General features: G+C 43.2%; 42 protein-coding genes. 19 read left to right on the top strand and 23 right to left on the bottom strand.

Going from position 1 to position 49,571, the window contains the following annotated elements:
* The first annotated feature begins 24 nt into the window (after positions 1-24).
* Together cdhD and acsC are read left to right on the top strand one after the other, a co-directional pair.
* Positions 25-1,338 (top strand): CO dehydrogenase/acetyl-CoA synthase subunit delta, encoded by a 1,314-nt coding sequence (cdhD, locus tag EO92_RS07225; RefSeq protein ID WP_048170417.1) that lies wholly within the window; start codon positions 25-27, stop codon positions 1,336-1,338.
* Between the two features lie 3 nt (positions 1,339-1,341).
* A complete protein-coding gene (acsC, locus tag EO92_RS07220; protein WP_048170415.1) occupies positions 1,342-2,751 on the top strand; it encodes an acetyl-CoA decarbonylase/synthase complex subunit gamma in 1,410 nt (469 codons plus the stop codon).
* Between the two features lie 60 nt (positions 2,752-2,811).
* On the opposite strand, the gene EO92_RS07215 is transcribed toward acsC, so the two are convergent.
* On the bottom strand, positions 2,812-3,591 hold the full coding sequence (locus EO92_RS07215) for an alpha/beta fold hydrolase (RefSeq protein ID WP_048170413.1): 780 nt from the start codon (positions 3,589-3,591) through the stop codon (positions 2,812-2,814).
* A gap of 208 nt (positions 3,592-3,799) precedes the next feature.
* Positions 3,800-4,684 (bottom strand): hypothetical protein, encoded by an 885-nt coding sequence (locus EO92_RS07210; RefSeq protein ID WP_048161746.1) that lies wholly within the window; start codon positions 4,682-4,684, stop codon positions 3,800-3,802.
* A gap of 448 nt (positions 4,685-5,132) precedes the next feature.
* Between EO92_RS07210 and EO92_RS07205 the strand changes: the two genes are divergently transcribed.
* Positions 5,133-6,110, top strand: coding sequence for a hypothetical protein (locus tag EO92_RS07205; RefSeq protein ID WP_048170412.1), 978 nt, complete (start codon positions 5,133-5,135; stop codon positions 6,108-6,110).
* Positions 6,111-6,699: 589 nt separating this feature from the next.
* Here the strand turns inward: EO92_RS07205 and EO92_RS07200 are convergent.
* Both EO92_RS07200 and EO92_RS07195 read right to left on the bottom strand, forming a co-directional pair.
* Complete coding sequence (locus EO92_RS07200; protein WP_048170409.1) at positions 6,700-6,924, bottom strand: hypothetical protein; 225 nt, start codon at positions 6,922-6,924, stop codon at positions 6,700-6,702.
* Between the two features lie 3 nt (positions 6,925-6,927).
* On the bottom strand, positions 6,928-7,743 hold the full coding sequence (locus tag EO92_RS07195; RefSeq protein WP_048170407.1) for an IS5 family transposase: 816 nt from the start codon (positions 7,741-7,743) through the stop codon (positions 6,928-6,930).
* A 232-nt stretch (positions 7,744-7,975) separates the two neighbouring features.
* On the opposite strand from EO92_RS07195, the gene EO92_RS07190 reads away from it, so the two are divergent.
* Complete coding sequence (locus tag EO92_RS07190; protein WP_048170406.1) at positions 7,976-8,959, top strand: DHHA1 domain-containing protein; 984 nt, start codon at positions 7,976-7,978, stop codon at positions 8,957-8,959.
* A gap of 1 nt (position 8,960) precedes the next feature.
* A complete protein-coding gene (gene engB, locus EO92_RS07185) occupies positions 8,961-9,590 on the top strand; it encodes a GTP-binding protein EngB (protein WP_048161152.1) in 630 nt (209 codons plus the stop codon).
* A 130-nt stretch (positions 9,591-9,720) separates the two neighbouring features.
* Here engB and EO92_RS07180 read toward each other — a convergent pair whose 3' ends face one another.
* The 4 genes from EO92_RS07180 to EO92_RS07165 all read right to left on the bottom strand — a co-directional run bounded on the left by EO92_RS07180 (position 9,721) and on the right by EO92_RS07165 (position 14,795).
* The gene (locus EO92_RS07180) at positions 9,721-11,427 is read right to left on the bottom strand and encodes an ATP-dependent DNA ligase (protein ID WP_048170403.1); all 1,707 of its coding nucleotides are present in this window, start codon (positions 11,425-11,427) and stop codon (positions 9,721-9,723) included.
* Between the two features lie 68 nt (positions 11,428-11,495).
* The gene (locus tag EO92_RS07175; protein WP_255350334.1) at positions 11,496-12,521 is read right to left on the bottom strand and encodes a homoserine dehydrogenase; all 1,026 of its coding nucleotides are present in this window, start codon (positions 12,519-12,521) and stop codon (positions 11,496-11,498) included.
* A complete protein-coding gene (locus tag EO92_RS07170) occupies positions 12,518-13,021 on the bottom strand; it encodes an amino acid-binding protein (RefSeq protein ID WP_048133654.1) in 504 nt (167 codons plus the stop codon). Before EO92_RS07170 ends, EO92_RS07175 begins: the two co-directional genes overlap by 4 nt.
* A 694-nt stretch (positions 13,022-13,715) precedes the next feature.
* Positions 13,716-14,795: a winged helix-turn-helix transcriptional regulator gene (locus EO92_RS07165; RefSeq protein ID WP_235283235.1), complete on the bottom strand. Its 1,080-nt coding sequence runs from the start codon at positions 14,793-14,795 to the stop codon at positions 13,716-13,718.
* Between the two features lie 263 nt (positions 14,796-15,058).
* On the opposite strand from EO92_RS07165, the gene EO92_RS07160 reads away from it, so the two are divergent.
* The 5 genes from EO92_RS07160 to EO92_RS07145 all read left to right on the top strand — a co-directional run bounded on the left by EO92_RS07160 (position 15,059) and on the right by EO92_RS07145 (position 18,685).
* Complete coding sequence (locus EO92_RS07160) at positions 15,059-16,201, top strand: chromosome segregation ATPase (protein ID WP_235283234.1); 1,143 nt, start codon at positions 15,059-15,061, stop codon at positions 16,199-16,201.
* Positions 16,202-16,360: 159 nt separating this feature from the next.
* Positions 16,361-16,618 (top strand): hypothetical protein, encoded by a 258-nt coding sequence (locus EO92_RS07155; RefSeq protein ID WP_048133441.1) that lies wholly within the window; start codon positions 16,361-16,363, stop codon positions 16,616-16,618.
* A gap of 17 nt (positions 16,619-16,635) precedes the next feature.
* Positions 16,636-16,794, top strand: a complete 159-nt coding sequence (locus EO92_RS17615; protein WP_156165753.1) for a hypothetical protein — start codon at positions 16,636-16,638, stop codon at positions 16,792-16,794.
* A gap of 554 nt (positions 16,795-17,348) precedes the next feature.
* Positions 17,349-18,416: a hypothetical protein gene (locus EO92_RS07150; protein ID WP_235283233.1), complete on the top strand. Its 1,068-nt coding sequence runs from the start codon at positions 17,349-17,351 to the stop codon at positions 18,414-18,416.
* 11 nt (positions 18,417-18,427) lie between these two features.
* The gene (locus EO92_RS07145; RefSeq protein ID WP_048133439.1) at positions 18,428-18,685 is read left to right on the top strand and encodes a hypothetical protein; all 258 of its coding nucleotides are present in this window, start codon (positions 18,428-18,430) and stop codon (positions 18,683-18,685) included.
* Between the two features lie 131 nt (positions 18,686-18,816).
* Here the strand turns inward: EO92_RS07145 and EO92_RS07140 are convergent, their stop codons facing one another.
* Positions 18,817-19,143: a phasin family protein gene (locus EO92_RS07140; RefSeq protein ID WP_048161156.1), complete on the bottom strand. Its 327-nt coding sequence runs from the start codon at positions 19,141-19,143 to the stop codon at positions 18,817-18,819.
* A 792-nt stretch (positions 19,144-19,935) separates the two neighbouring features.
* Here EO92_RS07140 and EO92_RS07135 point away from each other — a divergent pair.
* Positions 19,936-20,613, top strand: a complete 678-nt coding sequence (locus EO92_RS07135) for a hypothetical protein (protein ID WP_048161157.1) — start codon at positions 19,936-19,938, stop codon at positions 20,611-20,613.
* Between the two features lie 4 nt (positions 20,614-20,617).
* On the opposite strand, the gene EO92_RS07130 is transcribed toward EO92_RS07135, so the two are convergent.
* The gene (locus EO92_RS07130) at positions 20,618-21,787 is read right to left on the bottom strand and encodes a hypothetical protein (protein WP_048170449.1); all 1,170 of its coding nucleotides are present in this window, start codon (positions 21,785-21,787) and stop codon (positions 20,618-20,620) included.
* A 379-nt stretch (positions 21,788-22,166) separates the two neighbouring features.
* Here EO92_RS07130 and EO92_RS07125 point away from each other — a divergent pair, with 379 nt between their 5' ends.
* The 7 genes from EO92_RS07125 to EO92_RS07085 all read left to right on the top strand — a co-directional run bounded on the left by EO92_RS07125 (position 22,167) and on the right by EO92_RS07085 (position 31,176).
* Positions 22,167-23,432: a serpin family protein gene (locus EO92_RS07125; protein WP_048170397.1), complete on the top strand. Its 1,266-nt coding sequence runs from the start codon at positions 22,167-22,169 to the stop codon at positions 23,430-23,432.
* A gap of 651 nt (positions 23,433-24,083) precedes the next feature.
* Positions 24,084-27,002 (top strand): HEAT repeat domain-containing protein, encoded by a 2,919-nt coding sequence (locus EO92_RS07110; RefSeq protein WP_048170394.1) that lies wholly within the window; start codon positions 24,084-24,086, stop codon positions 27,000-27,002.
* A 68-nt stretch (positions 27,003-27,070) separates the two neighbouring features.
* Entirely contained in the window at positions 27,071-27,388 is a 318-nt protein-coding gene (locus tag EO92_RS07105; RefSeq protein ID WP_235283232.1) for a hypothetical protein, read from the top strand.
* 137 nt (positions 27,389-27,525) lie between these two features.
* Positions 27,526-27,711 (top strand): hypothetical protein, encoded by a 186-nt coding sequence (locus tag EO92_RS07100; protein WP_048170391.1) that lies wholly within the window; start codon positions 27,526-27,528, stop codon positions 27,709-27,711.
* Positions 27,712-27,989: 278 nt separating this feature from the next.
* Positions 27,990-29,246 carry an AI-2E family transporter gene (locus tag EO92_RS07095; RefSeq protein WP_048170389.1) on the top strand — a complete coding sequence of 419 codons (1,257 nt, stop codon included), beginning with the start codon at positions 27,990-27,992 and terminating at the stop codon, positions 29,244-29,246.
* A 205-nt stretch (positions 29,247-29,451) separates the two neighbouring features.
* Positions 29,452-29,649: a CxxC-x17-CxxC domain-containing protein gene (locus EO92_RS07090; RefSeq protein ID WP_048170387.1), complete on the top strand. Its 198-nt coding sequence runs from the start codon at positions 29,452-29,454 to the stop codon at positions 29,647-29,649.
* Between the two features lie 1,110 nt (positions 29,650-30,759).
* Positions 30,760-31,176: a hypothetical protein gene (locus EO92_RS07085; RefSeq protein WP_048170385.1), complete on the top strand. Its 417-nt coding sequence runs from the start codon at positions 30,760-30,762 to the stop codon at positions 31,174-31,176.
* A gap of 808 nt (positions 31,177-31,984) precedes the next feature.
* On the opposite strand, the gene EO92_RS07080 is transcribed toward EO92_RS07085, so the two are convergent.
* The 10 genes from EO92_RS07080 to EO92_RS07035 form a co-directional block, all read right to left on the bottom strand.
* Positions 31,985-34,567, bottom strand: a complete 2,583-nt coding sequence (locus tag EO92_RS07080; RefSeq protein WP_048170383.1) for a vWA domain-containing protein — start codon at positions 34,565-34,567, stop codon at positions 31,985-31,987.
* On the bottom strand, positions 34,564-36,450 hold the full coding sequence (locus EO92_RS07075) for a VWA domain-containing protein (protein WP_048170380.1): 1,887 nt from the start codon (positions 36,448-36,450) through the stop codon (positions 34,564-34,566). The genes EO92_RS07080 and EO92_RS07075 overlap by 4 nt, the downstream gene beginning before the upstream one ends.
* An 8-nt stretch (positions 36,451-36,458) precedes the next feature.
* The gene (locus EO92_RS07070) at positions 36,459-37,340 is read right to left on the bottom strand and encodes a DUF58 domain-containing protein (protein WP_048170379.1); all 882 of its coding nucleotides are present in this window, start codon (positions 37,338-37,340) and stop codon (positions 36,459-36,461) included.
* Between the two features lie 39 nt (positions 37,341-37,379).
* Positions 37,380-38,381 (bottom strand): MoxR family ATPase, encoded by a 1,002-nt coding sequence (locus EO92_RS07065; protein ID WP_048133789.1) that lies wholly within the window; start codon positions 38,379-38,381, stop codon positions 37,380-37,382.
* A gap of 141 nt (positions 38,382-38,522) precedes the next feature.
* On the bottom strand, positions 38,523-39,278 hold the full coding sequence (locus EO92_RS07060; RefSeq protein ID WP_235283231.1) for a hypothetical protein: 756 nt from the start codon (positions 39,276-39,278) through the stop codon (positions 38,523-38,525).
* A gap of 1,082 nt (positions 39,279-40,360) precedes the next feature.
* Positions 40,361-40,789, bottom strand: coding sequence for an ester cyclase (locus tag EO92_RS07055; protein WP_048170375.1), 429 nt, complete (start codon positions 40,787-40,789; stop codon positions 40,361-40,363).
* 95 nt (positions 40,790-40,884) lie between these two features.
* Positions 40,885-41,514 (bottom strand): ABC transporter ATP-binding protein, encoded by a 630-nt coding sequence (locus EO92_RS07050; protein ID WP_235283238.1) that lies wholly within the window; start codon positions 41,512-41,514, stop codon positions 40,885-40,887.
* Positions 41,515-41,649: 135 nt separating this feature from the next.
* Positions 41,650-42,855 (bottom strand): ABC transporter permease, encoded by a 1,206-nt coding sequence (locus EO92_RS07045; protein WP_048170370.1) that lies wholly within the window; start codon positions 42,853-42,855, stop codon positions 41,650-41,652.
* A 58-nt stretch (positions 42,856-42,913) separates the two neighbouring features.
* A complete protein-coding gene (locus EO92_RS07040) occupies positions 42,914-44,212 on the bottom strand; it encodes a COG1361 S-layer family protein (RefSeq protein ID WP_235283230.1) in 1,299 nt (432 codons plus the stop codon).
* A gap of 171 nt (positions 44,213-44,383) precedes the next feature.
* Positions 44,384-45,751, bottom strand: a complete 1,368-nt coding sequence (locus EO92_RS07035) for a sodium:alanine symporter family protein (protein ID WP_052734295.1) — start codon at positions 45,749-45,751, stop codon at positions 44,384-44,386.
* Positions 45,752-45,980: 229 nt separating this feature from the next.
* On the opposite strand from EO92_RS07035, the gene EO92_RS07030 reads away from it, so the two are divergent.
* The gene (locus EO92_RS07030) at positions 45,981-46,382 is read left to right on the top strand and encodes an ACT domain-containing protein (RefSeq protein WP_048170368.1); all 402 of its coding nucleotides are present in this window, start codon (positions 45,981-45,983) and stop codon (positions 46,380-46,382) included.
* A gap of 75 nt (positions 46,383-46,457) precedes the next feature.
* Here EO92_RS07030 and EO92_RS07025 read toward each other — a convergent pair whose 3' ends face one another.
* The 3 genes from EO92_RS07025 to EO92_RS07015 form a co-directional block, all read right to left on the bottom strand.
* Positions 46,458-47,660, bottom strand: coding sequence for a calcium/sodium antiporter (locus tag EO92_RS07025; protein ID WP_048170367.1), 1,203 nt, complete (start codon positions 47,658-47,660; stop codon positions 46,458-46,460).
* Positions 47,661-47,855: 195 nt separating this feature from the next.
* A complete protein-coding gene (locus EO92_RS07020) occupies positions 47,856-48,425 on the bottom strand; it encodes a GNAT family N-acetyltransferase (RefSeq protein ID WP_048170365.1) in 570 nt (189 codons plus the stop codon).
* Between the two features lie 164 nt (positions 48,426-48,589).
* Positions 48,590-49,159, bottom strand: coding sequence for a GNAT family N-acetyltransferase (locus EO92_RS07015; RefSeq protein WP_082107964.1), 570 nt, complete (start codon positions 49,157-49,159; stop codon positions 48,590-48,592).
* Between the last annotated feature and the right edge of the window lie 412 nt (positions 49,160-49,571).

Raw genomic sequence — 49,571 nt, 5'->3', positions numbered from 1 at the left:
AATTACGGAAACGGTGAGGTTTACATGGCAAAGAAAATGAAGTTATCAGATATAACAAACATGTTCGCGGGAATGGATGTAGAAGCCCTCGAAGGTGTGACTATTGAAGGGGACATTGAGATTGATCTCGGTGGACTCGGAGGCGGCTTTGACCCGATGCTTGCAGCAGCTCTCGGGCAGGAGAGTGCAGTACTTGCCCAGCACTTCGCAAGAATAGCAGGGATGTTTGGATATCCAGTAGGCTTTGGTGCACAGGCAGCAGCTCCCGCAGTTTCCCCAGCTCTGGCAGCCCCGAAACTCAAGGATATCATCTCTGCCAAGTTTGATGTTGCTAATATCGCAGAATGGACAACTCAGATTCAGGAAGTACCCATAGGCAACACATCTGCAGACGGCGGAAGCCGTGGAAAGCAGGTAATGCTGGGTGGCGAAAAAGCCCTTCCATTCTACTTTGATGCTCCAATGCCGAACAGGAACCAGGTCACAATCGACGTGTTCGACATGAGAATAGGGCTTGCAAAAGCTGTCAAGGAGAACTACGACGAGGTCATGGACAGCCCTGGAGAATGGGCAAAGAAGAACGTTGAAAAGTTCAACGCAGACATGATCACCATCCACCTGATTTCAACCGACCCGCTCATTAAGGACACTTCCCCCAAGGATGCAGCCAAGACCGTTGAAGAAGTCCTGCAGGCCGTTGATGTGCCAATAGCCATTGGTGGATCAGGGAACCCACAGAAAGACCCCGAAGTTCTTGCAAAAGCAGCAGAAGTTGCAGAAGGCGAGCGCTGTCTCCTTGCATCTGCCAGCCTGAACCTGGACTACGCCAAGATCGCAGAAGCCGCATTAAAATACGACCACGACGTGCTTTCCTGGACCCAGCTGGACATGAACGCCCAGAAGGAACTTAACAGGAAACTCATGAAGCAGTGCAATGTGCCCAGAGACAGGATCATCATGGACCCAACCACTGCAGCCCTGGGGTATGGTCTCGACTATGCTTACACCAACATGGAGCGTATCAGACTTGCAGCCCTGATGGGTGATGACGAACTGACCTTCCCGATGTCTTCAGGTACCACCAACGCATGGGGTGCCCGTGAGTCCTGGATGGTTAGCTCTCCATTGGGACAGGATTCTGACTGGGGCCCAAGAGAGTACAGAGGACCTATATGGGAAATTGTCACAGGGCTGTCCCTTGCACTTGCAGGAAACGACCTATTCATGATGATGCACCCAACATCGGTAGCTGTCCTGAAGCAGATAACCCAGACTCTCTTTGGCTCAATTGAGGCAGAGCCTGTGGACATTGCCAACTGGATCGGAGCGGAGGTGTAAAAAATGAAAATAAACAGCCCATTAGAAGCCTACAAGTACCTGCCCCAGACCAACTGTGGAGAATGTGGTGAGCCTACATGTATGGCATTTGCTTCCAAGCTGATTGACAGGTCCGGAAAGACGGAAAATTGTCCACCTCTGGTAAAGGAAAAGAAGTACGCAAAGAAGCTGGCAGAACTCGACAGGCTCCTTGCCCCCGAGATCCGTCAGGTTACCATAGGAGTAGGCGAAAAGGCAGCAAACGTCGGTGGAGACGATGTACTGTACCGTCACAAGCTTACCTTCTTCAATAAGACAAAGATGTTCTTCGATGTTTCAGACAACATGGAAGAAGCTGCCCTTATTGAGAGGGTAAATAAGATCGCAGACTTCAAGAAGTTTTATGTAGGTCGCAACCTGCTTCTCGACGGTGTGGCAATCAGAGCCGCTTCAAACGACCCGGCAAAGTTCGCTGCTGCTGTCAAGAAGGTAGCAGAAATAGGCCTGCCTATGATCTTCTGTTCCTTTAACCCTGCAGTCCTGAAGGCAGGACTTGAGGTTGCAAAGGACAAGAACCCACTGCTCTACGCTGCAAACAAGGACAACTGGAAAGAAGTCGGAGAACTCGCCCTTGAGTACAAGGTGCCTGTTGTAGTTTCAGCATTTAATGACCTTGACGCTCTCAAGAGCCTTGCAAAGACTTTCGCAGAAGCAGGCATCAAGGACATTGTGCTTGATCCGGGGACCTACCCAAGCGGCAAAGGCCTCAAGGAAACCTTTACAAACTTCCTGAAAATCAGGAGAGCAGGCATTATGGGCGACACCGAGATCGCATATCCGATCATGGCTCTCCCCCTCACAGCCTGGATGGCAGGAATTGCAGACCCTGTAAGTGCCTCCTACTGGGAAACCGTTATGGCTTCAGTATTCACTATCAGGTACGGAGACATAATGATCCTCCACAGCATGGAGCCTTATTCCACTCTGCCTGAAGTGCACCTGGCCGAAACCATCTACACTGACCCGAGGACTCCGGTCTCCGTGGACGGAGGTATGTACAAGGTTGGAGCCCCGGACAAAGATTCTCCAGTATTCTTCACCACAAACTTCGCCCTTACCTACTACACGGTAGAAAGCGATATCTCAGCAAATGGCATAGTATGCTGGCTGCTTGCAGTTGACACCGATGGGATTGGTGTGGAAGCTGCAGTTGCCGGTGGTCAGCTGACTTCCGCAAAGGTAAAGGACGCATTCGAAAAGGCAGGATTCGACCTCAAGACGGACACAAACCACAACACCCTTATCATTCCAGGTCTCTCAGCTCGTCTGCAGGGTGACCTCGAAGATACACTCGGTGCAAATGTTAAGGTTGGTCCAATGGACTCCGGCCGTATCCCTGGCTGGATCGAGAAGAACTGGCCCCCAAAACAATAAGTCCGAATGTAAATTGAATAGTAACTATTCAGGTAGCCCTATGAAGGTTACCTGAATAGTTCAAATTTCTTTCTTTAATAAGTTGTAGAATCTTTCCTTTGCTTCTCTCTCAATCCAGGGCATATGCCCGCATTTTTCCAGCAAAATGAACCTGAAGTCCTTCAAAATCCCGGAAAGGGGTTCTCTTACTCCTTCGAACGGGTGCGGGTCATAGTCTCCGTGAATTGCAATTACCGGGCACATGATTTTAGTTCCCAGTTCAAGGAGCTTGCCACTGTTCCTCAACTCGCTGGCTTCTTCCCATACGCCTTTGAAGGCCTCGTAGCTGCATTCGAGCAGTTCATCTTCATGAGGAAGCGGGTCATAGGAATCCGTTTTTGACATCAACGTTCCAAAGCTGCACAGGGCTTCGTCCCTGTTTTTAGCTGAGGGATCATTAAGGGTTTCTGTAAGGAAGAGGAAGTTTTTCCAATCATCTTTTCCGAGCCGGCTTATCCGTGTATTCATTATGTTTGCGGCATACTTTTCTTCGTAGGGGCCGCTTCCGATTAGAATTAGTTTCTTTATGAATTGCGGGTAGCGAGCTGTGAAGATGAAGCTGAACATTGCACCCCAGGAAAACCCGATTAATGTGATCGGTAGGTCTCCATGACCTTCCAGAACGGCTTTCAGTTCCCGGACCTGACCTTCAAGGGTTGCTTTCGTCTGGAGGGGTTCAAGGATTCCCCGAATGGCAGAGAGTTCCCTGGCAACGGGAGCCATTTCTCCAGGGGCTCCGGGGCCACCATGAATAACTGCTACACTGAAAGGAGCTTTACCGTATTTTCTCAGGTTTTTCATGTATGTATCAGGTTTAAGCTTTTTTGATTTAAAAGCAAATGGGTTTTCAAATTTGAAGAGGATACGAATTTTTTAATAGAGATGATTCCTCTCATAAATTCATTTCGACACAAACCACCAGATAACAGGTAGCATTGTGAGTGCATTTTCGTTTATACAATCTTGACAAGGCAAGTAAATGTTTTGATATTCAGTGCGTCCCAGTAGTTCAGCTCTTAGTATTACCTGGTTGAAGTTGAAACAAACTGGTTATCATAATCAGACTCATTCCAACAGTTGAGATATACCAACCCATTCCTAATAATCCGACAATATTCTGAAACCCCCCAGAGGGAAATTCTGTTTGTGCTAGAATTCCGGGCAGCCAAAAGAGGGAGAGAGTCAAACCTGTGAACACAAGGATGCCACCGATTCCTTTAAAAATACGGGATTTGGCCAGGCTCGATATCAAAGCGATGACGGCGCCTAATATCAAAAAGATATATACAACCATCACAAGACTAACCTCGATATCCTCGATCGTCGTTACCCCGCCTGATAAATTTGTAAAGCGGACAATATCCATTGGCAAAATCTCGAAACGGAAACGATCTGCCTTTATAAGAATTTCGGATTGGAATAATGCAAAATTACTATTTAAAAATGCCAGGGCTACGGAGACAAGGATAATTAGGCTACCAATTCCTCCAAGTATCTGGTTTACCCAAAATTTCCTACAAATTATTTTTGGAGAGCTAAGCTTCGATTGACCAAACCAAAATTCATAAGCAAGAAGTAAACATGTCATAATGAGGAGTGACCCTGGCAGATACCAGAGCCGCCCTACGGTGGTAAAGCAAATTGCCGCTGGTAATAGTACACCAAAAAAAATCGCCAACTTACGATCATTCGTTAGTTTAACATGGTTACGAGCTGAAAGGACAGACAGGAGGGCAATACCGCTCAAGAAAAATGTGATTAATCCCAATACAACTGGGCTTTCTTTATTTCCAATCCATGGCAGGATTTGTGCTCCAATAGACATTTCGATGAGTCCAGCTAAGATTCCGAGGCCACTTCCCAATATACCAGGTTTAATTGCAAGCTTTTCCATCCGTACCACCTCATATAAAATTTAATATGATATAACACATGCCGCTCAGGTTGCTACTCAACGTTACCGTATCCTTGCATGTACAAAAGTATCTTTATTCTAGCGTTGGCCCTAAAAAACGACGGAAGATACCATTCCGGTTGCTTCGGGAAAGTTCGATCAAGCAGAAGGAAATAGCCACCTGTAAAGCTCAGCCCATTACCACTCTAAAGGAATAAGGGTAGGGACTTTTGGAAGGTTCCGGATCTATGACAAATTTATTGATTTTCGATTTTTTGATCTAAAAGTTTACAAAATAAGCCAAACTTATTTATTATTTTAGCATCTCTAATTTAATGTTATGAAAAGCTCTGAGTTATCAACTCCGACAGTATTAAGATTCGGCATATAATTCGGAATACTAACAACCTCTCCAGTTTACGGATTTTTTCCCGGAGTTGAAAGTTTCATGAATAAGCAAAAAGCCATACTGATATTATTATTGCTCATTCCCCTCCTTCTTGTGCTGTGTATCTTCGGCCCTTTCTTATTAATGGGTTTTGTTGACAGTTCCTGGTACTATTCCGAGGACGTTGATATCGGGCCTCTTGATTACAATTTCGCACTCACGAAAGCGGAGAACGCCGGCTATGAAGTGGAAGGTTCCTGGCCCTGGCCCGGAAACTTTTCGGGCTTTGAGTCGGGAGATGTACCGGAGTTAAGGGAACGCTTCGGAGGTGCTGCTCTTGTGGAGAACATCAGGCTTAATTATAACGAGAACTCCGAGCTCATGATCTTCATCTGTGAAGAGGAGGCGGAAGAAGGACAAAAATCCGAAACTGAAGCCAGGACCGGAACCTGTGTAGCCCTCTCGAACTTCAGCCACTCCGACCCCGAGTCCCCCTTACAGCTATCGGAATTTCCGGATGACTTCTGGATGCTTGAAAAAATAAGGCTCCTCTTCGGAATAGATGAAAAAGCCTCGGAAAAGTATCTTGAAGCCCTGAAAAAAGCCTCACAAAACCAGACCTGGGACGCTGAAATATCGGTGAACGAATCTCCGGATTTCCCGGCTGTATATGCCTATCTCAAGGAAAACAGTGATGATTCCACTTACGGGTCCACTGTGAGTGTTTATACGTATCCCATGGCAGGCCTGGGTCCGGATGAAGTCTTTTTAAAGGACGGCAGGCGGCTGGGTTCAGTAAGTTATTTTGTCCCGGAGGCAAAGGTAGTGACTTATGATAAGGGGAACAGGTACATAGTTGAACTCGATGCCTCCGGAAAGGTAAGGCTCGAAATCGTAATGCCTCCAGGAAGCAGTGGGGAAACGATACCTGAAGATGAATACCGGGAGGTTTTCAGGGGAATGTTTGAAGAAATGGGGCTTTCTCCTGCAGCGGTGAACAGCTTTGAATTTTTCCACAGCTCTTCACGGTTGTGGTGAAACAGGCCAAAGCTTAAGCAATTTCTTTGCTCCCCGAATTGCGCCTCGGGATCACATGAAATCGGAGATTTTCTGGGAGTTGCTGTAATCGCAACATTACGCGGTCCTTTTCGCTTACTTCTCTCGCTCAAGAGGACTAGTTTTTGGGTTGGGGTAGTGAGCAGAGCTCAAGAGAACTACACAAAACAATCCTAAACCCGTAAAACCTTATTCGCTTTATTGGGTCGTTCTTTTCCCGCTCTACGCAGGAGAGCGGCTTGTCTCAAAAAGAAGAATTAAGATAAAAGAAGAACCAAAAAATAAGCACAAGAAATGATAACAGTATATAAAGACAATTGAAACAAACCAGAGCCTTGGAAAACAATAATTAAAAACGGCAAAAGTCTGAAAAGACTCAAAAGAAGCGGGATTAACGAGACCTGAAAAATACATTTTTCACATCCGTTTTATTGTTTTATTAATTATTTTAAACTTCTTCTTCTCATTCTGCTTTTTTTGAAGGGCCGCCAGACAAGCTGGCGGAGATTTTCGATATTATAGGAATTATAAATCGGTTTCAGGGAGTAAAGTGACTCAATTTTTATTGCTTTTACTTCTTTACTTCCATAGCTTTTTGCCGCTTTACGAACCCTGCCCCCATCTCAAAGGCTTTCTCACAGTCTTTTGGAAACACTTCTTTCCGTCTTTTTGCCTTTTCCTCGGGATCAAAACTGTCTGCCACATACTTTGAATGATCATCGAACTGGTATGTATCGGTGCTGTACAGTGATTCGGAATCTCCGAAGATTCTCTTAGAGGCTGTCTGAATATTCATTTTTCATTCGGGTAAAGTTACTATATTAGCCAGTCTTCTGCTCATTATATGGATCATAGCAGCATAAATGAAGGCTTGACTGGACTCTGTTAATCCTTCATAATCTTTGCTCAAACGCCGATAACGACCTAGCCATCCAAATGTACGCTCTACTATCCATCTACGAGGAAGTACTTGAAAACCTTTGACATCGTCGCTGCGCTTAACTATTTCCAGTACCCATCCACACATTACATTGACCCAATCAATCAGTTGACCAGCATAAGCAGCATCAGCCCAAATAAGCTGTAATCGAGAGAATGTTCCTTTAATTTGTTCCAGAACAAGTTTAGCTCCATCTCGATCCTGAATATTCGCTGCATGAACTACAACCATTAATAGTAGCCCTGTTGTATCCACCAGAATGTGGCGTTTTCGTCCTTTGACTTTCTTGCCAGCATCATAGCCGCGTACTCCAGGTGTTTCTGTGGTTTTGACTGATTGACTATCCAAAATCGCTGCACTCGGTTCTGGTTCTCTGCCATTTGAAATTCTCAGTTCAGTTCTTAGCGCAGCATTGATGCGCTCCCAAATTCCGTAAAGACGCCAAAGACGGAAATAGTGGTAGACAGTTTGCCATGGTGGAAATTCGTGTGGTAACATTCGCCAGGCACAACCAGAACGTAGCAAATAGAATATGCCATTCAATATTTCCCGATAGGGATGAACACGTTTTTTGCCTCGATTGGTTGGGGGATTTGGGATATGAGGCTTGATTAGATTCCATTCTCTATCAGATAAATCACTAGGATAAGGAAGTCTTTCAGTCTGTTCTGACATTGACGAACAATCTTGGTACAGGTATTATTTAATTTTAAGACAGCCTCTCAGGGATTCCGGAATAGGTCCACCAGTCGATCAGAACTGTCAGCTCATTAGAATAAAAAGATAAAATTAACAATTAGAACGTAGAACTTTCATAAAACCGTTGAATGAAATTCAAAAATCAGACGCCTTAAAAAGAGATCAAAACAAAAATATACCTTCTAAAAGAAGAAAACGGAATCAAAACATGAAAGAACTCCAGAACCAGCCTAAAGCAAAAACCCTGATCCTGACCCATGGAGACTCTGACGGGATATGTTCAGGGGCAATTGCAAAAAGTGCCTATCCGGACGCATATATCTACTTTACAAGTCCGGTCAGCCTTCTCGATACGTTAGATCTCATTGAGGACGTTGAGAATATTATAATCTGCGATATTGCAATCGAGGAAAGGCACTGCTCGGAACTCCTCTCAACACTTGAGGAACTTGCGGAAGAATGCAACCTCCACTACATAGATCACCATCCCCTTCCGGAAAGATGCAGAAAAGAAGACTGGTTTTATCACGATACGGGAGTATGTGCCTCAGAGCTCACCTACAGGGTCTTTGAAGAGCTCCTGAGCCCGGAAATGCGGAGGGTAGCAATCTACGGGGCTATAGGGGACTTCTGTGACAACACGCCCTGTGTAAAGAGCTGGGTAAGAGACTGGGACAAAAGAAGCCTCTATTTCCAGGCTGGAGCCCTGATCCAGGCAATACTCCAGAAAGGAAAAGAATACGAGTTTAAAAGAACCCTGATTGAACCCCTATCAAAGGACGTAATTCCTTCAAATATACCCGACCTGCTCGAGCTTGCCAGGGAAGCTGCAATTAATGAAGAGAAAACCCGGCTTTTTGTTAAAGAAAACGTGAAAGTCCTGAAAAACAGTGCGTATATTGTAAATACGAATAACTCTATTTCAAAGGCAGCGATCTATGCAGCCTCCTACGGCCAGAGAGAAGTGGGAATTGCAGCCGAGTACCGTGAGAGAAAAGGCGTGTATGATCTTAGCATACGTTCCCGCGGAAATGTGGATGTAAATCGTATCCTTCGCTCGGTTGCACCTAAGTTTGGAGGAAGCGGCGGCGGGCACCCTGTTGCAGCAGGAGCGCGCATCCCCGAAGATTCGCTGGAGGTTTTCCTCCGGGCTTTCGATGCCAGACTCGGGGAAGCAAGTGAGGTAAAATAAAATGGAAACCAGCAAGACTGCAGCTGAACACGGCGTAAATATTGAGATTATTTTTGTAGGGCGCTCAAATGTGGGCAAGTCCTCCCTTCTCAGGGAGATCTTCGGAGCAAAAGTAAGGGTTGGAAGACGCCCAGGCGTTACCCTGCGTCCCATACACGCCCAGGCGTCAGACCTTCTTATCACGGATATGCCGGGCTTCGGCTTCATGAGCGGAGTGAAAGACCGGAAACAGGATATTGTAAAAGACCAGACAGTACGCTATATCGAAAAGAATGCCGAAAGGATCAAACTCGGGGTCCTTGTAATAGACGGCCCGGCTTTCCCGGAAGTAGTCGACCGCTGGGATTCAAGGAACCAGATTCCTATCGACGTTGAAATGTTTGATTTCATGAGGGAACTCGGGATTGACACAATCGTTGCTACAAACAAGATGGACAAAGTAAAAGCAGACGAATATGACTATCTCCTTGACGAGGTTTCAGTTCGTCTCGGACTTGAGCCTCCATGGCAGAACTGGAAGCATATCATCGCTCCTATAAGTGCTAAAAAAGGAGATTTGAAAGCCTTAAAGGGACTTCTCCGGGATAGGCTGCACGAAATGAAAAGGGACGACCTGTTCAAGTATGTTTGATCCATCCTTAAACAGGCCACATTAATTTTTAACAGTATATTTTTAACAGTTCTGTTTTACCCGTTCTGTTTTAACTCAATTATTTTGCTTACTCTAACTAATCTTTCAAAATATAGTGGATATAAGCCTTTCAGAGCCTTTTCAGTTGCTGGCTATAGACGCGCCCGATCCGCTGGATTGTATCTGCTTCTTCGGGGTCTTTATCGTCCCGGATACGGATGAAGCGGGGAAAACGAAGTGCAAAGCCCGAGTCGTAGTTGGGGCTTTTCTGGATTTCCTCAAAGGCGATTTCCAGAACAACCTTTGGCCTTATGGCAAATACCCCTCCGGCTTCTCCGCTTTCCATTAGCCCTGAGAGCATCTCTGTAAGTTCTTTGAGCTGCTCATCGGAAAGACCCGTACCCACCTTGCCGACCTGCAGGAAGCGTAAAGTCTCGGGATCGTAGCAGGCAACTGAATACGAGCCTATCAGGTTTGCCCTACGCCCAAAGCCCCATTCTGCCCCCACGATTACAAGGTCAAGGGTTTCCATAAGGGATTTTTTCTTCAGCCAGTTTTTACCGCGCTTGCCGGGGGAATATAATGAGTTCGGATTTTTGACCATGACGCCTTCGTGCCCGGCTCTTAAGGCTTCCCTGTAGATTTTTTCCACAACCTCGAGGTCTCCGGTTATCACCTGCTCGTCCACGCAGATGGATTTTGAGTCCTCAACGGAGCTCTCCACGCAGGATTCAAGCGCTTTTCGCCGCTCAACAAGAGGGAGATCAATCAGGGTTCTGCCGTTCAGGTACATGATGTCAAAGAGGTTGAGCTGGATAGGAATTCCGAGCATTTTTTCTTCAACATCGTACTTGCGCCGGAAACGCTTAAGGATCTCCTGAAAGGCTTTAGGCCTCCCATTTTCATCTACTGCAACGGCTTCCCCATCAAGGATTGCGGACTCAGCCTTTACATGTTTCCGGACTATTTCGACAAGGTCAGGGAGGGAATTTGTGACGTTTTCAAGCTTTCGTGAAAAAAGAGTAACCGAATTACCACTCTTGTGGATCTGGACTCTTGCCCCGTCGAATTTCCACTCAATTGCAGCTTCCTTCATATCCCTGATATCGGCATCTATATCAGGGCTGATCTGCGAAAGCATCATCTTTATGGGACGGTTAATTTCGATCCCGAGACTTTCGAGGGCTTCTACCCCACCTTTCTTGGCAGTTGCAGCCACTATTCCGAGGTCGTTTGTGACCATAAAGGCATGTTCTGCTACATCTGCAGGGACGGAAAAGGCTTTTGCAATGGCATCCCTTACAACTCCTTCCCCTACTCCTATGCGGAGTTCCTCAAGTGCAAGCCTGGAGATGTATTTTGCTTCCCTCGGGGTTGATGAAGTAAATAGAAACTGAAGGTTTCTGACCTTAACGTCCTGTGAACCTTTGCCGGAAGCTTCGGATGCGGTCTTGAAACGCTGGTAAACCTCAGTTATTGAAAGCTCTGGCTGCTCTTCGAGGAAAGAAGAAAATGTCACCTGATTTTTTCTTTTTTCTTTAAGGATAAGAAGTGCGGTATCCCCGATGTCTCCAGTGGTCCGGATAAGAGATTCTATACTTTGTACAGACATACCTGAGGCTTTGGAAAGGGAAACATAAAGCAGGCTTGTGCCAATCCCGAGCTGCTCCCCACTCCAGGCAGGAAAAACCTCACTCATAATAAAGTGAGTTGCAAGAGGCAGCTCTTCGACGTCAACCTTTTTGAGAAGGTCAGCAACCTTATTTGTAGTTTCTATAGTGCTCGATATTTTTTCAATCGTCTGGCAGATTTCTGCAAATTCCCTGAAGCTTGTCATGGTCCACGCAGCTTTTTCGTTTTATGTTTTTTCAGATTCTGGTCTCTGAAGGCCGATATTTCCAGTACTTATCGATTTCCGTAAATTGCAACCAGGTCACTGAGAACTGCGCTTGCTGTTTCGATCGGACCTGCGCCTTTGCCTGTAACCGTAATTTCTCCTGCAAGCTCAGTGTCTATAGAAGCCACATTAAGGGTGCCTTTTACAGCGAGTGGATGGTTGATAGGCACAAGCCTGGGAGCAACATGTATTCTTTCCCTGCTGACCTCTCCTATAAGCTTTATCACATGCCCTCTTTCATAAGCCATTTCCAGGGCCTCAGGCGTGATCTTCGTGATTCCTGTAACCTCAACGTCCCTGTATGTCGCATCAAGCCCGAAAATTGAATTGGCAAGAATTACCAGTTTGCAGGCCGTATCAATTCCTTCAACGTCATATGTCGGATCGGTTTCGGCAATTCCGAGTTCCATGGACTCGGCAAGAATATCTTTATAACTTGCCCTTTCCTCGAGCATTCTGGTGAGGATATAGTTACAGGTCCCGTTAAGAATTCCTTTGATGCTTCGGAGTTTATTTCCAGCAAGGACTTCATTTGCCAGGTTAATAATGGGCATGGAGCCGCCGACTGTAGCTTCGAACCTGAAGTTTGATCCGGCTGCTTTCGCAGCTTCCATCAGTTCTCTGTACTTCAGGGTAAGAGGTCCTTTATTGGAGGTAATAACATCTTTGCCGGTCTCGAAAGCTGCAATCATGTTCTGAAGACCTGCTCCTCCAGTGACAATATTTGTAGGAGTGGTTTCGATTACCAGCTCATGGTCTACGGACCTTATAACCTCAACACCTGTGAGCTTATCTATGGCAACCGTGCCCCCTGTCCTCTTGCGGGAAAGGCAGTCTGCCAGATCCACTCCGTCGGGGTTAACAGTAGCCCCTTTAGAATCCACAACCGCAACCACCAGAACTTCCAGCCCGATACTTTCCAGATACTCTTTTTTCATAAGGAGTACCTCGGCTACACCCTGTCCAATTGCACCAAATCCTAGAATAGAGCAGCGCACTGTTTTCATGTTTTCAAATCTCCTATGTTTTTTCAGGCATGGATGTCTATTGGAAGAACCATAAGCAGGTCTTTTCTTACCGAGACTTTTTTAAGGATGTCAAGCGCCTTTTGCAGATCCTCTTTACCCACAGCATCGATTCTGATCAGAGCTGAAGAAAGCAGATTAATACCCGGCATGGATAGCGAGATGTCAACTACCTCCGCAAACCCGGTCTTGTCAATTTCATCAATCGTGTCCTGGATCCCTGTATGGACCACGTGCCCTATAAGGACTACATTTATGCTCTCTCTGAAACGGTGTTCTCCAACCCTTACAACTTTTATCCCGTTTTCCTCAAGCTTTGCTTTTATTGCTCCGATGTTCTCAGGCTTTATCTCAAGTACAAGCTGTACAGGAACTGTTTTTCTGGGGGTCCGCTTCTGATGGTGGTGTAAAACAGTTATCAGGTTAGCCTTAAATTCCGAAAGAGGCTGGAGGGCTAAAAGCATCTGCCCGGGCACATCTTTTAATTCAATGTCCATGGAAACTCGCATACTGTCCCTCATGCAATTTATAATAATTAGATATGAAGTTTAAGTAATAATATATTAATTTAATAAATGTATCAATTTAATAAATATCAAATTAATAAATGTATTAAATTTAATATCCAGTAATCTTATTCAGTCAGCTCACTGTCAAGGTTATAATAATATATCAGCATATGGACACCGGCTCAAATTATACTGTTTAAAGCTGATTTCATAACTTATTGATAACCTATCTGCTGGCGAATTAGATATTATAAATTTAATTTATGTGTTATGATTTTATAATTCGTTACTTCTATTCTGTAATTCATTATTCTGACCCTTAAGATCTTTATTCTGACCCTTAAGATCTTTATTCTGACCCTTAAGATCTTTATTCTGACCCTTAAGATCTTTATTCTGATCCTTAAGATCTTTATCCTGACACTAAATTTCCGTCAGCCTTAATCTTTGAGAGATATTTGCCCTGATTTTTACCATGATAATACAGTTTACATTTAATGGCATTCCATTGAATGTAGAAGGTAATCATGTATAAATAAGCAAAAAGGGTATCAAGGAATATCATGTGCCAGATCTTTCAAACTTTTATTAATATTTCCTGCTGCTTAGTAGATGAATTCAGTTATATAGTTTGCTATTTACGGGGTTTGCTATTGACGGTTTTTCAAAAGATGTGAAGAAAAGAGTCATTTTCTTATAAAGTACCGTTTCCTCCTGACTCCTTCTTGCTCTGGGACCCCTGCTTGATAACCTCTCCATCAGGAATTCGGATAATGTTTCCTCTGCCCCTTTTGAACTTTTCAACCAATCCGCGTTCTTCAAGATCCGAAAGCATAAGGCTTACTTTAGATTCCGAATACGGAGATTTTTTACGAAGTTCTCTCTGAGTAATTCGGTTTCCATTAGCTCGAATCAGACTCATAATCTCTTTCAGGTCATCAGGGAGAGTTGCTTCAGGGATTTCCAGATCACCGGGACTAAACGAATCAAATTCCTCTTCCGAGGGATTAATAGATACCTTTGAATCTTCTGCCAGCTTTACATTTTGCTGCACGGGCATCTCTGTCTCAGATGTGTTCCCAGTCCATTCTTCAACGTTAAGAGATGAAGGAAGCTCTTGATCGGGTTCTGAAACTTCAATAGAACCTGCTTTATTGGATTTGGCATGTTCCGAGGTCTCTACCTCTATTGTTAAATTTACAGGTTCTGATGCATTGAGTTCTGATGCATTGAGTTCTGATGCATTGAGTTCTGATGCATTTAGACTTCCCTTTTTCCCCGGGGAACCTGCTGTCTTTTCAGGAGGGTTTCTTTTTTCCTTTTTCACGAAATAACCAGCCAGTAGCAGGATACAGATTGCAAGTAAAGCAAAAGTTAAAACCGTATTTTGTGAGCTAACCTTATTTTGCGAACTTGCCTGAGATTGGGGCTCTGCCTCCTCAAAATCCAGGTCAACATTTTCGAAGTCCCCCTGGTCAAGAAGATCTTCCTGATAAGTAGGGAAAAGTAGAAGGTCATGAACGAATTCCCCTTCGTCGGAAACTATAACTTCTTCTTCAGCCGTATAAACTATAGTATCCTCTTCAAAATAATTGGCTGTTATCAAGTAGGTTCCTGGAGTAAGGTTAAAAGAGTATTCAGCATCCGTTGCAACAAAGGACTGCTCCGGAGTAGAGTTGATCTCAACTATTGAGTTTTCGAGGGGTTTGAAGCTGTACCACTCATACACGGTCCCGTGAATAGTCGCCGCAAGTGCGTTCCCCTGAAAACACATTAGGAAAATGAATACGCAGGCGATTTTGCAGAGCTTTCTAAAATTCACGAAGCTTTAAATGGGTTTTTAGCATAAATCTTTTACTTTTCCTTGTAAGAAGTTAAAACGTACTGAAGGCAAATTAAAGTTTTATCAAGAAAATAAAGATCCTATCAAGCTTGGAAGCCCATTTATTGTTATTAATCAGTCTTATTCCGAAAAGTATGCTTATATCTCCCTATCTAAATATGACAGTATCTTAACTTGCCAAAGGAGGCAGTCAGATGAAAAAATCAAGAATTGTTCGATATCTGGCTTATATTACATTTATATTAATATTATTCTGTGTACTGCCTGAAGGATCACTTGCTACTAAGGACTCGTCAGAGCATGGAAGTGGGATCCAGTATGCAGGCGAGAGTGCTACAGGTTCAGAAACAGGTCCAGAAAATAACGAAAAAGATAGTATAGAGGATGCTAAAGGCAATACAGGTCCAGAAAATAACGAAAAAGATAGTATAGAGGATGCCAATGGCAATACAGGTTCAGAAAATAACGAAAAAGATAGTATAGAGGATGCTAACGGCGCTGAGAATTCCGATCCTGAAAATATGCAGGATCAAGACAGAGTCAGAACACAGGATCAAGATAAGATTTCTGCGTATAAACTTGAAAGAAAACAGCTACATGAAGAGCTCCAGCTACAGAAGAACGAATACCGGGAAGCAAAAGGGGACTTCCTTAAGGTAAGAAATCAAATTCGAGCAGGAAAACTTGATCCCAATTCTGAAGAAGCTGTAAATGCCACAGGACTCTACCTTAACTCAAGTATTAGTTATATGATAGTCCACCTGGAAAACGTAAAAACCAACATGCAGCACTCAAATGGCAATGGAATAGAAGAAAGAATCGTTGCCATAGATGAAACTATAAAACTGCTTGAGGCTGAAAAGGCCGAAGTTGCAACTGCTTCCAGCCAGCAAGAATTTGTAGTTACGGTCAGGTCCGTGCGTGGAATATGGAATAATGCGCAGAAGACCAGCCTGGCAGGCGCAGGACAGACTGTTAGCCATAAAATAGGGGAATTCCTTGACAAATCCGGAAATCTCTCTAAAAAACTTGAGATTGAAATTGAGAGCCTGAACGAGACTGGTGTTAAAACAGCGGACCTTGAGACAAGGCTTACCAGTTATAATTTATATCTAAAAGCTGCTCAGGATAAAAAAGAAGCTGCAGATTCTATTTATGAAGATGAGAACGCTACCCGGGAAAACCTGGAAGTGGCAAACAATTATCTGCGTGAATCTCTTAATAATGTTAATAAGGCAAACCAGATACTCAGAGTAATTTTCGACGAACTGAAAGAATATAACTTTGAAGAAGTTAACAATATTAGAGTAGATAACAATATTGGAAACCAAACTTAATAATACCACAAGTATAAACAATACTAATAAGAATTTATCTGTATAAGCGGCACTCCTGTAAACGGGACAAAGCCTCTCCGAAAGGAGAATAAACATTGGCTCAGGGAACAGAACCGAAAACTTCTCAGAGGATAGATTGGAGAATTAAGGAGGCAGAAAATGGTCAAATTCGCTCACCTGCTTGTACTGTCAGCTTTAATTGTCTGGCTTGCAGGATCCGGTTGCGTCGGAAACGATGCAACTGTAGTGGAGGAAACAGCCCCGAATGTTGCCGAGGCAGGGAATGGGATATCAGAAGATTCGGAAATGGGACTTTCCCAGGCTGAGATACAGGAACTTGACTCTGATATGGCCGAACTCGAGAACCTGCTAGAAAATGCAAGCCTTGAGGAAGAAATAGTAATTGAAGAACTTTAAGTCTAAAGTGAAGAAACGTGAAAGTAGCTGAAAACGGTGAGATGGAAGAAAACAGAATAATAAATGAAAATAGAATAAGAAGTAAAATAAGAGTAAGTTCGATTGAAAGATGGCCCTCACCTGAAAAATATCTTTTCTTACTCTCGTTTTCTCAAAATCGTCTTTTCAAGGATTAATATCATTGATCCCGTTTTTTCATTCAGTTTTTTTCATTCAGTTTTTTCATTCAGTTTTTTCATTCAGTTTCTTTCATTCAGTTTTTCTTTGTAAGTTTCATCCGGTTTCACTCATCTTTTGCTCGATCCTTTTGCTTAGCTCACGATCATCTTACTTTAATTTTTCAGGCTTATCTGACATAACCGGCCTGACAACTTTATAATTTATATGATAAATGTGAGGGACGAACTTATACTGCATGAATATTCGATTTAGTGCATGATGCCGTAAATTTATTTTCCAAACGAAAGAAAAAAAGACAAAACAGACAATCTTAATTAAATTTTTTACTTATAACCAATGAGAAAAGTTGAATTAAATATAAAAACTTTACGTCGATTTTGTATAAATTAGAAGATATAAAGGGTTTTAAAGCATTATTAAGCAAATATAGAACTTATAAAGCTTTAGATTTTATAATTGCCAATTAATGATCTCTTTTACGAAAAGTATACTTATATATTCCCCCCTCCAAATAAGGTAACAATTGAATAATTTAAATGGAGGAAGTCATATGGGCAAATTTGGGAAAGTAATACGCTATGCATCTTGTCTAACTGTCATACTTATTGTATTTAGTATCCTATCGACAGCGGCTCTTGCCGGGAATGGAGCTGGGGCAAGTAATGATGCTAAGAATGAAAAGACACTTGAAACTCTCCAGAAACAGGAATTGATCAAGGAAAAAATTCCGGCCAGAAATCAAACCGAGAATAGGACTCTGGAACGATACCAACTGCGAGAAGAAGCTCAGGAAAGGACACAGTTAAAAGAACAGCTCAAGGTCCATAAAAATAACTATCAAAGCTCAAAGAAAAATTTCCTTGCGATCCGAAAACAGCTCAGGTCAGGAAACTACAATAAAGAAGAACTGGAAATCACAAGGGAATATCTGAACTCGAGCATTGATTATATGATAGCTCATCTTGAAAAAGTGCAGTATAACCTTAAGCAGTCAAACGGTGACGACACAGAAGCCAGAATTGATGCTATTGAAGACAGGATAAGCCAGCTGGAAGACGAAAAGAAGGATATTGGAAAAGCCGAAGACCTTGAAGACTTTGCAAATGCAACCGAATCGGTACGCGGCGTCTGGAACAATGTTAGAAATCGGACCGCAGTGGAAACCGGGCAGACTGCCTGCGAGAGTCTGGATAAATTTGTAAACAAATCCGAAGCAGTTTCTCTAAAACTTGAAAATGAAATCGAAAGCCTGAACAAAACCGGTGTTAATACAACTGAACTTGAGGCAAAGCTTGCCAATTACAATGCCCTGATGGACTCAGCCAGGGAAAATAATGAGGCAGCAAAAAAGATCTACAATAAAGAAAACGCCACTCAGGAAGAACTGCAAAAAGCAGACAATTATCAGCAAAGTGCTCTCAAGGAGATAAAAGAGGCAAACCAGATCCTGAAAGAAATCTTCAGTGAGCTGGAGCCGCATAGAAGTGAAGTGAGAAACAGAATCAGAACCCGAAATTCCGTGGGAACTGAATTTACTGATACAGAGACCTCTGGAGAAACCAATAGTAGCTCAGGGAACGAATCCGAAAATTCCTCTGAGGACGGACTGGAGAATTAAGGGGGCAAAAAATGGTAAAATTCATACATGTGCTTATGCTTTCAATTTTAATTTTCTGGCTTGCAGGGTCCGGTTGCATCGGAAACGATACATCTAAAGCTGAAGAAGCAGGTATAGCCCCAAATATTCCCGGAGCAGAAGAAAATACTTCAGCTGAACAGGAACTTACCGAAGCAGAAATTCAGGAATTTGAAGAAAACATTACAGAACTTGAGAATCTGCTCGAAAATTCAAGCCTTGAGGACGAAATAGATATTGAAGATCTGTAAGAATAAAAGAGCTGTAAGAATAAAAGAGCTGTAAGAATAAAAGAGCTGTAAGAATAATTCCTCCTGCAAAACAGAACCAGCAAGATAAAGCAGGAAAAAATACAGCCAATATTAACCAGAAAAAGATGATCTCATTTGAAGAACATCTTTTCTTTATTTTTCATTTTCTGGACTTCGTCCTCCAGAATCTCTAACCTTGATTCTAGCTCACGCATATCTTTTTTGGTAAAGAAATCTGCCTTTGAGGTAGCATCCTGAATCTTTTCAGATATTTTCTTTTCGAGGTCAACCCTCTGTTTCCTGCTTTCTTCAACCAGGTCCTGAACAACTTTTTTGCCTTCTTCCTTGCTGATATCTCCTGTGTCAACCAGGTCTTTTACAAGCTCATTTACTTTTTCTTCGGTCATTGCCCACAGGCCAGCCCCTATGAGGCCAAGTTTTCTAACAGATTCTTTCATGTATAACACTCACCCTGGATTATTAATCTGAAAATAATTAATTTGAAATGATGTATGATGTATTAAAAACTGATAATATATTAAAGGTGATGATGTGTTAAAGATACTATTGTAAAAAGAGTGCCCTTATGTAAAAAGGGAAAAGCTGTCGGTTTTGATTTGAGGCCGGTGAGAGCCCGGTACCCGAAAAACTAAAACAATCCAAGGTTGTTTAGTTCTCAGAAGCAGCCTTAAACATCATTCTGGTAACAAATCAACATCATTCAATAAATTTGGCAGATCCATAGCCCCATCAAGATGAGGAACAATAAATGAAATTGCCTGTGGCCTCATGTCTTTGTCTTTAAGGCTGGAAGCTAACGACTGCCGAATTGTATCTTTTTGTAGAGGTTTAGTTCCCACCAAAACTATTCAAAAATTTAATTTGTGCTCAAAAGAAGACACGACATTCAAAGCAAAAACAACATTCACAGAAGGTAAACAAGTATTCAATATATATATTATAATATCCTTTTTATTAAAAAAGTTATATAAATGTTGATGTCTGGACCACATGTTCAGACCTCTAAACGAATGGGGAATAATATCATGGGAAATTGTGTCCTTCACACTCGGTGAAGTTGAAGAGGTTCCAGCGCAGTGACACAGCCTACTACTGGCGTGTCAAGATTAATTTGAGGGATAAATGTAGGGACGAACCCTTGTAGTTGCCCAATTTGGGTAGGCACAAGACCTGCCTCTACCTATCAAATCACCGTTGATGAGACACTACCAGCTTTTGGGAGACAGATCATGAACGAAGAAGTACGTCCCTTGAATGACCTGCGGCTCAAGACGCCACGTGCTGCGGCCGTTGCCGGTATCCTCTTTGCCGTGCTGAACATCACCGCCAATGTGCTCATCCGGCTCTCTATCCCACCCGATCCGGCCAACGGCGACTTCTGGCTGGAGGAGCGGGCAAAGACCGTAGCCCTGGGCCTGAGTCTGGTGCCCATCTCCGGGATCGCCTTCCTGTGGTTCATCGGTGTGGTGCGCGACCGCATGGGACAGTTGGAAGACCGTTTCTTTTCGAGCGTGTTCTTTGGCAGCGGTCTGCTTTACCTGGCCATGACCTTTGTCTCGGCGGCGTTGGCCGGCGGGCTCCTGACCAGCTATACCCTCGAACCAGACTTGCTGATTACCAGCGGCATATACACCTTTAGTCGGGAGGTGATATTTAACATCACCAATGTCTATGCCATTCGCATGGCAGGCGTATTCATGATCTCGTTGGGCACCATCTCGGTGCGCACCCGCATCATGCCGCGCTGGCTGTCCTTTTTAACCTATTCGCTGGCACTCGTCTTGCTGGTGAGCATCGGCCTCAATTTATGGGTGACGCTGATCTTTCCGGCCTGGGTACTGGTCGTCAGCCTCTACATCCTGGCTTTGAATCTGCACATCAAAGACGCGGGCGCAGAGGACACATAACGTCTTATTTTTCTGACCCACCAATATACGGAACAAGCGAAAAAAGCGCCTGAGCCCTCCGAGACTCGGATTTAATCCTGGTTGCCATCTCAAGGGCTTTTTCAAAAAGTTCTTTTTTCCTTGTTTCATCCAGATGCAGAATAATAAATGAAAGCGCCTGGGGCCTCATGTCTTTATCTTTGAGATTGGAAGCCAACTCAAGGGCTTCTTCTATGATTTCCTCTTTTCTTTGCCCTTTCAGGTGTGGGATCAGCAAAGAAAGAGCCTGTACTCTCAGAAATTCGGATTGAATCCCGGCTGCCATTTCAAGGGCTTTTTCCATAAGTTCCTCATTTCCGGAGCCTTCAAGGTGCGGAACAAGCGAGGAAAGGATCTGGAATTTTGCATCCCCATATTGAATGTGGGGAGAGAAGTCAAGGATATCTTCAATAATTTCTTCTTTTCCCTGCCTCTTCAGGTGAGGGACAAGTGAAGAAAGGACCCTGGCTCTTTCGTCTTCATCCTGAATATTGGAAGTAGAGTAAAGGGTTTTTTCAATGAGTTTTACCTTGTCTGGCCCCTTCAGATACGGAACAATCAAGGAAAGGGCCTGGGACCTTAAATCTCCATATTGAATCTTAGAGGCAAAGTCAAGGGCTTTTTCCATAGTTTCTTCTTTTCCCTGCCCGGCTTCTAACTGCTCTAAATCATGAGCAGTACTGACAGTATTGTTTTTTGCGGTGAATTCTTCAAGCAGCTTATTAAATTCTTCAAGCACTCTGGTTTTCTCACTTGAATTTTGTATTATAAGCTGGACCGAACCATCTTCAGCCCTCGTCCTCTGTTCGAGAAGCATTCTCTGTATAATCTCATCTTCCATAAAAGAGGAAATTTCTTTAGCTAAATCCGGGTCCTTTTCAAACGAGTTCATAATTGCCCGAATTAAAACCTGCTTTACCTCCGGGTCGGAGGGTGCAATAACCAGATCTCCTGCGGCTTCCTTCAAATCCGGCCTGTCTCTCGAAAACAGTTTTTCCCACAACTTTTTCTTAACCGCCCAGACCTCAGGCCCTGCTTTTTTGCGAGCTTCTTCAGCCGCTTTTTTAGACCCGATGACCAGATAAGGGATTACAGGTTCGATAAGATCTGTTACTGTTTCTGCCAGTTGCCCGAGAATTACATCCTGTTGCCGCATTATTTCATCCTTCATTTCCAAAATGTTATGTTCTTCTCTGTTTGCTTAGTTCCAGAATAAAGTGATATCAGTAAATTTAATGTGTGTACTGGAATAAATATAATAACAGATAAATACTTCGTTGGAAGCTTTAGAAAGCTCAGTATGATCTGTCTATAGTCTATAAAATTACAATAGTATATAATTACAGACCGTTGGTACACTTTCCAGTGTATTCAGAGGCGATTGAGTATTCCTCTATTCAAAAAACAATCTGTATTATTCAAAAAAGCCAACTTCTGCTTTTAGGATCTTATATCTTGCCATTTTAAGGATAATCTGCATTCTTTTGACAATATTTAAATATGTTATTATACACGGCCTCAAGATATTATAATACATGACCCGAAGGAGATTTGTGTTTGTAGTATTTACTTTAACGTTGCTGTGTACAGGCTGCGTTGAAGATACGGCTGTAATTCCGGAAAATACGATAAATGCGGGCTCGGTTAAAGATTATGACATCGCTGCCGCAAACAATGCTTTTGCTTTTGACATGTACTCGCAACTGGCACAGCTGGAAGCCGGAGATAAAAAGAACGTCTTCTTTTCGCCGTACAGCATATCGGCTGCCATGGCGATCTGTTATGAGGGAGCTGAAAACACTACGAAGGAACAAATCTCAAACGCATTTTATTTCCCCGCCAATAAAACAGTTTTGAAAGTTCGTTTGGAGAGAATAAACGACAAGATAAATTCCGATGCCGGCGATTACGAGCTTCAAACTGCAAATGCGCTCTGGGTGCAGGAAAGATATCCCGTAAAAGATGCGTATATTTTCAACGTGAAAAAATACTATGACGGAGAAGTGACAACTCTCGATTTTGTGAGAAAACCGGATGACTCAAGGAATATTATAAATAAATGGGTCGAAGCCAGGACCAAGGACAAAATAAAAGACCTGGTCCCGGAAAATTCAATTACAGCTGATACTCGAGTAATAATTACAAATGCAATTTACTTTAACGGAAAATGGGTATATGAATTTGATAAGGAGCTGACGGACAAAAAACCGTTTTATCCGACAGGAGGGAAAGAAGTCTCTGTGGACATGATGTACATGTGTAATAATTTTAAATATGGCGAAAACTCAAAGGCGAAAATTATAGAATTGCCTTATAAAGGTAATGATTTATCCATGTACATCGTGCTTCCGAAAGGCAACAATATTGAAAAGTTTGAAACGGAATTCACACTGAACGATTACATTAAACTTAAAAATGACATGGAATTCGTGGAGGAAGTGGAGACTACGATTCCAAAATTTAAGTTTGAGACTAAAACAGAGCTTTCCGAATCCCTAATCGAAATGGGCGTTGTGGATGCCTTTGGGCAGGCGAACTTTTCAGGAATAAGTAACAGTCCATTATCAATATCCAGAGTAATTCATCAAGCATTTATAGATGTGCAGGAAGAAGGCACGGAAGCTGCCGCAGCAACAATGGAGGAAATGGATATGGGCGTGAGCATCTCCTGGGACTCAAAACCAAAGGAATTCAAAGCCGACCATCCATTCATGTTCTTCATAGAGGATAAGAGGACAAATTGCATCCTTTTCATGGGAAAAGTTGAATACCCTGAGTATGAGGAAACTAAAGAGTTTTAAAGTGGCAGCGAAAAAGGAAACGTCGGGGGTTTTATTTGCTTGTGACCGCGCCCCAAACTCCCGAGGTATTGGACTCGTACCCCTGGAGCCAATCGGCATATCACCTGTCTCAAATTGTCTAAAGCAACAGTATGGAGCAAAAACAAACTTGAAACTAAATAAGAAAGAGCTGAAAGAAGCTAAGAATAGAAGCTAAAAATAGTTACTGCCAGGACATCTTATCGAGTATCCTGATTAAGTTACTTGCCTCATCAAAGGATAATTCAGGCCAGCTTTTTTTGTATTCATCGCAATACTGACTAATTTTTTTATGTCTTTCCATATACCGAAGAGACTTTATTACTATATTTTTTTGCCTAAAAGTTATCGCTGAATCCGTAAACTCCATAAAATACTCCTTATATCATGCATTCATTTTTCAATATGCTGTACTGCAATCAATCAAAAATCCGGAAATATTAGAAAAGTTATACTCTTTGATTGCCATTTATATATATAGCTCACACTATATATACATACCTCACGAGGATATATTTATTAGACATAAATGTTAAAATATCATATATAGTCCGGTGTCTTTATAAGAAACAAACCTGCTAAACTCAAATATAGCAAATCGGAAGGGATTAGAGCAGCAGTTGGTGGAAATTTTTGAGTGACCAGCCAGGTATACATGATAAGACTTTCAGTCAGGTTTCGGATGAGAGGATAAAGGCTGCAAGAAAGCTTGGAGCCCTTTTTGAGGTTTTTCCAGAGCGGAAGCAGGCATTCGAAGACCTTTTAAGGCTTTGCTCTGACAGAGACAATGAGGTAAGGGAAGAGGCTGTAAATTCCCTTCAGACTGTTTTTCCTAATGTACCGGACAGGGAACTTGTCTGGGAGAGGTTTGTAAACCTTACGGCTTATCCGTCAGAGGGAGTGATGAGAAAGGCAGTAAATGCTCTGATTGCTGTTTTTCCACTTATGCATGATAAAGACCGGGCATGGAAAGATCTGGTCGGACTGGTAAATTCAAAATCAAGTATGGAAGACGTTAGCAGGGGAATCGTCCGCCTGCTTCCTGACGTGGTCCGTGAGATCCCGAATAAGGGGCAGGCCTGGGAAGACCTGCTTGAGATGACTTTTTCAGATGACTCTTATGTGCGGGAAAAAGCGGCTTCTTTTTTAAACATTGTTTTTCATGAAATGCCGGGTGGAAGGAAAAATGACGCCTGGGAAGAATTACTGAAACTGGCAGGCGAATCCGGGGATTCAAAGGTAAGAGAATTGGCTGCAAGGTCTATTGGGGAGGTTTTTCCATCTTTGCCTGATGAAAAGAAAGATGAGGCCTGGGAAGAGATGCTGGAACTGGCAGGAAAATCCGTGGATCAGACCGTGCAAAAGGAAATGTTGCTTGCTCCGCCTTCTGTCTATCCTTCTGTGCCGGATAAAAAAAGGGCATGGGAAGACATTTTCAGGCTTACGGAAAATGAGAGTGGGCCTGTAAGAAAGCAGGCAGTAGATACCCTTGTGGCTATATTTCCTTATATGCCCGACAGAACCAGGGTATGGGCTGATTTCCTGAGGCTCACCAGGGCAAGGGACGGGTACGTAAGGGATACTGCTGCAGATGCGCTTTCAGCTGTATTCCCGGGCCTGGACGACAAAGATCTCGTCTGGAAGAAACTTATTGAACTCACAGGGGATGAGGACGAATATGTCCGGAGAACCGCAGCTGATACTCTCAGTAAGGTTTTTCCACACGTGTCCGACAAAAATCAGGCATATTCGGACCTTGTGCATCTGGCTGAAAAGAAGGATAGTTATGTGCTCAGGAGAGTCGTAAATACTCTTGCTTCTGTCTGCCCTCAATTCTGTAATGGGTATGAGATAAATGAAGTGGAAACGGAAACAGGAAAAAATAAAGAGAAAGAAGAATGGAGGGAAAAGAGAGAAAACTGGGTAAAAATGGCAGGAAAGTGGGAGGGAGAAGAGAAAAGTAAACCTGCAGGTTTTTACGAGCTGGCATCAGAAACAGAAAATAGAAAACCTGCTTTTGACCTCCTGAAGCTGACTGGTGACAGGGACAGCTATGTACGAAAAGACGCAGCTGAGTCCTTTGCCAGGGCATACCCTCACCTGCCGGATAAGAAAGAAGTCATAGGAGAGCTGCTAAGCCTGATACAGGACCCGGACCCGCAGATGCGGAGAGGCGCAATCGAGTCTCTACTCACTCTTTATTCTCGAAAGGAAGGCAAGACGCAGGATATCTGGAGTGAACTTCTTAAAATATCAGGGGATGGAGACACAGGAGTCAGAAAGGGCACTGCGGGGCTGCTTTCCCATGTATTCCCAGCGGTTGAGGAAAAATCCGGAGTTTTTTATGACCTTGTCAAACTCACTGAAAGCCAGGATGCCCGGGTCCGGAAAAGAGCGGCAGAGCTTCTTGCCGTTGCATTTACATATTCCGAGAATAAACAGAGGGCATGGAACGATCTGTTGAGGCTTACATCCGTTGAGGATAGGGAAGTCAGGAAAGGGGCGGTACTTGCTCTTGCATCCGGATATACAGATATTCAGGACAAAGGAAAAGCCTGGAGTGACCTTATCAGGCTTTCAACTCATAGCGACAGTTTTGTGCAGCGGGCTGCAACACGAGCTCTTGGCCCTGCCTTTTTCTATGTGCCTGATAAAACACGGGCATGGAGAGACCTGCAGGTTCTGATCGATAACCCTTATATTTATGTCCGCAGGTACGCACTCCGCTCCCTTGGAAGAGCTTCCCTCTGGAGAGCCCTCAGGGCGGAAAATGAGGCCACTTATCTTTTCGGACTTAAGGAAGCTGTCAAATACTTTAAAGAAGCATTTGGAACTTCTGTTGACACCGCCATCCCTGAGTTCTACTCTCCATTTTACGAGACTTTCCTGCAAATACTTTTCAGCGACAGTCCGGAGAGGGGTGCAAGGCTCGGAAGTGAGATATACCTCTCAAAGCTAGCCCATGAGATCAGGGATCTGGAAGAAAATCAGAGGCTTCTGGAAATTCTGGGAGAGTTCACAGGGCTTCTTAGAGCAGCAGGAACTCTGACTCCCGGAGATCTGCCTGCTCAGAAAAAACTGCTTGAGACCTGTGTTGCAGCTTTTGATAGGGTTTCAGGTCTTCTGGAGGCTATGGAAGAAGACGTTATTCTTGCACAGAAAACTGTGAAAAAAGAGTATCCCAGGATTGGAAAGGTAGTTCTGGAACAGAAGTTAAAAGAGACACTTTCCGGAATCCGGTACAGAGCAAGGACAGCCTGCCTGAAGGCAAAGGGTACTCCCACGGAAAAAATCGTGTGCACTGTAAGCCAGAAGGTCAGGGAGTGGATTTTCCAGGACCTTGAAAAAGACAAAAAAGAACTGGACAGGCAACTTGATTCTCTGCTCAATTTCCTCAGAGCCCAGATCCCCAATGTTCCTGAAAACCTGTACATTTTTGAAAAACTTGAAGATATCAGGCAGGAACAGGACATGCTGGAACGCTACAGGCGCGTTGGCAGATTCATAGGCCTGATCCCCGGAGTCAGGATGCCAAAAGTTTCAGGCAAATAAGGGCCCTTTACCTGTAATTTATATCCAATCTTGCCAATCTCGTTATTATGTACGAAGCAGGCATTGAAATGACAGACGAGGACTTTGAATTTGCAAAGTCTCCTCTATCAAAAAAATTCATTCGCCTCGTATTTGAAAAGTATCAGCTGGACTACATCGCTTATTTCGGGGAAAATATGTTCTATGTCTCAGGGCAAAACTCCCAGCCTCTGACTCCATTATATCCCAATACCGGATACCCTGAAGATATTGAACTGGTTTTAGATTTCATGGCGTGTGAGAGAATCCGCAGGATAAAATACGAAGATGGAATAATTTTCAGGTCTTCAGTTCCGGAACTATCTGATTCGGGAAAAATAGCTAAAAATAAATGTGAAAAATATTGATATGAAAAAGGGGCTCAGACATATCTGTATTTGATACAGAAACCCAATTATTTTTTTTATTTTGTTCGGGTTATTTATAGTTTTATTGCAATAATTTACATCACAAAGTTTCTCTTAATCGTTAGGAGGGGTATTGAATGATACATCTATGGGAGTATGATTCTCGCAGGATTCATGGTGTGCATATGCCACAACTGATGAGCGACCTTGAAAAAATTGGAAATGAGGGCTGGGAACTGATTCTAATTAAGGAAGATATTGATGATGAAGGAACAGTAACTGCAATTTTCAAACGGAAGAAGGCAGAAACCATATCTCTGTAACCAAATATTCTCAAAAACTCTTTAAATATTTTTTATTTTTTTATTTTAATAATACTTTTTTCCTACTATTTATTAAACGAATTTGATCCTCTCAAACATATTTGATCCTCTCAAACATATTTGATCCTCTCAAACATATTTGATCCTCTCAAACTATTTGATCCTCTCAAACATTAATACTTTAATGCTTTCAAGAAAACAAATTTAATGCTTTCAAAGAGAGAAGTTTATTTATATTGATAGTAAGTTATTTATCTACTTTCCCAGTATTTAATTATATGAAAAATTATGACCCTGTTAAGGCTATCTATGCAGTTATAATCACACTGGTTTCTTTATATGCCTTATATATAACATCAGCTTTTTTTTATGTTATTGTTCTCAGTGCTCTTTTTGCTTACGTTATTCATCCTGTGTACTTTTTGTGTCTCAGATTCATTAAGCGCAAGCAGACTTGCGCCCTGATCCCGCTTGGCGCAATCTTTCTTCTTACAATATCCTCCAGTGTTATGATAGTGAAGGCTTTAATGAATGAGATTTCAAAAATTTTAGAAATTCCCAATACCCTTAACGGGTTTGCAAATATGGATCTCAGGCGGATAGTCGGGCTTTTTGAGCCTTTTATCCAGACTCATCCCGGAAAACTGACTGAAAGCATCGGTGCATACTTTAACTCCCTGATCATGGATTATGTCCCCGAAATCCAGAATAATATATTCCAGATCTCAACCGGCCTTTCGATCCTGATTGTAGAGCTGATAGTAATTGTTGTCCTGACCTATTACCTTCTTGTAGAAAGCGAAACTATCGCAGCCGAACTCCCGAATCTCTTTCCGGACAGGAAAGTGGGGGTTGTATTTCTTGGGGAGCTCAATTACATTTACCAGAGCCTCTTCATAGTCTACTTCCTGACCTGCCTCGTGACCGGCATACTCGGGGGAGTCCTTTACTGGGCTCTTGGAGTACCTTATCCCCTTATCTGGGGAATTATAACCTTCATAATGGCTCTCCTGCCAGTTGTCGGAGCAGGTGCTGTCTACGGCCTCCTTGCCCTTTACTATATCCTCATACAGGACTTTTTTACGGCAGGAGCCCTGTGTTTCCTGGGAATCATCCTCCTGAGCCTTATCCCTGACTTCGTCATAAGACCAAGGCTTGCCAGAAACCGGGCTGCAATCCACCCGGCAATTACTCTTATAGCCTTTGCAGCTCCGGTCTTCGTTCTTGGCCCGATCGGAATCATTATAGGTCCACTCACATACGGGTTTTTGCTTGCAGCCTTCAGAACAAAGAAAATACTTGGAATTACCCCTGTCCAGACAGGAAGTTCAACTGCAAGCTCAATTGAAAATTCGGTTGAAAGAACGATAAAAAAAGCAGTTGAATTCCCGGTTGAAAAATCAATTGAAAAATCAGTTGAAAAATCAGTTGAAAAATCAGTTGAAAAATCAGTTGAAAAATCAGTTGAGACTTCCAGTGATCACATTTTCAATCCGGAAATTAACCCCTGGAATGACAGAGAAAAAACGGTATGAATCTAACTTATGGAATAGATAAATTTTCATATAGTTACATGCTTTACAGATATATTTATATAATATATCTGTCTCGTAGGTACGTTAAAAATAAAGATACGTATAATCTGTTATTAAAAACTCATTTTTGTTTTTAATCAAAGAGCTCTATACAATCTTATTTTTAAACTATTGACTATCCGCTATAAGCGGAGGTGAAACGAAAATGGCTTTTAATGACAGAAATTTCAGGGGAAATTCCGTAGGTTTCCGCGGAAACAGCGGTCCCAGGGAAATGCACACTGCAGTTTGTTCTGATTGCGGCGTTGAAACTGAAGTACCTTTCAAACCTGACCCAGAAAGACCGGTCTACTGCAGGGACTGCCTTCCTAACCACAGGACTCCCAGAGAGAACCGCTATTAAGTGTTATCCGTGTAACTGAGTTACATAACACTTCATTTACAATTTATTACTTTCCTTTTTTTGTATATGTGTCGCACCCGAATTGCGATTCACTCGAATTGCGCTTTGGGATTATGGGCATTAATAATCGTTTTGTCCGGTAGACTTCTACTTTATTGTGTTTGATGAACGCCAGCGAAATTTGGGGCAAGAGGTCTTGTGTAGGAATGGCCTGAGCCTTCAAAGGTTATCCATTATCGCTTTAGAGTTCGTACGAAAAGTTTGCCAGGCAATTAATGTACGACGAGTTTTTGAAGGCGGATGAAGGCTTCCAGTAGATATGTTAACGTCAAACTTTTTATGGGCACTGGTTTTTAAATTTTCAAACACGTGTTTAAATAAAACTCTTTGTCACAAAGTCTAAAAATTTATAGTTGGTCCTGAATAAGTATACTATACTTAAATCATGCCCCATTTTTTTATACATTAAGCAGTGTCTCAAAAAAGCAGTGTCTCAAAAGCAGGTTTAGTCACACTAATACGCTTCTTTATCCCTCATAATATCTATACAAAGCTGGAGGGTATTATCACAAAGTCCGGAATAATCATTTTATTATTTGAAGAAAAGATTGCGTTCCCACCTGAATTCTGGAAATTCCGAATACTTATAAGAGATGCTTTTGTTTTGGGAAGAGGTTTGAGGTACTTGACTCATAGGCTGTGAGTTTTGGTATTATCTCTTTATTTATGGGGTAGTTTTTCGGAGTGGATGTTGAAGTATGTTTGGAATAGGTGTTTGCTAATTTGGCGTAGAGAGATGAGAACGCAAAATATACTAGGCACTCACTGTATATAATATTTTCAACAAATAATATTAGTTAACCATTATATCTGATAGTCCATTGACATAACTTTTCATCACAGACATAATATTATATCGTTAGACAAACCGTGTGCGGCTTCCCACTCAATCGGGGCATCAGTAGAAATATATTTATTTGATTTTTTAAAAAACACTATATAGTACTTGGTCCAATTCTTCTTTAATATATTGATGTCAAATTATTCTTTTATTTTTAATATCGTTCCGAAACCTGAGGAGGAAGAGGCATAAAAAAATTTAATTTCATTTTGATTCTGATTATTGGGGTACTGATCACAGCAAATGCAGCTGATGCCAGGCCAGCAGGTACCATAATAAAGGAAGGTGTACTGACGTATCCTGCAGGACCTTATCTCACAGAAGACCCTCTTCTATTGGGCCTTGAAAATTACGGAGATGATAACAACATACAAACATCAGGCGATTCTGTTAAAAAATATGATTCTGAAAAGGAGTGCCTGGGTTTTTATAAAAACGGAGAGTATATTATTCCCTGGAACCCGGGTGCTGGAAACCTCTGGATCTGCCCCTCTTATCTTCTTTTGATCTATTATGACTGCAATACGGAAATACTGCAGCCAGGTTTCGCTTTTCTTTGCTGTTCTACTTTTCCCTCTTTCAACCTGATAACTTTATCAGCCCCATTCAATGCTACTTCTCGCTAACCGCCACAACTTTTGTTTATAAAACGGGTAGAATTCAATCAATTATATTCAAAAAAGTCAGATTCAAAATCTTTTATCACCTTCAACAGGGTTCAACTGGATAAGATTAGACGAATTTCTAAAAACAGCTGTTCAGGCTCCCTGAATAAAACAAAAATTATGCACTCGAGAAACAGGTAAAACAGAAACCTGAGTGTGCATTGAGTTTTATTAAATAGAATTCACCGGACTAACTGTACTAATTGAACTCATTGAATTCCTTGCTGAAAAGGAATATGAAAAAATCTTAAAAATCAGTTTCTTTTTTGAAGAAAAGATTGCGTCCCCACCTGAAAATATCTGGAAGTTCCTAAGGGTACTAAGATATTTATTTGTTTGGGAAGAGTTTTGAGGTATTTGATTTGTGGGTTGAGAGGTTTATTTCGTCTCTTTATTGTGGAGTAGGTGTTTGTTTGCTAGTGGGGTTGTTAGATGAGAACGCAAATTATACTATGCAGTTCTCATATATAATATTTTTAACATGAAATGTTACATTATTGATATATTATGTAGCTCATCATATTCATTTTAGTTAATTAGTTTAATAATATACCATTGAACTAATGGGGTTACATATCTGACCTGATACCTCTACATACACAGGGTCTCTTACTTTGATAAATCACATCTCTGAGCTTATTGTATTCTTTGGCTGTATTCGTAGGTATCTCATACTTCCATGGTGTATCATACTTCCTGGATTTGCAGGCTGTCTTCGGGTTATATATATCAATTAACCTATTCCGGATACCGTAATTTCATCCGTGTATCATTTCATCCGTGTATTATACGTGTGGTGCAAGGTATACAGCAGGTATATCAGAAAAGCGAGGGCAAGGAAATATTTCGTATAAAAGACTTTTGTCAGGATTTTTTTCTTTGTGCCGGTTGAAGCGTCCTCCAATATACTTGAGTAGACGTCTCCTTTAGTGTAGATTTTCCCTCCGTTTTCAAGTATAGCTGTCCTGAAAAGAGTATTTTCGCCGACATATGTATATTCGTCCGGGCGGTTTACGGCAGCGGGTCTCCAGGATACGTTTTTAGTCCCCGAAGCTTCAGACATTAATTCCTCGGTCAGGTTTGCATCAACAGGGGTTTCGGAAATTTTATGGAGCCCGAAGGTGTCGGCTGTAACGTATGATTCGTACATGTTGTTCCCGATGGAGGTGATTTCCATTGGCTTTTTGTCAAAATAAAGCTCAGGAGCACCTTCTTTTCCGGTTGTTATCAGGATTCTGCCTGGCTGGCTCATTTTAAGGTCAGGTATCTTTAGCTGGATCTCTTCGGACATTTCGGGATCTGCAACTGCCCAGTTCAGGGTCCTTGTAATTATCAGGCTGTCATTTCCCGAGTACAGAGAAGCCGCCCAGGGGATTCCGTTTCCGTTCCCATTGTCAGTTGTAATCGCAGCAACACGCCCAAGCCCCAGCCTCCAGACTGTTATTATCGGTTTGCCAAGCCTTGTTATAACCAGGCGGTTTGCTTCAGGTTTCGGAGTAACCTCATTGTACCCAAAAATATCCTGGTTTATGTAGGAAATGTTCCGGGTAATGAAATGCTTAGGGTCATAGACAACGATTGATCCGCTTGAATATTCGTTTTCCCGGTCTTCGGACTCCTCAGGATTTTCGGAGAAGCTTATTTTTACCCTATTTCCAGGCTCTATCCTGTAGTAGTTTTTGGACAGGCCTATTTGGTTCATGAAGAGCGCGGCATAATACTGACCTTTAGAGGTAACCTTGAGCTCGTCAATTTTCGGAGTGTATATATGGACAAAATGGATGTTAATGCCGCTACCTTCGTGAAGGTTTTCCGCACACTGGATTGCTCTATCAAACCTTAAATCCCCTTCAGCTACATTACCTATTCCGCCGTCAGACACGATTATAATTTCAGCGTCGGCACTATTGTTCTGTGCTTTAAGTAGATTATTTGCAGTTAAAAGTCCCCGCTCAAGGGACGTGACCTGCGCTGTTGACGGCGTTATTTTACGGATTTCAGCATCAAGCCAGAGCCTGTTTGACTCTTTTGACATATCTATAAACCCGTCTGTAATGTCCTGCCCCACGCTTCCGAAGGTGATCACGTCGACTCTTGCATCTTTAAGGAGGTCGCTTTCGAGAAGGACTATGGCATTTGAGAGGATATCGTCAAGCACCCTTCCTCCAACACCGTTTTTCTGCAGGGTACTGGGCGAAACATCAAGCATCAGAACAATGTTTCTGCCTCCCCTCCAGTTCGAAGGCTCTGAGGTGACAGGAAGGAGTTCCTCAAACTCGGTGTTCTGGTATGTCTTTTCTGCAGGGTAATCAAAAGAAGAGTCCCCTCCGACCACTACCATGCCGCCTCCGTTAGTTACATAATTCCTGAGGGCTCTGGCTTCTGCGTCCGAGATAGTTGATGCAGCCTGGTTGTCAATTATAACGGCGTCCGTGCCGTTAAGAGAGCTGAATGATCCGGCTACTCTTACGTCGTAGATCTCCTTCATCGTGTTTGCAAGAGGAGAGTCGGGCTCATTCGTAACAAGTAAGACCTTGGGCTTGGGGGTTACATATACACTTTTCATATACTGGTTATTGTTCTCAAAATAATCCAGGTTTTTAACACTTATGCTTGCCGGGTGCAGAGTTGCCTTTACAGTATGAGGCCCAAGCGTCTCAAAAGTGTGGTTGAACTCTATACTTTCTATTCTCCCTGTCTGGGTGATTTCCCTCTCCATTACTTTTTGATGGTCGACGGTAATCCTTATCTGGTAGCTCATTTTTTCGTCAGTTGCCTTTCGAATATTAACTTTATAAAACGCTTCATTATCGATTACAGCCTCATTATCTCCTTCTATCTCCACGCTGAGATCCTCTTTTTCAGTCCGGGGGATAAGGGCTGCTACAGGAAAATTATTTTTGTAACAATAAGAAAGGGCTTCCTCAACCGGGGTTCCTGAATTGCTCTGCCCGTCCGAGACCACAAGCACATAGTTTTCCGGGGAAGCCTGCTGAATAATAGCATCGCCAAGAGAGGTATGTATCCCTGAAACCGTTGTAACTGTTACCGGGACTCGGGTCCCGAGTTTTTCTGAAATCTCCTCGGAGACTCCTTTCTGCAGCAGTTCCATGCTGGTGCTTTCATCGGAAATTATAGTTATCCTGGTCTGGTTGGTTTTTGGAGAGCTCATTTCTGCAGAATAGGGAGCAGCAAGAGCCAGGATCAGGAGGAAGACCACAAGGGCATGGAAGAACAGATGTTTTTTATCGACCTTTTTCCAGCGCCCTAAAAGCACAAAAAGGGCCAGAGGAACCAGGAGCAGCAATTCGCTGCTGTGTAAAAAATCAAAACTATAAGGATTGAAGGTCATATGATCCTCCTCCTGAACATAACTGCGTTTTCAATTATGATAAGCAGCAGTAAGACGTAAATAAGGTACTTTCGGAGTTTGTCAGGGGACTTTGTACGGAGTTCCAACTTCCGGATTTCTCCATTTTCACCTGTAAGGTTCAGTCTTTTTTCCGTAAAGGTATTCGATTCCATGGCATCGTAGAGGTTAGCAGCAACTGTCTTCTGGTTCAGGCTGTACAATCCGCATTCGTCATAATAAACGAAACTACTGCTGATGGTTTCTGTAGGAGTTTTTATAAGGATATTCTGGTCAAATGCCTGGTAACGGCCTGTGTTCACGTTTGTTTCACTGATGTCTCCGACTCCCCACATGTACCTGAGCAGTTTTACCCAGAACACAGGGTAGGTCGGGGTAGTGGCAAAATTGTTCCATGCATCTTTTCCGGTAGCATCACTGAATCCTACATAGGTCACGGTCCCGTTTTTTATATTCCGCATACTGACCAGAGTCCCTGTTCCCTTTACCTCTGCAAGGACTGAAGCCCCTTCTTTCGGGGTAGTGACCAGGAACCTGCGCAGGTATACCTCGCTGAACGTAACGTCTTCAAAAATATTTTTTCCGCTCCCCACGGTCTCGATGGTATGGCTGCCTTCGTCTTCTACTGAAATTATGTCTACCGGCAGGATAGAATAAAGCCCGCGCATCTGTAATGAATCGTACAGGCACTCGTTTCCTATGACTATCAGGTCTTTTCCGCTTTTTGCATAAGCCACGATTTCCAGGACGTCGAGGGTCGAGAGAGATTTGTGTTTGGAGTTTACAATTATGGTATCGTATTCCGTAACATCCTCAGGAAGGTCCTGCCGCACATCAACATGAATGTCAGGCAGAAGGGATATCGCCGTTATCAGGGGAGACTTCCCTGCAGCCTCCTCAGGGTCTGTTAAGGCCAGGATTTTTTTGGGTTTGACTTCAGGAATTGAAATGTAAGCAATGTTGTCGCAGGGTATTGCGTCTTCATTGAGGATTTCCACAGTTGATGTGCCCTGAGGGATATTTGAAAATTTTATTTGCTGCGCTCCGAACCCTGCAAGCTGTACCGGGCTACTCACCTTTGTGCCGGAGGAGGATTCAGCCTTACTCTCCAGTTGAATGTCAAGATCTGCACTGATATCGTTAAAGTTTTTGACAGTGCATGTATATTCATACGTCCCATCGTTTCTATCTTTCAAATAGCCATCCACAATGGCATAATTGGCAGTTTTATTGCCTACCTGCCTGAACTCAAGCTCCATGTTTCTCGTGTTTGCAATCCGGATGTATGTTTCAGGCGCCCTTCCAGCCCAGTTTTCAAAATCGGATATGACTACGATTTTTCCGTTCTCGTTTTCTTTCTCGTTTATAATGGTCAAAATCGCTTTGGGGATATCTCCGGGAGTGTTTCTCATCTCCAGGCTGTCAATCACGCCTTTTGCATCGTCTGCGTCCAGCGCTTTTGCAAGCACCACAGGAATACTTTCTGCGGTGATAATTGTATTTTCTTCGCCCAGGCTATCTATTGCTATTGCCCTGGCGCCATCAGCCCTATCAGGCGCGTTCATGCTTGCAGACGAGTCTATTATAAGTACTACCTTTTCAGAATCTGTTTTAACCTCTTCTAAGAGGGGACCTGCAATTGCTGTAGAGAGAAGAATAAGAGCCAGTAGCTGTATGAAGAAAAGTGGGTCTGTTATTTTTTTACTGATGGTGCGCCTGGAATCAAGCACATTCTGGCTTATCCTCCGAACGAACATCAGGGAGGGAAGAATAACGTTTTTAGGGCGAGGCTTAAGCAGGTATACTATTATAAGGGGAATTATGCCTGCAAGTGCAGCCAGGCCCTGGGAAAATTCAAAGTCCATAGGCAGGATCACCCTTCACCTATAATTCTAAGAACAGTATCAAACGGCTGGTTTATTACGCTGACCCGGAAGTAAGGGATTTTAAAATCGTAAGCAATTTTCTCCAGTTCAGCCATATGCTTTGAGTATTCGGCAGCATATTCTTTTTTAAAGTTAGGGCCCACCGTAAAACTGATTTCTTCGTTCGTCTCGCTGTCAATGAATTTTACTGCTCCGTCCACGGTTTCAGGCAGGTTCATTTCGGTCTCGTCATAAATGTGTACAAGCACAAGCTCATGTCTGGACAGTTTGTTAACTGCATTACGGACCGAATCTATGCTGTCCAGGAAGTCTGAGATTATAAGCACCATTGATTTCGTTTTTATTCTCGGGTATATGGAGTCGGCGCAGTCTGCAAGTTTTGTGTTTCCATTGACAGGAATCCGGGTCAGGGAATCTATTGTCCGCAGGAAATCATCCCTTCCTTTGTGTGCCTTTGTGTAATCCACATCATCTGCAAACGTTGAAATGGTGTACACGTCATTGTGTTTCATTACGATGTAAGAAACTCCTGCGGCTATTGTTGAAGCATATTCGAACTTGTTCGGCTTGCTGTCAGGAAAGAGCATGCTGCTGCTGGCGTCAAGCAATATGACCATGTTAAGGTTTTTGTCTTCTTCGAACCTGCGGATGTAGAGTTTTTCCGTACGTGCATAGAGGTTCCAGTCGATTTTTTTTAATGAATCTCCCGGATTGTATTTTCTGTGGTCTATAAGGTCAAGCCCTGCCCCTGCCCTGGTTGACTGATGACTGCCCGTGTGAATTGCTGAAACCCTCCTGCTAAGAGGGATTGCATACCTGTCGAGTTGAGTCAGGAATGATGTATCGATTGTGTGTTTTACGCCAGCCATGTATGATCATTGCCTCAGCCATTTTTTCCGCTGGCCGGATCAGAGAATTGTTTTTCTGCTCTCCAGGATTTTTTGTATGATTTTATCGCTGGTGATGTTGTTCCTTGCAGCATCAAAAGATAGAATTATCCTGTGCCGGAGGACCGGAAGGGCCATGGAGTCAATGTCCTCTTTATCAACATACCCCCTGCCGTCGAGAAACGCGTTTGCCTTTGCACAGAGGATCAATGCAATTGAAGCACGCGGGGATGCGCCTGATTCTATCATTTCAGGCATATTTCTAGTCTGGTTTACGATATCGATTGCATACTTTTTGAGCTTGTTTGAGATAGGGATTCTGCGGGTTATCTGCTGCAGTTCGATAAACGTATTTTTATCCATGCACCTCCTTACAGCTGGCCTGAAAGCCTCAGCATAACGGTTTACAATCTCAAACTCTTCTTCTGAATCCGGGTAACCGAGGCGGATTTTCATTAAAAACCTGTCAAGCTGGGCTTCGGGAAGTGTATAAGTTCCTTCCATTTCGATAGGGTTCTGTGTCGCAAGGATAAAGAAAGGCCTGTCCAGTTGATATGTCGTACTTGCCACTGTAACCTGCTTTTCCTGCATGGCTTCAAGCAGGGCAGATTGGGTTTTTGGGGAGGCACGGTTGATTTCATCCGCAAGCACGATGTTTGCAAAGACAGGACCCTGCTTGAACTTGAAGTGTTTTGAACCTCTCTCGTCTTCTTCGATAATGTCAGTCCCTGTGATATCTGCGGGCATAAGGTCAGGTGTACACTGTATCCTGCTAAACTTCATACTCATGATCTGGGAAATAGTGGATATAGTAAGTGTCTTGCCGAGCCCGGGATTGCTTTCAACGAGGACATGCCCTTCACACAGCATGGTTATGAGGATCTGCCGGACCATTTCTTTCTGGCCGACGATAGCATTGCCAATTTCTTTAAAGATAACCTCGAAAATCTGGGGGGCTTTTTCATATGTAGGTTTTAAGTTAAGTTCTGAATCTTCAAGCTGGATTTCCTGTAACTCTCTCATATTGAAACTCCGTTATTTTTTACATAAATCAGGCATTTGCTGCAAATTAGGGCACTTCTGCTGCTTTAAGGGCTTTTTGCTTTATCCGACCTTCTTTTTCTATAACTTCGTTATAGGGAATGATTCATAAAGGGGAAAGATTCAGGATGAAAGTGCTTCAAAATATTGTTTAATCAAAGGCTCATATTCTTCTGGCAGATTTTCCGAATAGGTTTGACTCTGCTTGAATTCCTCATTAAAGCTGTCCGAGCTATCGTTGAAATTTTTTTCAGTTTCCGTATCTATCTGGCTTGTGAACCCGAGTCCCAGGCTCGGATTGATTTTCATTTCAACCTGATCTCCATTTTTTATGATTACAGCTTTTATATTGTACCTGGAATCCGGGACAACGGGCTCATTTTCGTCATAAGCAGCTCTGGCATTCAGGTTAGACATATTATCCCGTAGATCATCGATTAGCTGGCTGGGAGATATATCAAAACTGAAGCCCTCATGTATGCAGAAGGTGACAGCTCCTGCAGCCAGCAAAAATATTAAAAACGACCTGAAAATCTGGTTTTTTGGAACTATTTTTTTTATTTTGATGCCGGTAAGTTGGCTGTGCACGTCCTCAAGCAGTTTCTTTGTAACTATGTTGATGTTCTGACTGTTATCATATGCTGTACTCAGCCTTGTTTTTAGTTCCGGAAAGCTGGTTTCAAGGAGATTTATCAGATTAAACTTACTTCTCCTGTTAAATAACCTGGAAATTAAACCGGCAAGTAAAATCAGCACCAGTGCCCCTGTAGCCATTAACCCGAGGTTAAACCAGTAAGTGCCCAGGTATATCTGGAACTTACTCAGTTTACCCACTCCGGGAACATAATAAGCCAGTTCATACAGGTTAAATAGAATCATCAATAAAAACAAAAAGGAATATTTTCCGGCTATTTGTAAAAACCCGAGGGTACGATAGGACCACATCAGGTATTTTTTATATTTATTCAGAAGAGGTACTACAAGCATACAATCTCAGACCACAGTTGTAATTTCTAGTAATTATATTGAGGATGTTACTAAAAAAACTTTTCTAATATTTTAATTTTTAGTTAGGCAAATTATCCAGTAATAAAGCGACAACTACCCGGCTAATACAATGTTAAATATTCCAGGTAACGCGCCAATAAATCCCCTTTTAATCACCTGTTATATCCTGTAGAATTGAAAAACTATATAATTCTATGAGAAGCATATTTTTCATGCTGTTTTTTGTATAACATATTCAGGAAATAAGATATGACACCTATTCAGGAAATAAGATATGATTTCTGCGCCGTAAAGTCTGAGAAATACTTCCCTTGATCCTGTAAACCGCTTTTAAATTCAGATATTAAAGTACCCCCGTCAGCTTGTCTGGCGGCCCGTCGAAAAAAAAGAAGCAGAAAGAAAAAGTCTGAAAAAGAGGCAGAAAGAAGTAAAAAGAAGTAAAAATAGATGCGGAAAAAAGTATTTTTCAGGTATAATTTAATTATGTTTTGTTTGCACCCTTTCAGGTTTTCTGGTTGCTTTTACTTGTTTGGTTGTTTTTACTTGTTTGTCTCTCAACGGCTCCCAATTTTCTCTTACTTTCTGGCTTTTTTCTCTTTTTTTGCAAGACCGCTCTCCTGCGTCGAGCGTGACAGGAACGATCCGATACAGTGAATAAGGTTGCACGGGTCAGAGAAATCGTAATTTACTCCGCTTGAACGAGCGAAACTCACTATTATAACCTATAAATTAGCCTTCTTGGACGAAATTCACTGCTAAAACCCAACATTAGCCCTCTTGAGCGTAGCGAAAAGGACGCCGGCCTCCCGAGACGGGACTCGGGCAGCAAAGAGGATTATAGGCTTGTGGGCAAGCGCCCGAATAACCGAAACCAGCTGTTGCTGACCCCCTTTCATTTTGGAGAGAAAATGCTTCAACCCCAACGGCAGTCAGCATCGCAGAGGTAATGGCATTTAACTCTGATCTCCAGGCATAGGAATGATTCCTAACTGCTGCATCAGACCCAAAAGGTTAGCCTCAGCCCATAGCTCAGTAATCTTACCGTCCTTAATGCGAAAGATCTCTATGCCAGTCATGGTTATCGGTTTGCCTGTAGCTGGTAAACCCATGAAATTGCCTTTATGTATTCCGTGAGCTGTAAAGCGGGCAACTACGTAATCACCCTCGACAACCATGTCTTCAATTGTAACATTGAGATGCTCGAAGGCTGCCCTGCACGTGGTAATTACTTCATTAATTCCTTCGATTCCCGGAGAGGCAGGAAGAGGTGCATGCATAACGAAATTAGCTGACAGTAACTCATCAGCAGCACTCAAATTTCCCTTAGATGGTCCTTCTTCAAAGAATCGGCTAACTATTGCTTTGTTTTCTTCTGTAGACATTTTTTCCTCACTTTTTTAAATACAAGAGTAATATCGACTCAGTTCCAATATCCAATGATAATTCCAAAAAATACTGATTGTACACTATACACTATTTATTGCTCTAACATCCCGTCCTTTAACCTGATCACCCTGTCAGTATATGCAGCGTGCCAGTCTTCATGTGTGACCATTACGATCGTTTGCCCCAATTCTGTGTTAAATTTCTTGAAAAGGTCCAGAACTTCCTTTGAGGTCTGAGAGTCCAGGTTGGCGCAGGGTTCGTCTGCAAAAAGGACTCTTGGGGAATGAGCAAGCGCTCTGGCGATTGACACGCGCTGCTGCTGTCCACCGCTCATTTTGGAGGGGAGCTGGGAAAGGCGATCGCCGAGGCCTACGGCCGTCAGGATTTCAGCGGCTGAGGATTCGTATTCTGCTTTACTTTTTCCCTGCATCATTAGGGAGATGTAAACGTTTTCAGAGGCGGTAAGTTCGGGCAGGAGGGCATAGTCCTGAAAGACGTAGCCCAGGTTGTAGAGGCGAAATTTACCTTTTTCCCTGTCAGAAAGGGTAGAGGTATCGATGCTGTCAACGATGACCTTGCCGGAGGTGGGAGTGTCCAGGATTCCGAGCTGGTTTAAGAGCGTAGTCTTCCCCGAGCCGCTCGGCCCCATGATAGCAACAAATTCCCCGCGGCGGATGCTGACGGTGACTCCCCTGAGAGCCCGGACTTCCACCTCCCCCATTTTGAAGGTGCGGACGATGTTGATGCCTTCTACAATGGCAGAGGATTTTGTTCCGGAGATCCCGGATCTGGGTTCAGCTTCCCTTCCGATTTCGATTCCTTCTTCGTTCTGGACTTCCATTTTTTCATTTCCTCCTTATTTCTCCCAGATCAATTCCAGGAGGCCTTTGTTTGCCAGTTTGTATGCGGGGATCACGGAGCCTATCACAGAAGCCATGAAGAGGAGGACAGCGCGATTTACGGCTTCCAGGTCGTCCAGCTCCAGGCTGATGGCACCAACAGGGACCTGTACAGGGTTGGCAACGGTGTAGGGGACGATTACGTAGTTCATAAGAATGTAGCCAAGGATCACGCCTGCACCTGCGTAGAGCATGGCCTGGAGGACGAAGGAGGCTATGATAACATTCTGCTCTATCCCTATGGCTTTCTGGACGCCGATCTGACGTTTTTTGTTTACGATGTTTACGTAGATTACCACGAAAATGATCACGAAGGCGATCAGGAGCCCTATTGCGTTCATGATGTTCCTTACCATGCCAAGCGTGCCTTCGATCAAACTCAGGAGGCCTGCAAATTCCCTCCAGGTACGGACATTTTCCCTGACCCCGAGAGAGATTAGCTTTTCCCGGGTCCCGACTTCGTCCGTGCCTTCGGTGGTCCTGACGGCTATTTCCTGAGCAAGGTCCCTATCCTGTACGCCGAGCATCTCTTCCATATCGGCCCTGCTGATGTAGGCGGCCGAATCGATCATGAAATAAAGGGTGCTGTAGATCCCCTTGACCCGGAACTCCTTTGTTCTGCCCTGAATTGTGACTTCTACGGTGTCTCCGACTTCCACGCCGCCCAGGGAACGGGAGTCCATCAGAGCCCCAAAGCCGCCCGAGATTTCTCTGCCCAGGATAATCTCCCCCCTGTCGGGTTTGCTTAAAAACTCCCCGCTTAACATGGTGCTCTCAAGCCCCGTAACAAAACTTTCGTCCGTCGGGTCCACCCCGTATACCGTGGCGCCCATCTCTTTTTCCTTGTAGCGGAAGGCGCCGGAGGCTTTCAGGCGGGCGGAAGTGCCGGTGACTTCAGGTAGGCTCTCAATCTTCTTCTGGAGGGCTGAAGCAGCTTCAATATACCTTTCCTCTTCCTTTGGCTCTATGACTACGTTTCCGGTCTGAAAGTCCACCAGCAGTTTGTTGAACTGGACTGTGACTCCTGCTAACATGCTCGAAAAGAGCACAAGCTGTACAAAGATCAGGGTCAGCACGAAGATCGTAAAGATCGTGATCCCCTTATTGCCCCTTCTTATAGAGCGGCCGGCAAGGAAGAAGGAGACTTTCGCTTTTTCAAGCATAATCAGGCGTCCTACTTGGGTTATTTTGCTTCTGGATTTATTTTTATATATATGACCTTCAGAGCTTGCCTTTCTTTTTCATGTAGAAGACTGCGGCTGCAAGAATAAGGGCTGCTCCCAGCACAATGGGGATAATGCTCCCCTCCTGTCTGTCCACACTGAAGGTCAGGTCCTCACTGAGCTGGTGTTTTCCAAAGTCATCTTCGTATTCCACAAGCAGAGTCACTTCCTGGTCTCCTGCTTTTTCCGGAATGAAAGTAAAGACTGCCGGGGCGTCATCGTCCTTTTTCAGGCGTCCCAGGAAAGCTTCTGTGCTTCCCGAGCCTTCAAGCCCATCAAGACTGGCTTTCACGAAGCGGGCTTCCCCTTCCCCAACGTTTTCAAGCTTGAGGATCATGGAAACCTTCTGTCCCTTCACCGGCATTTGGGGATCGAATTTCAGGCTCGCAATGTTAATTTTCGCCTGGTTCAGCACGTTGACCCCTATTTCCTGGGCCTTGTTGATCTGGAAATCCTCAGCTTCGTTTGAAGCTGTTATTCTGAGGGGGATTTTGTAGGGCTGCACCTCTGCGTTGCTGCCTAAAAGGAGTTTGAAAGACAGGTTCTCAGAACTTCCGGCTTTCAGGGCTTCAAAGAAACGGACGTTGTCTTCGAGGGAGATAATGGGAGAAGAGCCATTTAAGTCGAGGATCACCCGGACGTTTTTTGCATTTCCGTTCCCTGCATTCTTAACCGTAGTCCGGAGGTAAAATGCCTGTCCCGGGATCAGGGCGTCAACAGAAGCATTCCCTCCGTTTTCCGGAGCGATTACAGTCCCCATGAGTACAATATCAGGGTTTCCTTCCACCCTGATCGGAATCCTTTTCGAAAAGCTCACCCCGTCCCCATCTACTATGGTGAACTCAAGCTGGCGGACTCCCGACGTTGCCCTTTCATCTACCCTGAAATGGAAGTTAAGCTCGACTTTTGCGCGCTGCCTTATCTGTTCAATTTGAAAAATGCGCTCGGTGTTAGTCCCGGAACCGTAAACCTCTGAGGTGCTGTACTTAAAAATAAAGGGGTCCAGTTCCTCAATTCCTATTTTCACGTTTTCGGCAGGGTCGTTTCCGGTATTTTCGATGTTGATTTTTATGAGCAGGTCTTCTCCGGGCCTGGCGGGGTTAGGGGTTATTTCCGATACATACACCTCAAGATGGGTATTTCCGGAAACTACACCCGCAGAAGCTGTGGGAGTCAGGAGGGCGGTAATTATCAAGATGGCCGCGATAAAATGGAAGGCGGCTGCAGGGGATGTAGCTGTTTTAATACATCTCTTCTTCACAGCCCTGGAATTTGTTTCTTGATGGGTGGATTTCATGGGTAACGATCCTTTTCTGGACAGGTGAATTTTATGTAATAATCTGCAGGAAGGGCTTATAACCGTTACACTTTATTTGCAACCTTCATCAGGTTGTATTCTTCCCTGCCCCGGCCGGATTTCAGGCCTCAGGTTCAGGTGGTTTGATGTCGATTTTCAGCGATCGGACCCTCAACTCAGGGCTTCAAAATACTTCCTGGTCTCGGCTACAACGACCTTTCTCAGCGCAAGGAGGGCTATCAGGTTCGGAATAGCCATCAGCCCGTTTACGATGTCTGCCAGGACCCAGATGATGTCAAGGGTCAGGAAGGCTCCTGAGGCAACAATGAGGATGTAAAGAATCTTGTATGGAAGAATCCCCCTGACCCCGAAGAGGAATTCCGTGCAGCGTTCCCCGTAATAGTTCCATCCTATAATGGTTGTGAAGGCAAAGAAGATCAGGCCCAGAGTCACGATGTAGCTTCCGAGGTCTGAAAGCACGGTGGAAAAAGCGTAGCTGGTCATGTAGGCTCCAGCAAGATCCCCTGTCCAGGAATCCGTCATGATCAGCACAGTTCCGGTCATGAGGCAGACGACGATCGTATCGAAAAAGGTCCCTGTCATGGAGATCAAGCCCTGTTTTGCCGGTTCTTTGACTCTGGCAGCTGCAGCTGCAATGGGCGTACTCCCGAGTCCCGCTTCGTTTGAAAAGATCCCACGGGCAATTCCCATCCGGATTGCAAGCATCATACCGGCTCCAAGGAAGCCGCCCCGGGCTGCGGTTTCTGTAAAGGCGGAATTGAGGATCAGAGAAAAGGTTGCAGGGATTTTGTCAAGGTTCAGCCCGATAATAATCAGACAGCCCAGCACATACGCAATTGCCATGAAAGGCACCATTAACTGGGCTACGGCTGCAATCCTCCTGATCCCCCCGAGAGTCACAAAAGCTACAAGCAGGCTCAACACGGCTGCACTCAGGATTTCGGGGATATCAAAGGCGATCCGGGCCGAGTCCACGATGGCATTTACCTGAGGAAAGGTCCCTATCCCGAAAAGGGCAACATTTACCCCGAAGATGGCAAAAAGAGGGGCAAGAATTTTGCTGTACTTTTTATGACCCAGCCCTTTTTTGATGTAGTACATGGGGCCCCCGGACATCTGCCCGTTTGCGTCAACAGTCCTGTATTTGACTGCTAGCAGGGCTTCGGAATACATGGTAGCCATCCCGAAAAAAGCCGCAAGGAACATCCAGAAAAGAGCTCCGGGCCCCCCGGTCTTGATTGCAGTTGCAACCCCCACGATGTTTCCGGTCCCGATCGTTGCCGAAAGGGCCGTACTGAGCGCAGCAAAGCTTGAGACGTCCCCCAGAACTCCCGCCTCAAATTTTCTCGAATTCAGGACATATTTGAGAGCAAGCGGCAGTTTGAAGACCTGGATCAACCCCAGGCTCATGGTCAGGAAAATCCCCGTCCCCACCAGCAAAATCAGAAGGGGTGGCCCCCAGACAAATCCGTCTATCCCCGTCAAAACTTTAAGTATATCGATACCCAGCAGTTCCATTCAAGCCAGCCCCGGTTAGAAATAAAGCTTAAAAGATAAAGATCAAAAGATAAAGAAACGAATTTAACTAAGTATTTGTTCGCGGTTGGTCTTAAATATTGATGTTGGCGCTTCCTGAGATAAGAATAATAATTCCTTGAGCCTGGAGTGCTAAATGGAACAGAAATCCAGACCAGGACCATAGTCTGAGGTAAAATGTCTAATAGAAAAGACAAAAAAGGAATCCTGTATGAAGCAAAATAAACTCACTTTAAGTGTCCTTGAAGGCAGGTTTGGAATCTGCAAGCTGGAAACAGGCTCTGAAATTCCTGAATGGGTGTATGGAAGCAGTTTCTTATCGGTTACGCAAACCCCTGAAGAGCTCTCGGTCGTCTGCCAGGAAAGAAGTATCCCTGAGAATATTCCTGCAGGTGCCCTGGTTGAAAAGGGATGGAGCTGCCTGAAAGTTGAAGGACCTCTGGACTTCGGACTGACAGGAATCCTTGCAGGAATCAGCACGACTCTGGCTGATAACGGTATCAGCATATTTGCCGTTTCAACATATGATACTGATTACATTCTGGTCAGGGAAACATACATGGAAAATGCAACAAGAGCCCTTGAGGAAGTCGGTTATGACATCCTGAAATGAAATCCTCAGGAGCCATATTTTTGAAATGCAGGAAGGATTATAGCAAAAATAGATGTGTTTCTTCAGGGTGGTAACTCATCCGAGGCGGAAGATGAAAAACATGAATCCGGAGTAGAGAAGGAAAAGGATAAGCCCTTCAAACCTTTTTATTCTCCAGCCTGTCCGGATAAAGAGGAGAAGCAGGAGACTGATAAGCAGCATGAAAGGTGTTATGTAATAGACACTGATTTCGGTTACTGTGAGAGGGTGGACAAGTCCCGAACAGCCCAGAATCAAGAGAGTATTAGTGATATTTGACCCTATGACATTTCCAAGAGCTATGCTGGCATAGCCGCTGCGGGCTGCAGAAACCGTTACCATCAGTTCAGGAAGGGAAGTCCCGATTGCAACAAGGCTTACACCGATAAGAGTCTCCGGAACCTCCAGAATCTGGGCAAAAAATATTGACTGCTCTATGAAATACTTTGCCCCGATTATTATAGCAAATCCACTTGTGACCAGTTTTATAAACTCTATTAAAAGGCTGCTTTCAGAAAGATTTTCAGTTTCATTTTCTATCTCAGTTTCATTTTTTATTTCAGTTTCATTTTCTATCTCAGTTTCATTTTCGGCTTTAATTTCAGTGCAAGTTTTATTCTCTGCCCTGATCGCTTCTTCTGTTTTAGTTTCTCTTTCTGTTTCTTCATAGCTTTCTTTTATGGCTTCCTTTATTCTTTTTTCATCTATTCGTCCTCTAATGCCTGTTTCAATCCTTGCTTTTAAATCGAAAATATATTCAAACTTGAAAAAGTAGTGAATAAAGTCTTTGAAATATATATCTTCTTCGTGTTTTTTCACCTTCTCAAGCAGGAACAGAAGATAGGCAACATATAGAAAAAGAAAAATTGAGGCTTCAATCCTTGAAATTCTGAAGTCCAGAACAAAAAGTAAAAAAAGAAAGGCGGAAAATAACATTATATAGCCGTCTCTTCTAAGCATTAGTTCTTCAGTCTTCACATTGGACAGAAGGGCAGCGGTACTCACGACCAGTCCTATGTTTGCGATGTTTGACCCGAGTACATCGCCTATAACTATTCCGCTTGCGTGTTCGAAGGATGCTGTAAGGGAGGAGGCAAGCTCAGGCATAGATGTCCCTATCGATACCAGAGTTAGCCCGATTATAAACTCCGAGACCCCAAACCTCTTAGCAATCCAGGACGAGGACATTACGAAAAGATCTGCCCCCTTTACAAGCAGCAGTAGCCCCCCGATAAAAACAAGGACGTTAATTAAATACACATTAAATTGTGAACTCGAGTTTTATTTAAAGATATCCTTTAAGCTATAGTACTTTTAAGCTGTAGTACTTTTAAGCTGTAGTAATGGATGAAATGCCAACCGTAAAAAAAGGAAAATATCTCATCAGGTAACGCTTTTCAGAAATTAGAAACACTTGCAGGAAAATGCCAATTTTAAAAACAATTGAGGAGTTAATCAGGCAAGTTTTAACTCCATTATATAACAGGTCTCATTCTGGCCGCATATACCTTCTATTTTTTTGATTATCTGAAAATCCATTTTTTCGTACAACTTTATTGCAGGGGCATTTTTTACATTTACATACAGGAGAATAGAGTATATTCCGTTCAGCCTCATTTCCTTTATGCTTTCTTCCAGAAGCGTCCTGCCATATCCTTTTCCCCGGAATTTCTTGTCGATTGCAATTGAGTAAACTACGGATTTCTTTTTCAGTCCTTTGAACGAAAGTTCTGGTTTCAGGTAGTATATACAGTAACCTGCAATTTTGTCCTGGTTTTTAATTACGTAAAAGATTTTTCTGAATTTCTTTGAATATTTTATAAGATTTTCCTGTTTCTTACTATCAAATCCCTCTGCCTGAATTCTAAGAATCTCAGGAAGCATAGTTTCATCTACAGGCAAAATATGTTCCTTTTCGGTATGTTTCCATTCTTTTAGAAGATGAGCCCCGATTGTATCCCGCAGTAGTTTCAGAAAACTCGCAAAATATGAAACTAATCTCATGTAAATTTGTGTGGGATCCATAGAATCACCTTAAAGTGGAAAGCCATTGATATAATTCACCGTGGGTTTTGTTGCTGCTATTAAAAGAAACTCTTTCCTTTGCTGCAGATATAAAGTTATGAACTACAGGCATACTGGACTGTAAAACCGAATTTTTATATAAATATACCCTCTGAGTCCTGAAATCAAAAAAGTTTAAGTTCCATTTTGTAGCACATCTCCTTTTGTCCACATACGTTTTCTACTTCTTTGATTATCAAGAAGCCCGTTTTCTCGTATAATTTTATGGCAGGGATATTGTTTACGTTTACGTACAGGAGGACAGAAAATACCCTATTCAGCTTCATTTCCCTGATGCTTTCTTCCAGAAGCTTCCTGCCAAATCCCTTCTTTCTGAATTCACTGTCAATTGCAATCGAATAAATTACAGATTTTTTCTCAAAACCCCGGGATGACAAAACCGGTTTCAGGTGATATATGCAGTAGCCTATTACCTTATCCTGTCTCTTAATTACATAAAAGACTTTTCTGAATTTCTGTGAATATTTTATAATTTCCCCCTGCCTTTCATTTTTAAATCCTTCTGCCTGAATTCTAAGGATTTCCGAAAGCATGGTATCGTCAACAGTTCCAACATTTTCTTTTTCAATTTGCTTCCATCCCTTCAGAAGAAAAATTCCTGCGGTATCCCATAGTGTTTTTTTAAAACCTCTTAAATATAGATCTGGCTTTGCGTGGATTTTTGCAAGATCCATATATCTCCTGAAGTGCTAGAATTGAAAGAAATGAAACAATCGTTGTATATAAAGTAGATAAGTTTTTCAGTTCACTCCGCTCATAAATCCTCAGCAGGAAACCCTGGAATCTTTATCTCGAGGGAAGAACGCGTCAGAAAGATTTAGCGATGCGAGCACTTCCCTACCTCTCAGGACTGTTTAACTGGTATCCTTAGAGCCTGAACCCGAGGCGGTATTTCAGGGTAACTATTTCTTTCCTATCGGTTCCCTATTTTCCGTTGCTCCAAATCGGGGATCTGGTCAACGAGAGCTTGTTAGACACGTCCCTGAGTCTTTACAGGCTGTCCTACAATTACTGGTAGTAATAATATAATAATCGTCTGTTGTTAAACTGGAACTTTTCAACTTTATTAAATTTGCATTCTATTCA

Origin of the sequence: Methanosarcina sp. 2.H.A.1B.4, assembly GCF_000979385.1 — an archaeon.
In the GTDB taxonomy this organism is placed as follows: Archaea; Halobacteriota; Methanosarcinia; order Methanosarcinales; family Methanosarcinaceae; genus Methanosarcina.
Note: the sequence above shows the minus strand (reverse complement) of the source record. Positions and strands in the feature narration are given on the sequence as shown.

Bases quoted from the DNA above. Each gene is read 5' to 3' on its own strand.
- EO92_RS07040 (WP_235283230.1), bottom strand. From the start codon at position 44,212: ATGAAATCCACCCATCAAGAAACAAATTCCAGGGCTGTGAAGAAGAGA.
- EO92_RS07195 (WP_048170407.1), bottom strand. From the start codon at position 7,743: ATGTCAGAACAGACTGAAAGACTTCCTTATCCTAGTGATTTATCTGAT.
- EO92_RS07060 (WP_235283231.1), bottom strand. From the start codon at position 39,278: ATGATTCTATTTAACCTGTATGAACTGGCTTATTATGTTCCCGGAGTG.
- EO92_RS07080 (WP_048170383.1), bottom strand. From the start codon at position 34,567: ATGACCTTCAATCCTTATAGTTTTGATTTTTTACACAGCAGCGAATTG.
- EO92_RS07065 (WP_048133789.1), bottom strand. From the start codon at position 38,381: ATGAGAGAGTTACAGGAAATCCAGCTTGAAGATTCAGAACTTAACTTA.
- EO92_RS07135 (WP_048161157.1), top strand. From the start codon at position 19,936: ATGAACGAAGAAGTACGTCCCTTGAATGACCTGCGGCTCAAGACGCCA.
- EO92_RS07200 (WP_048170409.1), bottom strand. From the start codon at position 6,924: ATGAATATTCAGACAGCCTCTAAGAGAATCTTCGGAGATTCCGAATCA.
- EO92_RS07170 (WP_048133654.1), bottom strand. From the start codon at position 13,021: ATGCGAGTTTCCATGGACATTGAATTAAAAGATGTGCCCGGGCAGATG.
- EO92_RS07075 (WP_048170380.1), bottom strand. From the start codon at position 36,450: ATGGACTTTGAATTTTCCCAGGGCCTGGCTGCACTTGCAGGCATAATT.
- EO92_RS07165 (WP_235283235.1), bottom strand. From the start codon at position 14,795: ATGTGTTTTCAGGGGAACGCACTTGCGGCGACTATTCACGGGACCGTG.
- EO92_RS07125 (WP_048170397.1), top strand. From the start codon at position 22,167: ATGACCCGAAGGAGATTTGTGTTTGTAGTATTTACTTTAACGTTGCTG.
- EO92_RS07100 (WP_048170391.1), top strand. From the start codon at position 27,526: ATGATACATCTATGGGAGTATGATTCTCGCAGGATTCATGGTGTGCAT.
- EO92_RS07015 (WP_082107964.1), bottom strand. From the start codon at position 49,159: ATGGATCTTGCAAAAATCCACGCAAAGCCAGATCTATATTTAAGAGGT.
- EO92_RS07180 (WP_048170403.1), bottom strand. From the start codon at position 11,427: ATGACAAGCTTCAGGGAATTTGCAGAAATCTGCCAGACGATTGAAAAA.
- EO92_RS07070 (WP_048170379.1), bottom strand. From the start codon at position 37,340: ATGGCTGGCGTAAAACACACAATCGATACATCATTCCTGACTCAACTC.
- EO92_RS07205 (WP_048170412.1), top strand. From the start codon at position 5,133: ATGAATAAGCAAAAAGCCATACTGATATTATTATTGCTCATTCCCCTC.
- EO92_RS07150 (WP_235283233.1), top strand. From the start codon at position 17,349: ATGGGCAAATTTGGGAAAGTAATACGCTATGCATCTTGTCTAACTGTC.
- EO92_RS07105 (WP_235283232.1), top strand. From the start codon at position 27,071: ATGACAGACGAGGACTTTGAATTTGCAAAGTCTCCTCTATCAAAAAAA.
- EO92_RS07130 (WP_048170449.1), bottom strand. From the start codon at position 21,787: ATGCGGCAACAGGATGTAATTCTCGGGCAACTGGCAGAAACAGTAACA.
- EO92_RS07145 (WP_048133439.1), top strand. From the start codon at position 18,428: ATGGTAAAATTCATACATGTGCTTATGCTTTCAATTTTAATTTTCTGG.
- acsC (WP_048170415.1), top strand. From the start codon at position 1,342: ATGAAAATAAACAGCCCATTAGAAGCCTACAAGTACCTGCCCCAGACC.
- EO92_RS07210 (WP_048161746.1), bottom strand. From the start codon at position 4,684: ATGGAAAAGCTTGCAATTAAACCTGGTATATTGGGAAGTGGCCTCGGA.
- EO92_RS07020 (WP_048170365.1), bottom strand. From the start codon at position 48,425: ATGGATCCCACACAAATTTACATGAGATTAGTTTCATATTTTGCGAGT.
- EO92_RS07045 (WP_048170370.1), bottom strand. From the start codon at position 42,855: ATGCTTGAAAAAGCGAAAGTCTCCTTCTTCCTTGCCGGCCGCTCTATA.
- EO92_RS07090 (WP_048170387.1), top strand. From the start codon at position 29,452: ATGGCTTTTAATGACAGAAATTTCAGGGGAAATTCCGTAGGTTTCCGC.
- engB (WP_048161152.1), top strand. From the start codon at position 8,961: ATGGAAACCAGCAAGACTGCAGCTGAACACGGCGTAAATATTGAGATT.
- EO92_RS07035 (WP_052734295.1), bottom strand. From the start codon at position 45,751: ATGGAACTGCTGGGTATCGATATACTTAAAGTTTTGACGGGGATAGAC.
- EO92_RS07190 (WP_048170406.1), top strand. From the start codon at position 7,976: ATGAAAGAACTCCAGAACCAGCCTAAAGCAAAAACCCTGATCCTGACC.
- EO92_RS07155 (WP_048133441.1), top strand. From the start codon at position 16,361: ATGGTCAAATTCGCTCACCTGCTTGTACTGTCAGCTTTAATTGTCTGG.
- EO92_RS07050 (WP_235283238.1), bottom strand. From the start codon at position 41,514: ATGGGGGAGGTGGAAGTCCGGGCTCTCAGGGGAGTCACCGTCAGCATC.
- EO92_RS07095 (WP_048170389.1), top strand. From the start codon at position 27,990: ATGAAAAATTATGACCCTGTTAAGGCTATCTATGCAGTTATAATCACA.
- EO92_RS07030 (WP_048170368.1), top strand. From the start codon at position 45,981: ATGAAGCAAAATAAACTCACTTTAAGTGTCCTTGAAGGCAGGTTTGGA.
- EO92_RS07055 (WP_048170375.1), bottom strand. From the start codon at position 40,789: ATGTCTACAGAAGAAAACAAAGCAATAGTTAGCCGATTCTTTGAAGAA.
- EO92_RS07160 (WP_235283234.1), top strand. From the start codon at position 15,059: ATGAAAAAATCAAGAATTGTTCGATATCTGGCTTATATTACATTTATA.
- cdhD (WP_048170417.1), top strand. From the start codon at position 25: ATGGCAAAGAAAATGAAGTTATCAGATATAACAAACATGTTCGCGGGA.
- EO92_RS07215 (WP_048170413.1), bottom strand. From the start codon at position 3,591: ATGAAAAACCTGAGAAAATACGGTAAAGCTCCTTTCAGTGTAGCAGTT.
- EO92_RS07140 (WP_048161156.1), bottom strand. From the start codon at position 19,143: ATGAAAGAATCTGTTAGAAAACTTGGCCTCATAGGGGCTGGCCTGTGG.